Genomic DNA, 57,526 nt, shown 5'->3' with positions numbered 1-57,526 from the left:
ATCACCTGTCCGTTGGACAGCGTCACGGTCACTGGCGCATGCGCTTCATTCGAAAGCGTGGCGGTGTAGGTGATCTGGCCGCCTTCGGTGATGGCAGTGTCGGTGGTCGACAGCGTCACAGTGGTGGTGTCGATCGAATCCGAAATGACGGTGGTTGGCGGATTGGTGTTGTCCGGAACCAGCTTCTCGAAGTTGCCACCAGTGGCGGTGGTGATGGTGGTGCTAACGGTGGAACCGTTGTTGTAGACGTCATTGACCGGCGTTTGGAAAACCACAGTGCCGGTGGTTTTGCCGGCATCAATGGTGATGACCTGGCCGTTGGACAGGGTCACGGTGACCGGCGCGTGAGCTTCGTTGCTCAAGGTCGCGGTGTAGGTGATCTGACCGCCTTCGGTGATCGCAGTGTCGTTAGTCGACAAGGTCACGGTGGTGGTGTCGATCGAGTCCGAAATGATAGTGGTCGGCGGATTCGTATTGTCCGGAACCAACTTCTCAAAGTTACCACCAGTAGCGGCTGTGATCGTGGTGCTGACGGTGGAACCGTTGTTGTAGACGTCGTTGACCGGAGTCTGGAAAACCACGGTGCCGGTGGTTTTACCGGCATCAATGGTAATAACTTGGCCGTTGGACAGCGTCACGGTCACTGGCGTATGCGCTTCATTCGAAAGCGTGGCGGTGTAGGTGATCTGACCGCCTTCGGTAATGGCGGTGTCGGTGGTGCTCAACTTAACGGTCGTGGTGTCGATCGAGTCGGTGATGGTGGTAACCGCTGGATGGCTGTTATCCGGAACCAGCTTCTCGAAATTGCCGCCAGTAGCGGTGGTGATGGTCGTGCTGACGGTGGAGCCGTTGTTGTAAACGTCGTTTACCGGCGTTTGGAAAACAACGGTACCTGTGGTTTTTCCCGCGTCGATGGTGATGACCTGGCCGTTGGACAGGGTCACGGTCACCGGCGCATGCGCTTCATTCGAAAGCGTTGCCGTGTAGGTGATCTGGCCGCCTTCAGTGATCGCAGTGTCGTTAGTCGACAAGGTCACAGTGGTGGTGTCGATCGAGTCTGAAATGACGGTGGTTGGCGGATTGGTATTGTCCGGGACCAGCTTCTCGAAGTTGCCACCCGTTGCGGTGGTGATAGTGGTGCTGACGGTGGAACCGTTGTTGTAGACGTCGTTGACCGGAGTCTGGAAAACCACGGTGCCCGTGGTTTTGCCTGCGTCAATGGTAATAACTTGGCCGTTAGACAGCGTCACGGTTACCGGCGCGTGAGCCTCGTTGCTCAATGTCGCGGTGTAGGTGATCTGACCGCCTTCGGTGATGGCAGTGTCGGTGGTCGACAGCGTCACAGTGGTGGTGTCGATCGAATCCGAAATGACGGTGGTTGGCGGATTGGTGTTGTCCGGAACCAGCTTCTCGAAGTTGCCACCAGTGGCCGTCGTAATGGTGGTGCTGACGGTGGAACCGTTGTTGTAAACGTCGTTGACCGGTGTTTGGAAAACCACGGTGCCGGTGGTTTTACCGGCATCAATGGTAATGACCTGGCCGTTAGACAGCGTCACGGTGACCGGGGCGTGAGCTTCGTTGCTCAAGGTCGCGGTGTAGGTGATCTGACCGCCTTCGGTGATGGCAGTGTCGGTGGTCGACAGCGTCACAGTGGTGGTGTCGATCGAATCCGAAATGACGGTGGTTGGCGGATTGGTGTTGTCCGGAACCAGCTTCTCGAAGTTGCCACCAGTGGCCGTCGTAATGGTGGTGCTGACGGTGGAACCGTTGTTGTAAACGTCGTTGACCGGTGTTTGGAAAACCACGGTGCCGGTGGTTTTACCGGCATCAATGGTAATGACCTGGCCGTTAGACAGCGTCACGGTGACCGGGGCGTGAGCTTCGTTGCTCAAGGTCGCGGTGTAAGTGATCTGACCGCCTTCGGTGATTGCGGTATCGGTGGTCGACAGCGTCACAGTGGTGGTGTCGATCGAATCCGAAATGATAGTGGTCGGCGGATTCGTATTGTCCGGAACCAACTTCTCAAAGTTACCGCCAGTAGCCGCAGTAATCGTGGTGCTTACGGTGGAACCGTTGTTGTAGACGTCGTTGACCGGAGTCTGGAAAACCACGGTACCGGTGGTTTTACCCGCGTCGATAGTGATCACCTGTCCGTTGGACAGAGTCACGGTCACTGGCGCATGCGCTTCATTCGAAAGCGTGGCGGTGTAAGTGATCTGGCCGCCTTCATTGATCGCAGTGTCGGTGGTAGACAGCGTCACCGTCGTGGTGTCGATTGAATCGGAGATAACAGTGGTCGGTGGATTGGTATTGTCCGGGACCAGCTTCTCGAAGTTGCCACCGGTAGCGGTGGTGATCGTGGTGCTAACGGTGGAACCGTTGTTGTAGACGTCGTTGACTGGCGTTTGGAAAACCACGGTGCCCGTGGTTTTACCTGCGTCGATGGTGATGACCTGGCCGTTAGACAGAGTCACGGTCACCGGCGCATGCGCTTCATTCGAAAGCGTGGCGGTGTATGTGATCTGACCCCCTTCGGTGATCGCAGTGTCGTTGGTCGACAGCGTCACGGTGGTGGTGTCGATCGAATCCGAAATGACAGTGGTCGGCGGATTGGTATTGTCCGGAACCAGCTTTTCGAAGTTGCCGCCAGTGGCCGTCGTGATTGTGGTGCTGACGGTGGAACCGTTGTTGTAGACGTCGTTGACCGGAGTCTGGAAAACCACGGTGCCCGTGGTTTTGCCTGCGTCAATGGTAATAACTTGGCCGTTAGACAGAGTCACGGTCACTGGCGCATGAGCTTCGTTGCTCAAGGTCGCGGTGTAGGTGATCTGCCCACCTTCAGTGATCGCAGTGTCGTTGGTCGACAAGGTCACGGTAGTGGTGTCGATCGAATCCGAGATAACAGTGGTCGGCGGATTTGTATTGTCTGGGACAAGTTTCTCGAAGTTGCCGCCAGTGGCCGTCGTGATTGTGGTGCTAACGGTCGAACCGTTGTTGTAAACGTCATTGACCGGGGTCTGGAAAACTACGGTACCGGTGGTTTTACCGGCATCAATGGTGATCACCTGTCCGTTGGACAAGGTCACGGTCACCGGCGCATGCGCTTCATTAGAAAGCGTGGCGGTGTAAGTGATCTGACCGCCTTCAGTGATCGCAGTGTCGTTAGTCGACAAGGTCACGGTGGTGGTGTCGATCGAGTCCGAGATAACAGTGGTCGGCGGATTGGTATTGTCCGGGACCAACTTCTCGAAGTTGCCACCGGTAGCGGTGGTGATAGTGGTGTTGACGGTGGAACCGTTGTTGTAGACGTCGTTGACCGGAGTCTGGAAAACCACGGTGCCCGTGGTTTTGCCTGCGTCAATGGTAATAACTTGGCCGTTAGACAGAGTCACGGTTACCGGCGCATGCGCTTCATTCGAAAGCGTGGCGGTGTAAGTGATCTGACCGCCTTCAGTGATTGCGGTGTCGTTAGTCGACAAGGTCACGGTGGTGGTGTCGATCGAGTCGGTAATCGTGGTGGTTGGCGGATTGGTGTTATCCGGAACCAACTTCTCGAAATTACCGCCAGTAGCCGCCGTAATCGTGGTGCTAACGGTGGAACCGTTGTTGTAGACATCGTTGACGGGGGTTTGGAAAACCACAGTGCCGGTGGTTTTACCGGCATCAATGGTGATCACCTGGCCGTTGGACAGGGTCACGGTCACCGGCGCGTGAGCTTCATTCGAAAGCGTCGCGGTGTAAGTGATTTGACCGCCTTCAGTGATCGCTGTGTCGTTAGTCGACAAGGTCACGGTGGTGGTATCGATCGAATCCGAAATAACGGTGGTTGGCGGATTGGTATTGTCCGGGACCAGCTTCTCGAAGTTGCCACCCGTTGCGGTGGTGATCGTGGTGCTAACGGTCGAGCCGTTGTTGTAAACGTCGTTGACCGGAGTCTGGAAAACCACAGTGCCGGTGGTTTTACCGGCATCAATGGTGATCACCTGTCCGTTGGACAAGGTCACGGTCACCGGCGCATGCGCTTCATTAGAAAGCGTGGCGGTGTAAGTGATCTGACCGCCTTCAGTGATCGCAGTGTCGTTAGTCGACAAGGTCACGGTGGTGGTGTCGATCGAGTCCGAGATAACAGTGGTCGGCGGATTGGTATTGTCCGGGACCAACTTCTCGAAGTTGCCACCGGTAGCGGTGGTGATAGTGGTGTTGACGGTGGAACCGTTGTTGTAGACGTCGTTGACCGGAGTCTGGAAAACCACGGTGCCCGTGGTTTTGCCTGCGTCAATGGTAATAACTTGGCCGTTAGACAGAGTCACGGTCACCGGCGCATGCGCTTCATTCGAAAGCGTGGCGGTGTAAGTGATCTGACCGCCTTCAGTGATCGCTGTGTCGTTAGTCGACAGCGTTACCGTCGTGGTATCGATCGAGTCGGTGATCGTAGTCACCGCTGGCGTAGTGCTCGGCACCAGGTTCTCAAAATTACCGCCAGTCGCCGCCGTAATGGTGGTGCTAACGGTCGAGCCATTGTTGTAAACATCATTGGCTGGCGTATCGACGACAACTGTCCCCGTGGACTTCCCTGCTTCAATGGTAATCACCGAGCCATTGCTCAAAGTGACGGTCACCGGCGTCTGCGCTGGGTTGGTCAGGGTCGCGGTGTAAGTGATCTGACCGCCTTCGGTCACGGTATTACCGGCTGCCAGCGTGACAGTGGTGTTGTCGATCGAATCGGTAATGGTGGTAACCGCTGGCGTAGTCGCCGGCACCAGGTTCTCGAAGTTACCGCCGGTTGCCCCGGTAATCGTGGTGCTGACGGTCGAGCCATTGTTGTAAACATCATTGGCTGGCGTATCGACGACAACTGTCCCCGTGGACTTCCCGGCTTCAATGGTAATCACCGAGCCATTGCTCAAAGTGACAGTCACCGGTGTCTGCGCTGGGTTGGTCAGGGTGGCGGTGTAAGTAATCTGGCCGCCTTCGGTCACGCTTTCGCCCGCCGTCAGGGTGACGGTGGTGTTGTCGATCGAATCGGTAATGGTGGTAACCGCTGGCGTAGTTGCCGGCACCAGGTTCTCGAAGTTGCCGCCGGTAGCCCCGGTAATCGTGGTGCTGACGGTTGAGCCATTGTTGTAAACATCATTGGCTGGGGTTTCGACGACCACCGTCCCGGTGGACTTCCCGGCTTCAATGGTAATCACCGAGCCATTGCTCAAAGTGACAGTCACCGGTGTCTGTGCTGGATTAGTCAGGGTCGCGGTGTAGGTAATCTGACCGCCTTCGGTCACGGTATTCCCGGCTGTCAGCGTGACAGTGGTGGTATCGATCGAATCGGTAATGGTGGTAACCGCTGGCGTAGTCGCCGGCACCAGGTTCTCGAAGTTACCCCCGGTAGCCCCGGTAATCGTGGTGCTGATGGTCGAGCCGTTGTTGTAAACATCATTGGCTGGCGTATCGACCACGACCGTCCCGGTGGACTTCCCGGCTTCAATGGTAATCACCGAGCCATTGCTCAAAGTGACAGTCACCGGCGTCTGCGCGGGGTTGGTCAGGGTAGCGGTGTAAGTGATCTGACCGCCTTCGGTCACGGTATTACCGGCTGTCAGCGTGACAGTGGTGGTGTCGACGGTGTCGGTGATTTGGGTCACCGCCGGCGCGGGGTCGGTGGTCAGCACCAGGTTGTTGCCACCGGTGGTGCCGGTGACGGTGACACTGATTTGGCTTGCATCGATGTACGGCGTGTCGTTGGGTGCCAGGGGCACATTCACGGTGCCCGTCAATTGGCCGGCCGGGATGGTGATCACCGCGCCATTGGACAGGGTGATGCTCAGGTCGCTGGTGGGCGCCTGCGTCACCGTGGCGGTGTAGGTCAGCACGCCGCCCGCTTCGGTGATGGTCGGGGTCGCGCCCAGGGTCAGGGTGGAGGCTTGCAGCACCAGGCCGCCCGCGTCGTTCGCCTGTCCGCCAGTATTCTGGGTCAGGGCCGAGGTGGTCACACCCAGGCCGGCTGTTGGGAAGCCAATGGTCGGCGCGACGCTGGCCGCCGTTGCATCCAGTACCACGAAACTATGGCCGCCACCCGCTGCGCCCGTGCCGGCCGCAGTCGGCCCTGCTGCGGTAGCTTCCAGGTCGGTGGTCGGGTCGGCGCCGGCAGCGATGGCTTGCTGCAGCTCGGCAACCGACGGCGCGGCCTGGGCAGTGGCTTGGGCCAGGTCGAGGCTGGAGTCCGGCGTATCGGCGCTCCACTGGGTTTCACGGCCCAGGTCCAGTGTGCGGCCGTCGGCCAGCTCCAGGCTAACGGCGCCCGAGAGGCCGGTGTCTACCTGATCCCCTGCGAACAGTCGGTCGCCTTCGACAAGTACACGTCTGACTCCTTCTGGAGAAATGACGAAAACTTGGCCAACAATGCTTTTGACGATGGCAACAACACTGCTCATTGAAGATTTCTCCGGCGATCCGTTCGGGTAACTTCCATAGACCTGAGCACTAGTTAGCGTCAGTTTGGAGGTGTTAAGACTTTTGACAGGTGACTCGTCAATAATTTGGCTATATTTTTTCGAAATTAACTTTATGCCAAACTATTGACCTTATGGCCGCCATCCTAAACAATCGCCCCACTAATGTCACATTGATATTTATGCGGCGAACCGTCCTACATGTGTGAACCAGTTCCGATTTTGAACTTTCCGACGTACGGTCATTACGGTTGCCATTTTCCGACACAGCGACTCGATCTGCTGTGATTTGAGACAAGAAGTCCTGGGGAATTTTTGAAATGCGTTTGCACCTGTTTAAGGCACTGCCGTTCGTCCTCGCCGCGAGTTTCGTACACGCCCAAACATTGCCACAGGCCATGCAGCAAGCGCTCGACGTGCACCCTGAGATTCAGGCCGGCGTAAATAGTCGTATCGCCGCCGACTACCAATTACGCGCCGCCCAAGGTGGCTACCTGCCGAAGGTAGACTTGGCCGGTGGCTACGGTCGTGAAGGCGTGGACAACTCGTCCACTCGTGCCGCCAACGGTCGTGGCAGCAACCAATGGGATACGCTCAACCGCGGCGAATCGAGCCTGCGCCTGCAGCAAATGATTTTTGACGGTTTTGCCACTTCCAGCGAAGTAGGGCGTCAACAAGCCACCGTCAACTCCCGTGCTTATTCGTTGCTCGGCACCTCCGAGCGCACCGGCCTGACCGTTGCCCAGGTCTATCTGGACGTGCTGACCCGTCGTGAATTCGTACGCCTGGCTGAAGAGAACCTGCGCAACCACGAGCGCATCTACGACCAGATCAAACTGCGCACCCAGCGCGGCGTCGGTAACGGTGCTGACCAGGACCAGGCTGAAGCCCGTCTGGCTCAAGCCCGTAACAACCTGATCACCGAACAGACCAACCTGGCCGACTCCCAGACTAACTATCTGAGTGCCGTGGGCCAGATGCCTGACCAGTTGGAGCGCCCGGCACCGTTCATGGCCATGCTGCCAGCCGACCTGAACGAAGCACGTCGCCAGATGCTCGACAATAGCCCGATCCTGCGCTCGGCCGAATCCGATATCGTCGCGACCGAACAGCAGTACCAAGCCGCCAAGTCGGCGTTCTACCCGCGTTTTGATGCTGAACTCGGTACCAATGCCGACAACAACGTCAACGGTGACCCGTCCCACAACAATGGCTGGGAAGCCATGTTGCGCATGCGCTTCAACCTTTACTCCGGCGGCAGCAACAAAGCGGACCTGGAATCCAAATCGGCCCTGTCCAACCAGGCCCTGGATATCCGCAATAACGCCTTGCGCCAGTTGAACGAAGAGCTGGGCCTGGCCTGGAATGCCCTGAACAACGCCAACGCCCAAGTGCCGATCGCCCAGCAATACGTCGATCACAGCACCCGAGTACGGACTTCCTACCAGCAGCAATTCAGTTTGGGCCAACGTACCCTGCTCGATTTGCTCGACAGCGAGAACGAACTGTTCACCGCTTCCCGTCGTTTGGAAGAGATCAAAAACATTCAGTTATTTACTCAATACCGAATCAAGGCGACCATGGGCGAATTGCTCAAAAGCCAGGGAGTGGTCGCGCCAATGGCCTCCGTCGTGCAAAACGACGTGAAGCCTAAAGTCCAACTGCCAGGGATGAATTGAGCCACCCCTCCAAGCCCCATCTGTTAGTCGAGAGTACCCGCGTGGAATCAGAAGTCAGTCGAGTTCATCTCAGTCATGATCCACGCACGCTGCATGACGACCCGTTACTCGACGGGTTGCTTGCGCTTTGTGCACTGCATCAGAAACCTGCCAGTGCGGCGATGCTCACCACCGGCCTGCCGTTGCCTGCGCAACGCCTGAGCGCTGAACTGCTGCCCCGCGCCGCTGCACGCGCCGGACTTCAGGGGCGTTTGTTGCAACGCAAGCTGGAACAGATTCCGACCATCGCCCTGCCGGCCTTGCTGTTGCTCAAGGACGGTCGCAGCACGGTGTTGGTCGGTTGGCATGGCGAGGACGAAGCTCGCATTTTGCTCAGCGAAAGCGATGGCGGTGAAGTCGTCGTCAAGCGCGAAGTGCTGGCCGATGATTACACCGGCAAAGTGTTCTTCGCCCAACCCCAGCACAAGTTCGATGTCAACCACGGCACCCTGATCCCCCGTGCCCGCTCCTGGTTCCGCGACACCTTGAAGCGCTCGCGCTGGCTTTACACAGACGCCATCGCTGCCAGTTTCCTGATCAACATCATCGCCATGGCCGCACCGCTGTTCGTGATGAACGTCTATGACCGTGTAGTGCCGAACCAGGCCACGGCCACCTTGTGGGTGCTGGCTATCGGCATTGGTGGCGCCTATCTGTTCGATCTGATCCTCAAGAGTCTGCGCAGTTTGTGCCTGGACCTGGCCGGGAAAAAAACCGACCTGATTATCTCGGCGACGCTGTTCGAGCGCATTGTCGGGATGTCCATGAAATACCGCCCGGCGCGGGTGGGCAGCTTCGCCCAAAATATCCACGAGTTTCAGAGCCTGCGGGATTTCCTCGCGTCACTGACCCTCACCAGCCTGATCGACCTGCCGTTCACCCTGCTGATTTTCCTGGTGATCGCTATCCTCGGCGGGCACCTGGTGTGGATTCCCGTGCTGGCGTTCCCGCTGGCCCTGGGCATCGGTTATGCCCTGCAAAAGCCCCTGGTGGCAACCATGGAGCGAACCATGGCCCTGGCCGCCGAGCGCCAGTCGAGCCTGATCGAAACCCTCGCCGGGCTGGACGCGGTCAAGGTCAATAACGCCGAAAGTGAACGCCAATACCAGTGGGAGCAAACCATTGGCACCCTCAGCCGTCTGGAACTGCGGGTGAAGTTGCTGTCGGGCCTGTCGATGAACATGACGCTGCTGATTCAGCAATTGGCGGGCGTCGTGATGATTTGCTTCGGTGTTTACCAGATCATCGACGGCAACCTGAGCATGGGCGGCCTGATTGCCTGCTACATGCTCAGTGGCCGTGCCTTGAGCCCGCTGGCTTCGCTGTCTGGCCTGCTGACCCGTTACCAGCAAGCCAAAGTCACCATGAAATCGGTAGACCAGATGATGGAGTTGCCCCAAGAGCGCAACTTCGAAGAGCGTCCGATGAGCCGCCGCACGCTGCAAGGTGCGATCGAATGCCGGGGCCTGAACTTCACCTACCCGGACCAGCAAAACGCCGCGCTGAAAAACCTCAACCTGGTGATCAAGCCCGGGGAAAAAATCGGCATTATCGGGCGCAGTGGTTCGGGTAAAAGCTCACTCGCCAAATTGATTGTCGGCCTCTACCAGCCTGACTCCGGCGCCTTGCTGGTGGACGGCGTGGACGTTCGCCAGATCGACGTCAGCGAGTTGCGCCACAACATCGGCTACGTGCCCCAGGACATCCAACTGCTCGCCGGCACCCTGCGGGACAACCTGGTATCCGGTGCCCGCTATGTCGAAGACGAAATGGTCCTGCAAGCCGCGGAATTGGCCGGTGTCCACGAGTTCGCCCGCCTGCACCCCCAAGGTTACGAACTGCAAGTCGGCGAGCGCGGGCAGAACCTGTCCGGCGGCCAGCGGCAGAACGTCGCGCTGGCCCGTGCCTTATTGCTCAACCCGCCTATTCTGCTGCTCGACGAACCGACCAGCGCCATGGACAACACCGGTGAAGAACGCTTGAAACAACGCCTGCAAGCTGTGGTGCAAAACAAGACGGTCGTGCTGGTCACGCACCGCGCCTCGCTGCTGTCCCTGGTGGACCGCCTGTTGGTGGTCGATCGTGGTCAGATTCTCGCCGATGGCCCGAAAGCCGCCGTCATGGAAGCGTTGAAAAAGGGGCAAATCAGTGTCGCTTAAGTCCTTCAAAAACGCGATTGGCCGCTACTTCAAAGGCTCCGAATCCCTGCAAGACCAGCCGCTGCCCGAGGTCAACAAAGCACTGATCGAAGATGCGCCGCGGGTCATCCGCCTGACCATCTGGGCGATCATCGCGTTTTTCCTGTTCCTGGTGGGCTGGGCGTATTTCTCCAGTATCGACGAAGTGACGCGCGGCGACGGCAAGGCGATTCCGTCCTCCAAACTGCAGAAAATCCAAAACCTTGAAGGCGGTATCGTCGCAGAGCTGTACGTCAAGGAAGGCCAGATCGTCGAAGCCGGGGCGCCGTTGATTCGTCTGGATGACACGCGCTTTGTGTCCAACGCCGGCGAAACCGAAGCCTTGCGGTTGTCGATGTTGCTGCGGGTCGAACGCTTGAGCGCGCAGGTGGATGACCGTCCGCTGAATATTCCGGACGACGTGCTCAAGGCCGCGCCGAGCCAGGCCGCCAGTGAGCGCTCGCTCTACGAGAGCCGTCGTCAGCAGCTCAAGGACGAAGTCGGCGGGTTGCAGGAGCAACTGGTGCAGCGTCAACAGGAACTGCGCGAGTTCTCCTCCAAGCAAGGCCAATACCGCAACCAGCTGTCGTTGCAGCGCCAGGAAATCAACATGTCCGAGCCGTTGGTGGCCCAGGGCGCGGTCTCGCCGGTTGAAGTGCTGCGGCTCAAGCGTGCGGAAATGGAAACCCGTGGCCAACTCGATGCAACTACCCTGGCGATTCCCCGTGCCGAATCGGCGATCAAGGAAGTGCAGCGCAAGATCGACGAAACCCGCGGCAAATTCCGCAGTGAGGCCCTGACGCAACTCAACGAAGCCCGTACCGAACTGAACAAGGCTGCGTCTACCGGCAAGGCCCTGGAAGATCGGGTAAGCCGCACCCTGGTGACCTCGCCGGTGCGTGGCATCGTCAAGCAGCTGCTGGTGAATACCGTCGGCGGCGTGATCCAGCCAGGCAGCGACATGGTGGAAATCGTGCCGCTGAATGACACCTTGCTGGTGGAAGCCAAGATACGTCCGCAAGACATCGCCTTCCTGCACCCGGGGCAAGAAGCGGTGGTCAAGTTCACCGCCTATGACTACACCATCTACGGCGGCCTCAAGGCCAAGCTCGAGCGCATCGGTGCCGACACCATCACCGACGAAGACAAGAAAACCACCTACTACATGATCACCCTGCGCACTGACCGCAGCCACCTGGGCACCGATGAGAAGCCGCTGATCATCATCCCCGGCATGGTGGCTTCGGTCGACATCATCACCGGCCAGAAAAGCATCCTCAGCTACCTGCTCAAGCCGATCCTTCGGGCGCGGGCAGAGGCGTTGCACGAGCGCTGATCCCGACTGCACGCCCGGCCGTCCCTTGTGGGAGCCGGGCTTGCCCGCGATGAGGCCCTCCAAAACACCCAAGCGCCATGGCCTGTACAAAAGCCATATCGATATTCATTAACGGTATTTAAAATGCCGTTCTTATGACTATAAAGTCACTCTCCTGACTGTCCGGGAGTGAACTCATGTCTGCCACCTCTACTGTTCCAACAGCGAACGACACTGCACAAACCTTTGAGATCCGTCCATTTCCCGGCAGCGTCGGCGCCGAGATCATTGGCCTGGACCTGACCCGCCCGGTCAGCGACCAGGACTTCGCCCGCATCCATCGCGCGCACCTGGACCACCATGTCGTCGTCTTCCGCGACCAACGCATCACTCCCGAGCAACAGATCGCCTTCAGCCGCCGCTTCGGTGTGCTGCAAATCCACGTGCTCAAACAATTCCTGCTGGCCAACCACCCGGAAATCCTGATCGTCTCCAACATCATCGAAAATGGCCAATCCATCGGCCTGGGGGACGCCGGCAAGTTCTGGCACTCGGACCTCTCCTATAAGGAACTGCCGAGCCTCGGCTCGATGCTCCACGCCCAAGAGCTGCCGTCCGAAGGCGGCGACACCTTGTTCGCCGACATGCACAAAGCCTGGGACCACCTGCCCGAGCACCTGCGAAAGGCTGTCGAAGGTCGCAGCGCCGCACACTCCTACACGGCGCGTTACAGCGAAACCAAATTCGAAGGCAACTGGCGCCCGACCCTCACGCCTGAGCAGCTGGCTCAAGTGGCGGAAGTGGTGCACCCGATCGTACGTACCCATCCGGAAAATGGCCGCAAGGCGCTGTTCGTCAGTGAGGGCTTCACCACCCGCATCGTCGGCCTGCCGGAAGACGAAAGCCGCGACTTGCTGGCCCAGCTCTACGCCCACAGCGTGCTGCCGGAAAACATCTACCGCCATCAGTGGCAGCCCCACGATCTGGTGTTCTGGGACAACCGCTCGCTGATCCACCTGGCGGCCGGCTGCCCGAGCCACCTGCGGCGCAAGCTGTTCCGCACCACCATCCAGGGCGACGCGCCTTTCTGATCCGGAGCAAGACCATGTCCAAGAAAATCCCATTTGCGCGCCTGGCCGCCACGGTCGGCCTGGGCGTCAGCCTGCTGGCCGGTAGCCTTGTTGCACCTGCGGCCGCCCAGGCCGAAGGCGAGATTCGCATTGCCGAGCAGTTCGGCATCGTCTACCTGTTGCTCAACGTGGTGCGTGACCAGAACCTGATCGAAAAATACGGCAAGCAGGAAGGCATCGACATCAAGGTCGACTGGACCCAACTGTCCGGCGGCGCCGCCGTCAACGATGCGTTGCTCTCCGGCTCCATCGACATCGCCGGCGCTGGCGTCGGCCCGCTGCTGACCATCTGGGACCGCACCCACGGCAAGCAGAACGTGAAAGCCGTCGCTTCCCTGGGCAACTTCCCTTACTACCTGGTGAGCAACAATCCCAAGGTCAAGACCATTGCCGACTTCACCGAAAAAGACCGCATCGCCGTACCCGCAGTGGGCGTCTCCGTGCAGTCGCGCTTCCTGCAATACGCCGCGGCCAAGCAGTGGGGCGACAAGGAATTCAATCGCCTCGACAAGTACACCGTCGCCGTCCCGCACCCGGACGCCACGGCTGCGTTGATCGCCGGTGGTACCGAGCTGACCGGGCACTTCTCCAACCCGCCGTTCCAGGAGCAGGCCCTGACCAACCCGAACGTGCACGTGGTGCTCAATTCCTACGACATCCTCGGCCCCAACTCGCCGACGGTGCTGTTCGCCACCGAGAAATTCCGCAACGACAACCCGAAAACCTACAAGGCGTTCGTCGAGGCGCTGACCGAAGCGGCCCAATTCGCCCAGAACGATAAAGGCGCCGCCGCCGATACCTACATTCGCGTGACGAAGGCCAAGATCGACCGCGCCGAACTGCTGAAAATCATCGAAAACCCGCAATTCGAATTCAGCGTCACACCGAAAAATACCTACCCGCTGGCGGAATTCCTCTACCGCGTCGGCGCGATCAAAAACAAACCCGAATCGTGGAAGGATTACTTCTTCCAGGACACCAAGCCGCTGCAAGGGAGCTGACATGAACGCGCCCTTGCAAGGCCACACGGCCAGCAACCCGACGACCACCGAAGCACTGCTTTCGGTGGATAAAGTCAGCCTTGAATACCGCACACCAGAACGGGTCGTGCGGGCCACCCACCAGGTCAGTTTCGAGATCGACCCGGCGGACCGCTTTGTACTGCTGGGGCCTTCGGGCTGCGGCAAATCCACGCTGCTGAAATCCATCGCCGGCTTTATCAAGCCGTGTGAGGGCGAGATCCGTCTGCTTGGGCAAAAAGTCGAGCAGCCAGGGCCGGACCGCATCGTGGTGTTCCAGGAGTTCGACCAACTGCCGCCGTGGAAAACCGTCAAGCAGAACGTCATGTTCCCGCTGCTCGCCTCCAAGACCCTGAAGCGTCGCGAGGCTGAAGAGCGGGCCCTGTACTACCTGGAAAAAGTCGGCCTTACGGCCTTTGCCGATGCCTATCCACACACCCTGTCCGGCGGCATGAAGGCCCGCGTGGCAATCGCCCGGGCGTTGGCCATGCAGCCGAAAATCCTGCTGATGGACGAACCCTTCGCCGCCCTCGACGCCCTGACCCGACGCAAGATGCAGGAAGAGTTGCTGCTGCTCTGGGAAGAGGTGCGCTTCACGCTGTTGTTCGTCACCCACTCCATTGAAGAAGCGCTGGTGGTGGGCAACCGCATCCTGTTGCTGTCGCCGCACCCGGGGCGGGTGCGAGCGGAAATCCACAGCCATCAATACGACCTGCACAGCCTTGGCGGTGTGGCGTTCCAGGCTTCGGCGCGGCGCATTCATCGGCTGTTGTTTGATGAAGCGCCCGAGGCGGAAACCGAGCTGGGTTTCGCCGATATCCGCATCGCTTATTGAAGGGTTTCCACCATGCGCCAGGAATATGAAATCACTCTCGAACCGTTGCCCGGTGTTCGCGTAGAGCGCGAGTTGCCGCTGCGTCAGCGCTTGTGGCAACAAGGCTGGCTGCGTAAAAGCCTGATCCTGATCGTGCTCGCGATCCTCTGGGAAGCGGCCGCCCGTTATCAAAACAATGACCTGCTGCTGCCGAGCTTCCTGCAGACCCTGAGCGCGTTCTACGACGGCATGGCCAGTGGCGAGCTGTTGAGCAAGGTCAGCATCTCGCTGGTGGTGCTGATCAAGGGTTACCTGATCGGCATTGTGCTGGCGTTTGCCCTGACCACCCTGGCGGTGTCGACCCAGCTGGGCCGCGACCTGCTGAGCACCCTGACCTCGATGTTCAACCCGTTGCCGGCGATTGCCCTGCTGCCGCTGGCGCTGTTGTGGTTTGGCCTGGGGCAGAACAGCCTGATCTTCGTGCTGGTGCATTCAGTGCTGTGGGCGCTGGCGCTCAACACCTATTCCGGGTTTCTCGGTGTCTCGGAAACCCTGCGCATGGCCGGTCGCAATTACGGCCTCAAGGGCATGCGTTTTGTGCTGTTCATCCTGATCCCGGCGGCGCTGCCTTCGATCCTCGCCGGGCTGAAAATCGGCTGGGCGTTTGCCTGGCGCACGCTGATTGCGGCCGAGCTGGTATTCGGCGCCACCAGCGGCAAGGGCGGGCTGGGCTGGTACATCTTCCAGAACCGCAACGAGCTGTACACCGACAAGGTGTTTGCCGGCTTGGCAGTGGTGATCCTGATCGGTCTGCTGGTAGAGAACCTGGTGTTCGACACCCTGGAGCGGGTCACCGTGAAGCGTTGGGGCATGCAACGCTAATCACCTGCTGCTCCCTGTAGGAGCGAGCTTGCTCGCGAAAAATGTCCAGGCGACGCGTCCCTTCAGGATGCCCGCGTTACCGTTAACGTTCTTCGCGAGCAAGCTCGCTCCTACAGAGAAGCCTGCTACGATTGCGCCAAGTTCACTCCCAACCCATCACGAGTGCTTGGCATGCAATTACCGGACATGAACCTGCTGGTCGCCCTCGACGCCTTGCTCGACGAGGGCAGTGTGGTGGGTGCCGCACGGCGGATGAACCTGAGCCCGGCCGCCATGAGCCGCACCCTCACGCGAATCCGCGAGGCGGTGGGCGATCCGATCCTGGTGCGTGCCGGTCGCGGCCTGGTGCCGACGCCCAAGGCCCTGGAGCTACAAGGCCAGGTGCGTAACGTGGTGGAACAAGCGGCGCTGCTGTTCCGCTCGGCGGACGAAGTGGACTTGCGCACCCTGCGCCGGCGGTTCAGCGTGCGGGCCAATGACTTTTTTGTCGGGGTGTACGGCGGTCGACTGTTCGACACCATGGAGCGCATGGCACCGCTGTGCGAGCTGCGCTTCGTGCCCGAAGGCGATACCGATGACGAAGCCCTGCGTGAAGGCCGTCTCGATCTGCGGGTGGGCAACACCATGCCGATCACCCCGGAAGTGAAGGTGCAGAATCTGTTCACCACCACCTTCGTCGGGCTGGCGCGGGAAGGGCATCCGTTGTTCGATGGAGAAATCACCGCTGCACGGTTCGCCAGCTACTCCCACATCAGCATCTCCCGACGCGGCATCGCCCGTGGGCCGATCGACACGGCACTCAACGCCCAGGGCCTGGAACGTCGAGTCGCCATGATCGCCCCGGGGTTTCACGGCGCGATGTTCATGCTGCCGGACTCCGACCTGATCCTGCCGGTGCCCAAGGAAGCGCTCTACAGCGCCAATCGCCTGAAGCTGCCGTTGCGCGCCTTCACCCTGCCGATCTCCCTGCCGACCCTGGTGTTGACCCAGGCCTGGCACCCTCGTTTCGACAAGGACCCGGCCCATAAATGGCTGCGCGAGACCATGCGTGAATGCTGCGAGGCGACGTGGCAAGAAGCGCAACCCACGTGAGTCGCAAGTGAGCTCGGTCAATGTGGGAGCTGGCTTGCCTGCGATGCGGGCGACCCGGCTTTTCAGGAATAGCGAGGTGATGCCGTCGCGGGCAAGCCCGGCTCCCACAGAGATCGCCTACATTTTGATCATTGCGTCTGGTGCACTTATAAGCTTCCTATAAGTCACTTTTTGTCATGTCTAAGCCTGATTAAACTGCTCGGGTATTTCTTATTCCGAGTTGTAGTTCATGACGTCCCTCGCTGCTCCCGCACCCCTGGCCGCAGCCAAGCCGACCGCCATCACCCCGCCCGTTTTCGGCCCGCGCATCATCATCGGCCTGGTGGGCGTTTTGCTCGCGGTACTGGTGTCCGGCCTCAACGAGATGGTGACCAAAGTCGCCCTCGCCGATATTCGCGGTGCGATGTACATCGGCTTCGACGAAGGTACCTGGCTGGTGGCCGCGTACACCGCCACCTCCGTCTCGGCGATGGCCTTTGCACCCTGGTGTTCGGTGACGTTCTCCCTGCGTCGTTTCACCCTGTGCGCCATCGGCCTGTTCACCGTGCTCGGCGTGCTGTGCCCGTTCGCACCGAATTACGAAAGCCTGCTGATTTTGCGCACCGTGCAAGGCCTGGCCGGCGGCGCTTTGCCGCCGATGCTGATGACTGTGGCCCTGCGGTTCCTGCCGGCCAACGTCAAGCTGTACGGCCTGGCCGGCTACGCCCTGACCGCAACCTTCGGCCCTAGCCTCGGCACACCGCTGGCGGCCATGTGGACCGAATACGTCGGTTGGCAATGGGCGTTCTGGCAGATTGTCGGGCCGTGCCTGCTGGCGATGGCCGCCGTAGCCTACGGCTTGCCCCAGGACCCGTTGCGCCTGGAGCGCTTCAAGCAGTTCAACTGGCGCGGCCTGCTGCTGGGGTTTCCGGCGATCTGCATGCTGGTGATCGGCCTGCTACAGGGCAATCGCCTGGACTGGTTCGAGTCGCCGCTGATCACCTCGTTGCTGATTGGCGGCCTGGTGTTGCTCGTGTTGTTCATGATCAACGAGTGGTCGCACCCGATGCCGTTTTTCAAGTTGCAGATGCTCGGCATCCGCAACCTGGCGTTCGCGCTGATCGTGCTCGCCGGCGTGCTGATCGTGCTGCTGGCGGTGACCATCATTCCGTCCAGCTACCTGGCTCAGGTACAAGGCTACCGCCCGCTGCAAACTGCCCCGGTGATGCTGATCATGGCGCTGCCGCAGTTGATTGCGCTGCCGTTGGTGGCGGCGCTGTGCAACTTGCGTTGGGTCGATTGCCGCTGGGTATTGGGCATCGGCTTGAGCATGTTGATCCTGTCCTGCGTGGGCGGGGCGCAGCTGACGTCGGCGTGGATCCGCGATGATTTTTACGCGCTGCAGTTGCTGCAAATCTTCGGGCAACCGATGGCGGTGTTGCCGCTGTTGATGCTCTCCACCGGCAGCATCACGCCCCAGGACGGACCGTTCGCCTCGGCGTGGTTCAACACCGTCAAAGGCCTGGCCGCCGTGGTCGCCACCGGTGTGATCGATGCCTTGACTACCCACCGTCTGCATTTCCACTCGACCATGTTGGTGGACAGCCTGGGCAACTCGCCCCTGGCCGACAGCGATGCCGCCGGCCTTGCCCATCGCTTACACCAGCAGGCCGTGGTGCTCACTTCTTCGGATCTCTACTACGTCATGGCGGGTGTCGCGGCGGTGTTGATCCTGCTGATTTTCTGGATGCCGACGCGGATTTATCCGCCCCGTGCACCGACTTGATTGCTCACTGAGCCAAAGGGATCGTTATGAAACGCAAAGACAAAATCGCTGTAACCGTCATCACCGTGTTCGCCGTGGGTGTGCTGGTTTACCTGCTGGCGCCGGGCGTGTTCGGCAGCAAGCGCCAGACCACCAACGACGCCTTCGTCGCCGCCGACTACACCTTGGTGGCGCCACGCGTGGCCGGGTTTATCAAGGAAGTGCTGGTGGAAGACAACCAGCGGGTCAAGGCCGGCCAGTTGCTGGCGCTGATTGATGACCGTGACTTCCGCGCCGCAGCCCAGGCGGCTGATGCCGATACGTTGGTGGCCCAGGCGCAACTGAAAAACGCCACGGCGACCCTGGAGCGGCAAAGCTCGGTGATCGCCCAGGCCCAGGCCACGGTGGCGGCAGATCGCGCCGAAGTGGCGTTTGCCGAACACGAACTGAACCGCTACAACCACCTCGCGGGCGTAGGCGCCGGTACTGTGCAGAACGCTCAGCAAGCCAAGACCCGCATCGACCAGGCTACCGCGCGCCTGGCGAATGCCACGGCGGTACTGGCTGCCGAACGCAAGCAAGTGGAAATCCTCAGCGCCCAGCGGGATGCGGCGGAAGGCGGTTTGAAACGTGCCCAGGCCGCACTGGAAATGGCCAGCTTTCAGCTGTCGTACACCCGCATCGTCGCGCCGGTGGACGGCATGGTCGGCGAGCGTGCGGTGCGGGTTGGCGCCTATGTGACGCCGGGCAGCAAGATCCTCGCCGTGGTGCCGCTGGCCGAGGCCTACGTGGTGGCCAATTTCCAGGAGACCCAACTGTCCCACATGCACGCAGGCCAAGCGGTTGAAGTGCGGGTCGACAGCCTCGACGGTGATGTGCTCAAGGGGCACCTTGAAAGCCTGGCGCCGGCCACTGGCGTGACGTTCGCCTCGGTCAAGCCGGACAACGCCACCGGCAACTTCACCAAGGTGGTGCAGCGCATTCCGGTGAAAATCATCCTGGAGCCCGGCCAGGCGCTGACCGAACGCCTGCGGGTCGGCATGTCGGTGGAAGCCAGCGTCGACACCCACGCCGCCGCCCAGCCACGCGAGGTCGCCCAGCAATGAGACATCTCGCCTGGATCACCTTGAGTTTGCTCAGCCTGAGTGCCTGCACCGTCGGCCCGGACTTTCAGCGCCCGCAAAACCCGCTGGGCAAATGGACCGAGCCTCAGGGCCGACAAGCCGCCAGTCATGCGGTCAACGAGCCGTTGGAAGAGCGTTGGTGGGAAGTGTTCCATGACCAGCAACTCACCGCGCTGACGCGTCGTGCACTGACCGACAACCTTGACCTGAAACTCGCCAGCAGTCGCCTGCAACAAAGCCGCGCGGCGCGCCAGGTGATCACTTCCGAGCGCTACCCGACCGTCAACGCCACCGGGGATTATCTGCGCCAACGCAACAGCGCCGATGGCTTGAGCGATCCCTCCGGCAAGAATGGCCGCTCGGCCTTCAACCAATGGGACATGGGTTTCTCCGCCGCCTGGGAACTGGACTTCTGGGGCCGGGTAAAGCGCGAAACCGAAGCCGCCGACGCCACCCTGCAAGTCGCCGAAAACGACCGCCGTGCCGTGCTGTTGTCAGTGCTGGCGGAAACCGCCCAGGACTACATCCAACTGCGCGGCGTACAGAACACCCGGGCCGTCACCGAGCAAAACCTCGACGTCGCCCGCCACAGCCTCAAGCTGTCGCAACTGCGTTTGGCCGACGGGGTTGCCACTGACCTGGACGTCGCCGAAGCCGCCGCTCAAGTCGCCGCCATCGAGGCTCGCCTGCCGGACTTGCAGCAACGCCAGGATCAACTGATCAACGCCCTGAGCTTGTTGATGGGCGAACCGCCACAAGCTCTGTATGCCGAACTGTCCAAGGACGCCGCCGTGCCGCAAACCCAACGTCAGGTTGCTATTGGCCTGCCGTCGCAACTGGCCGAACGGCGCCCCGATATCCGCCAGGCCGAAGCGCGCTTGCATGCCGCCACCGCTTCCATTGGCGTGGCCAAGGGCGACTTCTACCCGCGCATCACCCTGTCCGGCAGCGTGGGCTCCCAGGCGCTGCAGTTGGCGGATCTCGGCTCGTGGAGCTCCCGTGCATTCGCCTTTGGCCCGCAACTGAGCTTGCCGATTTTCAACGGTGGCCGGCTGCAAGGCATGCTCGATTTGCGCGAAGCCCAGCAACAGGAAGCGGCTTTGGCCTACCAGCAAACTGTGCTGCGGGCCTGGCATGAAATCGACGACCAGCTGACTCGCTACAACGCCAGCCAACTGCGCCGCGACAGCCTCGCCGAAGCCGTCCGGCAGAACCAGATCGCCCTTGCCACGGCGCAGCATCAATACGTCGAAGGCGTGGTGGATTTCGTTAACGTGCTGACGGTGCAAAGCGCGTTGCTGGCGACGCAAGAGCAGTGGGTGGAAAGCTCCACCGGCGTGTCTCTGGCCATGGTCGGGTTGTACAAGGCGTTGGGCGGTGGCTGGGAATCGGTGTATCCGTTGCAGACCGCCGGGCGCTGAATGACAAAGAGCTTTGCCAGCCGTGCAACATGGTGTAATGATAATTGCTCTCAATAACGTATCTGAGCTTTTCATGGACACCGCGACTGACGGCCGGCAACAGCTTCATCTCCTGTGTCGCGACCATCACGGCTGGCTGCAAAGCTGGCTGCGCAAACGCCTGGGGGATCGCGAACACGCCGCCGATGTGGCGCAGGACACCTTCCTGCGCTTGCTGGTATCGGGGCGCTTTCCCGGTGACAAGGAAAGCCGCAGCTACCTGACACAGATCGCTCGCAACCTGGTGATTGATCAATGGCGGCGCCTGCGCATCGAGCGCGCCTACCTGGAAAGCATCGCCCACCTGCCGGAGCCCGAGTCGCCGTCCCTGGAAACTCGCGCATTGATCCTTGAAACCCTGATGCAGATCGACGCCATGCTCGATCGCATGCCCGACAATGTGCGCCGGGCGTTCCTGTTGTCGCAGTTCGAAGGGCTGAGTTACGCACAGATCGCCGAGCGCCTGGAGGTGACTGTCAGCTCGGTGCAGAAGTACATGACCCGGGCGATTCTCGCCTGCTATCAGGTCGCCTACGAAGAATGAGAGCCCGGCACGAAGCGCCGATTGCCCCGGCCATTGTCGAGCAGGCCAGCGAGTGGTTGATGCTGCAATGGGGCGGCGAGATGGACGGCGATCAGTGCCAGGCCTTCGCGCGCTGGCAGGAGGCCGGCCCGGAACATCGGCGCGCCTGGAAGCGCTTGCAGCAGTTACAGCAAACCCTCGGCGGTGTGCCTGTCGACAGTGCCCGCGCGGTGTTACGCGAGACACCGGACACCCAACGCCGCGCCGCCTTGAAACTGCTCGGGCTGTTGCTGGTGGCCGGTGGCAGCGGCTATCTGGTGCAAAGCAGCCAGCCCTGGCAGGCGGCGTTTGCCGACTACCGCACCGCCACCGGTGAGATTCGTCACCTGACCTTGAGCGATGGCACGCGCCTGGACCTCAACAGCAACAGCGCGGTTGACCTGCGGTTCAGTGCCAGTGAGCGGCGTATCCGCCTGATACGTGGCGAGATCCTGCTGACCAGCGGCCACGACCCGTCCCGGCCATTGATCGTCGAAACCCCGGCCGGAGATGTGCAGGCCTTGGGCACCCGGTTTGCCGTGCGTGAAGTGGACGATGGCAGCCGCGTCGACCTGTATGAAGGGCGTGTGCAGGTGCGTCCGGTGCGCGGCGCGGCGGTGCAGATGAATGCAGGGGACAGCCTGTGGTTCAGCGCCAGCCAGACTTCGACGCTGGCGCCGGTGGATGCCAATGCCAGCAGTTGGACCGAGAACCGCTTGATCGCCGAGCGCCAGCCGCTGGGACAGTTCGTTGCCGAGTTGAGCCGTTATCGCCCGGGCTTGCTGCGCTGCGATGCGGCAGTGACGGGCTTGCTGTTGACCGGCGTGTTTCCGCTGAATGACACCGACGCGATTCTCCACGCGCTTGAGCGTTCGTTGCCGGTGCAGGTACAGGCGGTGACGCGCTATTGGGTCACGATCAAGGCGCGGGTCTAAAAAAATTTTTTGCCTACGGCTTGTCGGTTTTCCTACCCCGTCCGGGATACCTCTTGAAAGCCAATCAAGAAGCGTTCTCACGGGGAGCCCTGCAATGTCGCACCACCCAATCCAACCTCTGGCCCGCGCCCTGCGCCGTGGCCTGTTTGTCAGTTTGCTGGCGACGGCGCCTGTGGTGCCGAGCGTGGTCCAGGCTCAGGAGAGCGCTGAAGCGCTGCGCCCATACAACATTCCCGCAGGCAACCTCGACCAGGCCTTGAACCAGTTCGCCAGCGCCTCGGGAATCCTGTTGTCGGTGGACGCCTCGCTGACCCAAGGCAAGCGCAGCGCCGGCTTGCAGGGCCGCTACGCCACCGGGCCAGGGTTGGAACGGTTGTTGGCCGGCAGCGGGTTGGTCGCGGTGCAATCCCAGGGCGGCTGGTCGTTGCAGGCGCTGCCGGCGAACGGCGCGCTGCAACTCGGTGCGACGCAGATCAGTGGCCAACAGGATCAGGAAACGGCCTGGGGCGCGGTCGACGGCATCGTTGCCAAGCGCAGCGCCACCGGCAGCAAGACCGATTCGGCGCTGGTGGAAATCCCCCAGACCATCAACGTCATTACCGCCGCCGAGATCAAAGCCCGCGGCGCCCAAAGCGTCACCCAGGCGCTGCTTTATACGCCGGGCATGACCGCCGGCGGCTTTTCCGACCGCGTCAAACTGTTCGATGAACCTACTTCCCGTGGCTTCTCGCCGACGCCGCTGTACCTCGACGGTTTGCACTTGCCTTACGGCGGCGGCAGCACCGGCGGGGCATTGCAGATCGAGCCGTACTCCCTGGAGCGCATCGAAGTGCTCAAAGGCCCGGCCTCGGTGCTGTACGGGCAGAACCAGCCGGGCGGCATCGTCAATATGGTCAGCAAGCGCCCCAGCGAAACCCCGGTGCATCAAGTGGTGCTGGAAGCCGGCACCTACGAACACAAAAGCGCCGCTATCGACCTCAGTGGTCCTCTGGATGAACAAGGCCAGTTTCTCTATCGCCTCACTGGCCTGGCCAAGGACGAGCAGGGCGAGATCAACTACGTCGAGAACAAACGCCAATTCATCGCCCCCAGCCTGACCTGGCAGCCCAACGACGACACGCGCCTGACCGTGTTCGCCCAGTACCAGAAAGACAAAGGCGTGCCCGAGGCCCAGGGTTTGCCTGCGTCCGGGACGATCTGGGACAACCCCAACGGCAAGATCAAGCGTGATGTGTTTATCGGCGAGCCTGGCGTCAACCAGTACAACCGCGAGCAGTACGTGTTGGGCTATGAGGTGTCCCATCGCCTGAACGACACCTGGACCCTCAAGCAAAATGCCCGCTACGCCGAGGTGGACGACCGTTACACCGCACCGCTGCACGGCTACAGATTTGTACCCAACCCGGCAACTGGCGTGCAAGACCAACGCTACCTGCAGCGCTTCGGCGTGGACTGGTCGCAGAACAACAAAGTGTTTGGCGTGGATAGCATCGCCCAGGCGGAATTCGACACCGGGGCACTGTCCCATACGCTGATCGTCGGCCTCGATTACTACCACTTCAACTCGCAATTCCACGGGCTGTACGACCGTAATCCACCGGTGATCGACCTGTTCAAGCCGGTCTACGGCCAGCGGATGAATTTCGGCCAGCCTTACCGCTGGGACCGCACCGTGACCCAGACCTGCCTGTATGTGCAGGACCAGATCAAACTGGATAAGTGGGCGCTGGTCCTTGGCGGGCGCTACGACTGGGCCAACGTGGTCAACAAGGAGCCGTTGGCCGACACCCGCACCAGCAGCAAAGACCAGGCGTTCACTGGCCGGGCCGGTTTGGTGTACCTGTTCGATAACGGCCTGGCGCCGTTTATCAGCTACTCCGAATCCTTCCTGCCGCTGTCGGGCACCGATATCAGCGGCAAACCGTTTGATCCCTCTACCGGCAACCAGTACGAAGTCGGCCTGAAATATCAGCCGCCGGGCCAGAAGAGTTTTGTGCAGGTCTCGGTCTACCAACTCGACCAGGAAAACGTGCTGACCACCAACCCGGTAGACACCACCTTCAGCACCCAGAGCGGTGCCATGCGCTCACGGGGTGTGGAGCTGGAAGCCAAGGCCTCCCTCAGCGATGCCTGGGACGTGGTCGCCTCGGCAGCGCGCAACGACATCAAATACACCAAGGACAACGACGGCCGCCAAGGCCGACACCCGGCAGGCATCTCACCGCTTACCGCTTCGGTGTGGGTCAATTACACCGTCCTCGGCGACACGCCCCTGGCGGGCCTTGGGGCAGGCGTGGGTACGCGCTATGTTCGCAGCAGCTTCGGTGATTACTACGCAGGAGCGTTCAGCATCCCGTCCTATACCGTCTACGACGCCAGCCTGAGCTACGACCTGGGTGCCTCGCCGTTCAAGCTCAAAGGCGTGAAGCTGGCGATGAATGTGCAGAACCTGACCAACAAAACCTACGTGTCGCAATGCACCAGCGACCTGGATTGTTACTACGGGGAAGGGCGTACGGTGGTGTCGAGTTTGACCTATGACTGGTAAAACACCGGGCATTCGCGGGCGTTAGTCTTTAAGCCATCAGTGCCCGCAGTCCACGGACTGCGGCACTCAAGGATTCTGCAAAAACACCACATACCCACGAAACCACTCATTTCCCTTCAAATATCCCGGCTCCTCCCACGCCCCACCCTGAATCAACCCAATCTTGAATGGCACTCCCAGCCGGTTCATGCGTGGCAGGTACGCCGCGTAATCCGGGATGCTGTGGCGGCCCTGGTAGGTCTGCACCACCACTTCATCAATCACGCCTTTGAGTTGGGCGATGGCGGCCGGGTCAGCGTTGCTGCTCCAGTCCATCAGCCCGGTGATGCTCAGGCGCAAATCCTTGGGCAGGCGCTGGCGCAAGTCGCGCAGGAAGTCGGCGTATTCGTTGAGGTATTGCGTGCGTGCGTCGAAGTCGATCTGGATGCCAACCACCGGGTTGCCCGCGTCTCGCCAACGTTGTACCTGGCCGAGCATCTGGCTGTAGACCGACTCGGGCCAGTGCAGGGTGTGGGCGCGGTACACCACCCAGATTTCACCTTGGGTGATGCGCGGCACACTCATGCCCTGGGCGATGAACTGCACGCCACGCTGGGGAGCGCGGCGGGTTGAGTTGATCTGGCCCTGGAGGATGTACAGGGTTTTGGCCTGCTTGAGCACCGGCTGCGGCGCGACGCCGCTCCACAGCCAGAACGCATCATGGTCGCGGGCGTCCACCGCACCGAAAGCCGGGCTTGCCAGCAGGAGCAGGGCCAGCCAGAAACGCTTCACGGCTTACCAGTAGTACTGCAGCGACTTGCCCCACTGGGTATCGGCAAACCCGGTCTTCAACTGGCGGAACCAACCTTTGCGCACGGCCTTGTCGACGTCTTCCCCACCGCAGCTGTTGTAGCCCGAAGGCCCATAGCAGTTGATGGCGCGAAACAGTGCGTAGGCCTTGTCGTTGTGAGGGGCCTTGGGATTGCCGATCACCCGTTTATAGCCTTCGAGCCGCGAGAAGGTTTCGCCCTTGAAGGGCGAGGCGGTACTGCCCAGGCTGCCGGCGGAGCGCGCTTGTTCCAGGGGCATGCCGTCCAGGCCGTTACGCAGGATGAATTCACCCAGGCAGTTCAGGCCTTGCGGGTTTTTCGGATCGGCCTGCAGGGTGCTGGCGATTTGCGCGATGCTCGGGCAGGTGTAGCCGGACTCGGCCTTGTCACCGTTCCATTGGAACAGTTTCAACGACTGGCCGCCGCTGTAGACGTAACCCAGGCTGGTGCCGAGCTTGTCATCGGGAACCTGGGCGGGCAGTTGCTTCAGGTCATCGGCAAAGGTCTCGAACTGGCCGCGCAGCAGGTCTTTATAGAGCAGCGTGAATTGCGCGGTCTGGCGCTCTACCGGGTCGTCGGCATGGGCAAACTGTTGGCGCAGCAGATCGGGACCGGCGACGTTGCGCAGCAGGATATAGCGCACCTGTTTGGCACTGATCGGCGAGTCGGCGGCGAACACCTTGGCCAGTTGGCCGCTGCGTTCGTAGTTCATCGCCAAGGCCAGCTCCAGCTGGTCACGTTGCAGCGGTTGCTTGGCCAGCGGCAGCAGTTGCAGCCACAGTGCTTCGGCGGTTTTCCAGTCTTCCTTGGCTTCCAATGCCAGGCCGCGCAGGGTCTGCTGGCTGAAGGCGAAGTAATCGAGGTTCGACGGCACGTCTTGCGGCAACAACTTCAAGGCGCGATCGGGTTGGTGCTCGACGTACACGGCAAACGCCGCCTGTACGTAGGCATATAGCGCCGGTTCCTGGGCGAATGTCGACTTCTGCCCATCGAGGGCTTCACGGGTGAGCTTCGGCGGGTCACCGGCGCGCATCCACATCAGGTCGTTGAGGGCCAGGATCAACGGATTGCCTACGGGTGCCGTGGTGCTGGTCAGCAATTTGGTGTCGGCTTCCTGCACCAGTTCATCCAGCGATACGTTGCGCTGGGCCTCGGTGGCCTGGGTCAGTTGCCAGGCGAAGTCGTCCGCCAGTTTGTCGGGGTTGGGCGCCAGCCAGTGCACCCGGCGCAGCAGGCCGCGGGCGGAGGCGGCATATTCGCCCTGTGGATAAGTTTTCAGGTAATCATCGAATCCAGTCTCGGCCTGTTGCAGCGCGGACTTATCCACATGCTCAAGGGACGGCGTACCGTATTCATCGAAGGCGTTTTGCTGGGCATCGTTCAGCGCGGTGCGGGCGGTCATGTACAGCGCTGTTTCCTTGAGCCAGGGCAGCGAGCTGCTCGTCAGCCCGGCAAAACCTTTTTGCGCATCGTTGAAGCGCCCGCTGTAAAAGTCCCCGGCGGCTTTCAGGTAGGCGAGCAATGCCTGGCCGTCTGCGGATTTAATTGAGTCGGCCTCGCCTGCCGCTACGCCGTCCGAGGAACAACTGCCGAGCATCTGCAGCCGCAGTTTGGCCAGTAGTTGGCGCTCGGCTTGCGGTACATCGGCTTTCACCACCTGGCTGATAAACGCGGCGGCGCTGTCATCGGCGTTGCTGCGGCAACGGCTGCCTTCGCCGGAAAGGAAGGCTTCACCGGCGGCCTTGTAGTCATCGCGCTTGATGCCGAGTGGGCTGAGCAGTTCATCCAGTTCGGCGGTACGCGAGTCGTCGGGTTTGTTGTCGGGCTCATCCGCCGCGGGCGTGAGCCGATACACCGGGAATGGCACCGGACCAAAGCCTTCGGAAAAGTCCTGCTCGCCCAGGGCATTCGGTGCCAGCGGCATGACGTTTTTGTCCGCCAGCAGCAGCCGCAGGTTGACCCGGCTGTCATTGCCCGGGCTCAAAAATGGCAGGTTGCTGCACACGTCCAGGCTGTTACGCGACACCCGCCAATCCGGGTAGCACGAGTCATCGCCGCTGGCGTGGGCCTGAAGGGGCAGGGAGGCGAGCAATGCCAGTGCCAGGGGTGACAGAAGACCGATGCGCATGAAGTGTCCTTGATCCTGAATCCATGGAAGGCAGCAATCATAGCCTGATCCGACCAAAGCGTCGGAGACACCCTGCGCAAAATTCAGATTTGTCCGATTGGCGGATGACGGCTCAAAACGAGCAAAACAGCGGGCGAATCAAGGCCTTTTCACCTAGAGTGGCGGGTGTTCGCGCAAGCGCAGGTTCAGTAGTGGGTGAGGAAGTAGAGGTGCGACGCTCTGTGGCGGAACAAGACAACAAGGCCGGGGCATTTCCCGTGGTCAATCCTGGTCTTTGGGAGAATGCCGGCTGGCTGGCTCGATTGTGGTGGGTGCCGCTGGTGGCGTTGGCCATGGCCGTGCGCTTCTATGGCCTGACCGCCTCCGCAATCTGGGGCGATGAAGGTTCAAGCCTGCTGCTCGCTGAGTATTCCCTGGAGGACCTGTGGTTTCACGCCGCCCATGACGTTCACCCGCCGCTGTATTTCTTCATGCTGCGCGGCTGGATCGAGGTGTTTGGCGACAGTATTTTCTCCCTGCGCAGCATGAGTGCGATCCCCGGTGTGGTTGCGGTCGGCCTGGGGGTCTGGCTGACGCGGCTGATCGCGACCCGCCGCGCGGCGGTACTGGCGGGGATTCTGCTGGCGTTGCTGCCCACGGCGGTGCGCTACAGCCAGGAAGTGCGAATGTATTCGCTGCTGGGCGTGTGGCTGCTGGCCGCCACCCTGGCATTGGTGTATTGGGTCCGCCAGCCTGAACGCAAGCGCTATCTGGTGGCCTATGCGCTGTTGATGACGGCGGCTTTCTACACCCACTACTTCACTGCCTTGTGCGTACTGGTGCATTGGTCATGGCTGCTGTTGCTGCGCCAGCCACGGACCGGCGGCCTGCGCCTTGTCACACGTCCGGGCTGGTGGTTGGCCAACGTTGCCATTGTCTTGCTGTACCTGCCCTGGCTCCCGAATTTGCTGGGCCTGGTGCAGCACACCGAAGAACTCAAGGTGGGCGGTGATATTGGCTGGGAGGATCCGGTCAACCTGTATTCCGTGCCATCGATGGTGTGGCAGTTCCTCATTCAGGACCCGGGCGACCATTTGTGGCGCCCCCTCTTCATTGCGTTTCCTTTACTACTGATAGCACTGGTAGGCGTGACCGCCTGGCGCGATCAAAGCCGCTATCGCTTCGGCTGGCTGCTGGCGCTGTTTTTCATCCTGCCGGTGCTGCTGGTCTATGGGGTGTCGTTTATTTCCCCGGTGTTTATCGAGCGTTATCTCACCGCCTACGCGATGAGTTTGCCGATCATCGTGGCGGTGGCTGTCGACCGTCTGTCGCCACGCCTGCCGCTCGCCGGGGCAGCACTGCTAGTGCTGTTTGTCGGGGTCGAGTGGGTGGGCGTGAAGACCAACGCCACCGTCGATGAACATGATCAATTCAACGTGGTGGTGGAGTTCGTCAATCGCAACTACCAGGAAGATGACCGCATCGTCATCAGCGACATGCTGTGGTACCTGCCCTACGTCTATTACGATGAGACCGACGCCCAGTTGCAGCTCTTCACACCGCCGACCGCCTCCGGCAAGTCCACACGGCCGAACGCCTATGGTTTTGGCACCTTGGTGGACCAGGACGGCGGGCGTATTTACCTTGATCGCTTGTCGGCGTTACCCGCCGAGACCCAGCGTGTATGGCTGATCAGCGGCACGGAGCCGCCGGATGAGTTTGCTCCGTTACCGACAGGGTGGCGCCAGCTCAGCCAGCAGGATGGCGGTGGCGCACGAGCCCGGCTGTTCGTGCTGTGTAACGCGCCAGCGGGCGTGCACCGCGAGGGTTGCGATTAATCTGCGCAACACCGGAGAGGTTCATGTTCGCCTGGGGGGCTAGACTCAGGTGAACCATTTCTCCAGGAACGCCTCATGGAATCCCCAGTCCACAACTTGCCATCGTTGTTCAAACAGCTCGGTTTGCCCGATGACCCGGTCAGCATTGAGCGGTTCATCGCGGTCCACTCCCCACTCAAGCCCGAACTGCACCTGGCGGAAGCGTTTTTCTGGACGCCAGGCCAGCGGGCGTTTTTGCGCGAAGAGATTTTGGAGGATGCGGATTGGGCAGAGGTGGTGGATGAGTTGAATTTGCGGTTGAGAGAGGGGCGAGGAGTCTAAGCCGTCAAGAGGCGGTTGCTTTCTCTGGTGGCCATTGGCGAGCGGTGTGCACAAGCGCCAAGACCCTTACTACGTCGGGCTCAAGTTGGTAAACAAGGCGGTAGCTTGGATGAGGAATGACTTCGCGTGTGCCCGTGATCCTGCCGAGTGGACCGATTTCTGGGTGTTTTGCCAGTCCCAGCACTGCACTGTTGAAGCGTCGATCCATATCGGCTGCGGCTTGTGGGTTTTTCTCAAATAAAAAGTCCCAGATATCCCTACGGTCCTGCGCCGCTTCCGGCGTCCAGGCAACCCTCATTCCTGATTATCTACGTGAGCACGTTTCGCAGAAAACTCAGCTTCCAAATCCTCATTGGAAATCTCTCTGCCTGCCTGTATCGAGGCGCGAGAGGCGTCTACTTTACGCTGCAAGAACGCATCGTACTCCCGTGATTCCTGCTGGGCCTGGACAAACTGACGCATCATATCTCGTACGATTTGCGATGCAGGACGGTGGGTAGCCTCGCACTCGGCCATGAATTGGTCGCGTAGTTCCGACTCAAGCTTCAAGGTGAAAACGGCTAGTTTTGACATAAGTGGATGCTCTAGATTGGTATGTACGAAGTATATACAACGTGCATACCTGACGACGCATGTGAGCTGAGTGAGGCGACTGACGGTTGCTGGCAGCAAACCACCTTTCCCCAAACCAGCTTTACTTAGCCCACGGGCCATCCACCCATCCGCAAATTTGTATCAAAACTTGACTGCTTTGTATCCATCGACCATATTGATAGTTAGCAAACTAACTGTATGCGAAGAGTCCAGTGTCCCAGACCCTCGAACAACTCCAGATGAACATCAGCAGCAGCATGGTGGTAGGTGCCAGGACCTGGCGCAAAATCTGCCAGACCACGCTCGTCAGCTATGGCATCTCTGAAGCCTGCGCCGTGCCGCTGCTGATGATCGGCCGCCTCGGTGACGGCGTGCACCAGGTCAAGGTGGCCCAGGCTGCCGGGATGGAAAGCCCGTCCCTGGTGCGCCTGTTGGACCAGCTGTGCAGTTCCGGCTATGTGTGCCGCACCGAAGACATCCACGACCGCCGTGCCAAGGCCTTGAGCCTCACCGAGCGTGGCCGCGAGCTGGTGCAGGCGGTGGAAGAGCAGTTGGTGCGCCTGCGCCGCGAGGTGCTGGCGACGATCGATCCCGATGACCTGGAAGCTGCGCTGCGTGTACTGCGGGCCTTCGAAGGCGCCAATCAACATCCCATGGTTGTGAGTTCTTGAACGGATTTTTTACCGGCATGCCGCCGGCCAAGGATTGGTTCTATGGCGTAAGGACATTCGCCGCTTCAATGATCGCGTTGTACATCGCCATGCTGATGCAAATGCCGCGTCCGTATTGGGCGATGGCCACGGTGTATATCGTTTCCAGCCCGTTTGTCGGCCCTACCAGCTCCAAGGCGCTGTACCGGGCGGTCGGTACCTTCATGGGGGCGGCCGCTGCGGTGTTTTTTGTGCCGATGTTTGTACAGACGCCTTACCTGCTGGTGGTGGTGATCGCGCTGTGGACCGGGATTCTGCTGTTCCTGTCCCTGCACCTGCGCACCGCCAACAGCTATGCGCTGATGCTGGCCGGCTACACCTTGCCGCTGATCGCCCTGCCGGTGGTGGATAACCCGCTGGCGGTGTGGGATGTGGCCGAAGCGCGTACTGAAGAAATCTTCCTCGGCATTGCCGTGGCAGCCGTAGTGGGCGCGATGTTCTGGCCGCGACGCCTGGCGCCGGTGTTCGATGACTCGGTGAGCAAGTGGTTTGCCGACGCCCAGGTCTACAGCCAGCGCTTTCTCAGCCGCAACGTGCAACCCGATGAAATCAGCACCCTGCGCGGTGGCATGGTTGCCACCTTCAACACCCTGGAATTGATGATCGGCCAACTGCCCCACGAGGGCTCGCGGCCGCAAACGGTGCGCAACACCAAGGAGCTGCGCGGGCGGATGATCCACCTGCTGCCGGTGATCGATGCTCTCGACGATGCCGTGTATGCCCTGGAACACCGCGCGCCGGAATTGCTCGACCGTTTCACACCGTTGCTGACCGCCGCCAACGAGTGGCTGGCCAGCACGCAAAAGGACGCGCCCCTCGAACGCTGGCGTGTTCTGCGTGACCAGATCGAAGCCCTGCAACCCGATGCCGACGCCCTGGATGACCGCCATCAGTTGCTGTTCTCCAACGCCCTGTATCGTCTGGGCGAGTGGGTGGATCTGTGGCAAGACTGCCGCAGCCTGCAAGCTGCCATCCAGTGCGAAAGCCAGGACAGCTGGCGCGCGGTCTACCGCCACTGGCGCCTGGGCCGGCTGACACCCTTCCTCGACCGTGGCCTGATGTTCTACTCGGCGTTTTCCACCGTCACCGCGATCATCGTCGCCTCGGTGCTGTGGATCCTGCTGGGCTGGACCGACGGTGGCAGTGCAGTGATCCTGGCGGCGGTGGCCTGCAGCTTCTTCGCCTCCATGGACGACCCGGCGCCGCAGATCTACCGGTTCTTTTTCTGGACGGCGATGTCGGTGCTGTTCGCCAGCCTCTACCTGTTTCTGGTGCTGCCCAACCTGCATGATTTCCCGATGCTGGTGCTGGCGTTTTCGGTGCCCTTTATCTGCATCGGCACGCTGACGGTACAGCCGCGCTTCTACCTCGGCATGCTGCTGACGCTGGTCAACACTTCGTCGTTCATCAGCATCCAGGGGGCCTATGATGCGGACTTCCTGGCCTTCGCCAACTCCAACCTGGCGGGCCCGGTGGGCCTGTTGTTCGCCTTCGTCTGGACCCTGATTGCCCGGCCGTTCGGCGCCGAGCTGGCGGCCAAGCGCCTGACCCGATTCAGCTGGCGCGACATCGTCACCCTCACCGAGCCTGCGACCCTGGCCGAGCACCGCAAGATGGGCGTGCAAATGCTCGACCGTCTGATGCAACACCTGCCGCGCCTGGCCATGACCGGCCAGGACACAGGCATCGCCCTGCGGGAAGTACGTGTGGCGCTGAACCTGCTGGACCTGCTGGCGTACTCGCCGCGCATCCTCGGGGTTCCGCGTGTGTTGTTGAACCAGGTGGTGGAAGGCGTCGGCGGTTACTTCAAGGCCTGCCTGAAAGCCGGTGAACGTCTGCCGGCCCCCAGCGGTCTGCTGATGACCCTCGACCGTACCCGCCGCGCCCTCAACGGCCAGGGCCTGCAAGGTGAGGACGAAACCCGCCTGCACTTGCTGCACGCCCTCAGTGGCTTGCGCCTGGCGTTGTTGCCCGGCGTGGAATTTCTCGGCGGCACAGAAATGGAAGCGCCGTTACCCGATGGAGCGCCTTTATGATCGGTGATCTGGATATCAGCGGGGTATTCCTGCCCACGCTGTTGGTGCTGATGGGCATTACGTATGTGCTGTACCTGGTGGTGCACGGGCTGTTGACCCGCGTCCACTTCTATCGCCTGGTCTGGCACCGGGCATTGTTCAATGTGGGTCTCTACGCTCTGTTGCTGGGCGCAGTGGATTCACTCAGTCGATACCTCATGACATGAAAAAACCTTTTTTGACCATCGGCCGTGTAGTCCTGACGTTATTGATAGTGACCTTCGCCTGCGTCGTCGTGTGGCGCATGGTGATGTACTACATGTTCGCCCCGTGGACCCGTGACGGTCACATCCGTGCCGACATCGTGCAGATCGCCCCGGACGTGTCCGGGCTGATCCAGCAAGTGGACGTGCGTGACAACCAGTTGGTGGTGCGCGGCCAGGTGCTGTTCTCTGTCGACCAGGACCGCTTCAAGCTGGCCCTGCGCCAAGCCCAGGCCGCCGTGGCTGACCGCCAGGAAACCCTGGCCCAGGCCGTGCGCGAGAACAAGCGTAACCGTGGCCTCGGCAACCTGGTGGCCAGCGAGCAACTGGAAGAAAGCCAGTCCCGCGTGGCCCGTGCCCAATCGGCCCTGGCGGAGTCGCAAGTGGCGGTGGATGCCGCGCAGCTCAACCTGGACCGCTCGGTGATCCGCAGCCCGGTGGACGGCTACATCAACGACCGTGCGCCGCGTAACCAGGAGTTCGTGACCGCCGGGCGCCCGGTGTTGTCGGTGGTGGACAGCAACTCCTTCCACATCGACGGCTATTTTGAAGAGACCAAGCTCGACGGCATCCACGTCGGCCAGAGTGTCGACATCCGCGTGATCGGCGACAACGCTCGCCTGCGCGGGCATGTGCAGAGCATCGTCGCCGGTATCGAAGACCGTGACCGCACCAGCGGCTCCAACCTGCTGCCCAACGTCAACCCGGCGTTCAGCTGGGTGCGCCTGGCCCAGCGGATTCCGGTGCGCATCGCCTTTGACGACGTGCCGGCGGACTTCCGCATGATTGCCGGGCGCACTGCCACGGTGTCGATCATCGGCGATAAACCCAAGTCGGAGAACCAGCCATGAAACGGCTTTTAGCAACCGCCGGGCTGGGGTTGTTGCTGTCGGCCTGCCAAGTGGTGGGCCCCGATTACAAGCTGCCGGACAAGGCGGCCGTGAACCGTGGTGACCTTCAGGGCCAGTTGGCCGGAGAGGGCAGCAATGTGGTGTCGGCGCCGGTGCCGGCGGACTGGTGGAAGCTCTATCAAGACCCGCGCCTGGATAAGCTGGTGGAGCAGGCCATGGCCTCCAACACCGACCTGCGGGTGGCTGCGGCCAACTTGCAGCGCTCGCGCTATCAAGTGCAGCAAGCCGAATCTGCCGGCGGCTGGAGTGCTGGCGCCAAAGCGGAAGCCCAGCGCCTGCAAGAATCCGGTGAGGCCTATTTGCTGACGGAAAAAGTCCCGGTGGCCAATATCGGCGCCGCGAGCATCAGCACGTCCTACCAATTCGATTTGTTCGGCACCTTGCAGCGCGGCATTGAAAGCTCCCAGGCCAGCGCCGACGCGGCCCAGGCGGCGGCCGATATCGCCCGTATCACCCTGGTGGCCGACGTGGTGCGCTCCTACACCCAAGTGTGCGCGGCCAATGAAGAGCTGGCGATCGCCAACGAGTCCCTCGACCTGCAAGCCCAGAGCACGCACCTGACCCAGCGCCTGCGGGATGCCGGGCGGGGTGATGAAACCCAGGTCACCCGTTCGCAAACCCAGTACAAATCCTTGCGCGCCGAAATGCCGCGCTATGAAGCACTGCGCCAGGCCGGGCTGTTCCGCCTGTCGATGCTGCTGGCCAAGCCACTGAATCAACTGCCGGCCGGCACCGCGCAATGTGCCGAACTGCCGCATATCGCCCAATTGCTGCCGGTAGGCGACGGCGCCACGCTGCTCAAGCGTCGCCCTGATGTGCGCCAGGCCGAACGCCAACTGGCGGCTGCCACCGCACGCATCGGCGTAGCCACCGGCGCGCTGTACCCGGACATCAGCATCGGGGCCACCGTCGGCACCGTGGGTATCCTGGATGACCTGGGCACGCCGGCCACCAACCGCTGGGGCTTTGGCCCGCTGATCAGTTGGACGCTGCCGACCAACGGCGCCCGCGCGCGCATCCATGAAGCCGAAGCCGCGACCCAGGGCGCCCTGGCGCATTTCGACGGCGTGGTGCTCAACGCCATCCGCGAAACCCAGACGGGCCTGGCGCAATACACCGCGCAACTGCAACGTCGCGATGCCCTGGCGGATGCCGGCGCCTCGGCCAAAGAGGCCGCGGAGCAGACGCACCGCTTCTTCCAGGCCGGTCGCGCGTCGTTCCTGGCCGACCTGCAAGCCACCCGCACCTACACCGATGTGCGGGCGCAACTGGCGGCGGCGAACACCCAGGTTGCCATGAGCCAGATCGATTTGTTCCTGGCCCTGGGCGGCGGCTGGGAAAGTGGACGAACGCAAGCCACACAAGCCAGCAAACCCTGAGCTGATTGCTATGCTTTGACTGGCGGGTTCTGTTGATGACCCGCTTGTCACTGCTCGCGTTTGCTCATGGGGATTCCAATAATGAAAAACCCTTATGCTCCCGCTTTCTGGTGCGTGTTCTTCGCACTGGTGTTGCTATCGGCGACTTACTTCTACGGCATCATGTTGGCCCATCAAATCGACAAGGCCATGGTGTTCCTCGACAGCGCCAGCGCGCTGATCGCGGTGCTGTCCATCGGCGTGGTGGCCTGGGCTTCTTACCAGGGCCAGCGAATCAAGCGAAGACTGCTCGAACAAGGCAAGACCCGCGTGGCGATCTGGGACACCAAGGTTGCCCTGCGTCGGGTCGAGACAGTGTTCGACCGCTACTTCTGGGGCAGCTACTGGCAACCTGGGCGCACCTTCCAGGAAGTCATGGGTGAACTGACCGGCACCCCGCTGGAAAAAAGCCTCGAAGCCCTGAAAAAACAGTGCGTGATGCTTGATCGGCAAGTCGCCGACGGACGGCATTGGCTGAATAACGCCCGGGAATTATCCGACGTGGCCACCGCGATGGCGCGGGAGCGTTACCAGCTGGATTTTTATGATCCCAAATCGGATACGCCGGGCAATGCGGTGATTCACCGTGAGTTTGAAGTGCTGGTGTATACGTGGACGGCGCGGCTGAAGAGCTTTGACCATCAACTCGATGAGATCGAAACCGAGTATTCCTGAATTCTGTGGTGTCTGTACTGACGCCTTCGCGAGCAAGCCCGCTCCCACATTTGATCGAGTTCCATCTTTGGAATGCAGTCGAATGTGGGAGCGGGCTTGCTCGCGAAGGCACTTTACCGTTCACCGCTGAAGCCTGCGCCTATTGAAAAATTGGGCTGCATACGCCAGCCAATGCTAATCTTCCCCGGATTTCGGCGGGCTTGAGCCGACACCCTTCGGGGTTCAGGGAAGACAGCCCACTTCACAGGATTTGATCAGGTCACTACATGAATAAGCCAGCAGTCGTTCTCTTGGGTATCGTCGTCGCCATTGGTGCAATCAGCGCAGGCGGTGCCTGGTACACCGGCAAGCAACTGGAGCCGGTGCTGCAAACCGCCATCCAGGACGCCAACAAGGAACTGCAGACCTCCATGGCCGGTGTCGACGGCACCGTGACCCTCGAACTGGTCTCCCTCGACCGCCAGCTGTTCAGCAGCACCGCCCACTATCGCCTCAAGGCCCAGGGCGCAGTGTTCGGCGAAAACCATCAGGACACCGAACTGCTGTTCGTCGACCATATCGAACACGGCCCGCTGCCGTTCTCGCGCCTGGTATCGCTGAAGTGGTTGCCGGTCATGGCCACCAGTCACTACGAGCTTGAGAAAAACGCCACCACCGAAAAATGGTTCGCCGCCAGCAAAGACGTGTCGCCGCTCAAAGGCGTGGCCAACATCGGCTACAACCGCTCGGTGAATGGCAATGTTGAACTGCTGCCCCTGGAACTCAAGGACGACAAGTCGGCGGTGAGCTTCTCCGGCGCCAACCTGGACTTCGATTCGACTGCCGAAGGCAAGAAGGTCAAGGCCAGCGGCTACATGGACAGCCTCAAAGTCTCGGTGGTCGATGCCAACAACGCCAAGCTGGATGCCGAGCTGAGTGGCCTGACCATCGCCAGCAACCTGGAAAAAACCACCTTTGGTTTCTACACCGGGCAAAACACGGTGGAGTTGACCAACACCAAGGTCACCTTCGGTCCGCAGCAAGCGGTGCTGACCCTCAAGAACTTTGAGCAGAAAGACAGCAGCGAAACCAAGGACAACAACCTGGCCGGCCGTGTCGACTACAAGATCGACGAGATCGGTTACCAGGGCAAGCCAGTGGGTTCGGCGGCCATGGCGGTCAGCATGAAGAACGTCGACATCCCGTCGATGCTGGTGCTGACCAAGCTCTATCAGGAAAAAGTGCAACCGGCCCAAGCCGCTGCGGCGGCTGGCCAGCCCGTACCTGAGTTGCAACTGACCGAAGCCGAGCAGACCCTGGCCCAGGCCAACGTCGACCAACTGCTGGCTGCCAAGCCGCAAGTGGCGGTAGAAAACCTGTCGCTGAAAACCACCAATGGCGAGAGCCGTTTCAACCTGGTGCTGGACCTGGCCAAGCCGTCGAGCATGGAACTGCCGCCGGTTGAGCTGGGCAAGCAAATTGTTGCGCTGCTGGATGCCAACCTGACCCTGTCCAAGCCGATGGTCCAGGACGTTGCCGCCCTGCAAGCGCAGATCGGTGGTGTGACCGACCCGAAAGCCATCGAGCAGCAATCCCAGATGGCCAGCGAGATGATCAGCGGCATGGCCGTGGGCACTCAACTGGCGACTCTGGTGGGCACCGATATCGTGTCCAAGCTGCACTACGCCAACAATGAAGTGACCTTCAACGGCCAGAAAATGACCGTCGAGCAATTCATTGGGTTTGTGCTGGGCAAGTTCGGCGCGGTCAGCGGCGCTCAATAAGAATCAGCTCAAAGTGATGTAGGCCAATTCTGAATAATTGTTCGGAATTGGCCTTTTTTGTACCCCTCTCAAGGATATTGCGCCCCAGGAAAGCTTGGCCGCGTCATCAGATGCTGGCCGCCTGGAGTGTCGTGCAGGTGAATTTATCGCTACAGCTTTCCCTGGTGAGGAAGCTGACGACATGTCGCGTAATGTTCATCCCTTTATCCGTCTGGCCCTGTGTAGCCAGTTGCTCTGGCCTGTCGTGGCGTCGGCGGATGCTGCCTATGATTCGCTGATCAACCAGGCCCGCAGCGGCAACTATGGCCCGGCCCTCAATCTGTTGCGCCAATTGCCCGCCGAGCGTCAGACGCCGGGGCAGGTCAGCGATCACCTGTTGATTGCCAGTTGGGCACGCCAGGACACCGAGGTGCTGACGGTCTACGAGACCCAGGGCCGCAGTCGCACCCTGACCACCCAAGCATTGGCCACCGTCGCCCGTACCTATCGCAACCAGCAGCGTTGGGAGCCGGCGATTGCCGTGTATCGCCAGGCGCTGCAACGCGAGCCGAATAACCCGGACCTTCAATTGGGCCTGGCCCTGACCCAGGCCGACGCCGGCCAAACCGTCGAGGCCGTACAGCGCACCCGAGCTCTGGTGGCCGCCAAGCCCGACGACGCCGACCGCCGCATGGCCTTGGGTTATGCCCTGACCCGTGCCGGTTCAACCTATGACGCGCTGTTCGAATTCGACCAGGCGTTCATCCGCGCCGGCAACAAACCCGAAGTCGCCCGCGAATACATCATCGCCTTGCAACGCGCGCGCCTGCCGGAACCGGCCCTGCGCCTGGCCGCCCGGCGCCCGGGCCTGTTGGACCCGGTCACCCAGCGCCGCCTCGAAGGCGATCTGGCCGCCGAGCGCGTGCGCCTGGCCGAGTTCGCCTCGCGCAGTGAAAAAGAGCGCTATGTCATCGCCGACCGCGCCCTCAAGGATTACGACCAACTGCTCACTACCTGGACACCGGATGCCACCGCCCATGATGACGTGGTGCGCTGGCGCATCGATCGCCTGGGTGCGCTGAAGGCTCGGGCGCGCACCGCCGAGGTGATCCGCGATTACGAAGTGCTGAAGGGCGAAGGTGTGCAGCTGCCGACCTACGCGCTGCGCTGGGTCGCTGCCGCTTACCTTGACCAGCGCCAGCCGGAAAAGGCCGCGCCGCTGTATCGCCAGGCCTTGGCGGCGAGCGATGCGGACGCCGGCGATCACGTCGAAGACAGCACCGCGTTGTTCTACGCCTTGCTTGAAAACGATCAAGTGGTGGAGGCTCGCGAAGTCGCCGACAACCTGGCGAGCACCCAGAAACCCCGGGTCGAACTCAAGGGCCTGCCCATCGGCAACCCCAACGACGCCTGGATGGACGCCCAACAATTGGCCGCCCAGGCCGGCACCTATGGCGCCGACCTGCCCGCCAGCGAAAAAGGCCTGGAAGCCCTGGTGCAGCAGGCGCCCGGCAATATCGGCCTACGCCTGGCCCAGGCCGATATGTACCGCGCCCGCGACTGGCCACGGTGCGCCGAAAACACCCTCAAGGAAACCGAAGCCCAGGCCCCGCGCGACATCGGCCTGGAAGTCTCTCAAGGCCATACCGCCCTGGATCTGCAGGAGTGGCGCCAGCTTGATGCGCTCACCGACGACGTGGTCGACCGCGCCCCGGACAACCGCCAGGTACAGCGCCTCAGCCGCCTGCGGGATGTGCATGACATGGCCGAATTGCGCGTCGAGGCCTACACCGGCAAAAGCAACGGTGGCGGCGATAACGGTGCGGGCGCGGTGTCCGGCAGCCGCGATTTCGGCATCGAAACCTTGCTCTACAGCCCGCCCATCGATGAAGACTGGCGCGTGTTCGGCGGTGTCGGCTACGCCACTGCCGATTTCCAGGAAGGCACCGGCCAACACCGCTGGCAGCGCCTCGGTGTCGAGCGGCGCACCCGCGACATGACCCTCGAAGCCGAGGTCTCCAATCACTCCTACGGCTTTGGCGACAAGCAGGGCGCGCGCATCGCGATTGCCCGGGACATCAATGACCAATGGCAGTACGGCGGTAGCCTCGACTACCTCTCCGCCAGCACTCCGTTGCGGGCGCTGAATGCCGATATTACTGCCAACGGCGGCAGCGGTTTTATCCGCTGGCGCGCCAACGAAAGCCGCGAATGGAAACTGGCCCTGAGCCCGTCCCATTTCAGCGACGGCAACAACCGTCTCGAAGCACTGCTCACCGGTCGCCAGGGCGTGTACAGCTCGCCGGGGGTGCAAGTCGATCTGGGCCTGGAAGTCGGCACCAGCCGCAACACAAAGGAAGACACGCCGTACTTCAACCCGCGCTCGGACTTCAGCGTGCTGCCCACGGCGACCGTCAACCACGTGCTCTACCACCGCTACGAAACCCAGTGGAGCCAGCAGTTCCAGGTGGGGGCGGGCACCTACAGCCAGCGCGATTACGGCACCGGCGGCGTTGCATTGGTGGGCTACGGCCAGCGGTTCCGCTGGAACGACGTGCTCGAAACCGGCGCCAACCTCAGCTGGATCAGCCGACCTTATGACGGTGAGCGCGAAAGCGATCTGCGCCTGATCGTCGACCTCACCTACCGCTTCTAGAAGAGTCCGATCATGCCTGTCTTGTCCCGTTGCCTGTTGGCCCTGGGGTTAATGCTGAGCAGCGCTTGCGCCCAGCAACCCGCGCCTTTCACTCCACCCGCCGAGCGGCTCAAGCCCGCCAACGAAGCGGCGTGGCCGAAGAACCACTTTCTCGGTATCGCCTACCACGACATCGAGGACCGCGACCCTGATCAGGCGGTGGTGGCCGTACGTACCGAGCGTTTGATCGAACAGCTGGCGTGGTTGCGGGAGAACGGCTACCAGCCGGTCACCGTCGACCAGATTCTCGCCGCCCGCAACGGCGGCCCGGAGCTGCCGGCGAAGGCGATCATGCTCAGCTTCGATGACGGTTACGCGAGCTTCTACACCCGTGTGATGCCGATCCTGCGCAGCTACAACTGGCACGCGTTGCTGGCGCCGGTGGGCTCATGGGTGGATACGCCGCTGAACCAACCGGTGGATTTCGCCGGCACGCCACGGCCGCGTTCGGACTTCCTGACCTGGCAACAGGTGCGTGAAATCGCCCAATCCGGCCTGGTGGAAATCGCCGCGCACACCGACGCCAACCACAAGGGCGTGCTGGCCAACCCACAGGGCAACCTGCAACCGGCCGCCACCACCCGACGCTTTGACCCGGCCACCCATCGCTACGAAACCGAAGCCCAGTTCCAGGCGCGGATGCGCACCGACGTGACGGCCATCTCCAACAAGATCCGCGCCGTCACCGGCAAGGCGCCGCGCGTGTGGGTGTGGCCTTACGGCGCTGCCGATGGCACCTCGCTGGCGGTGGTAGGCGAGCAGGGTTACCAGATGGCCCTGACCCTGGAAGACGGTCTCGACAGCCTCGGCAACCTGATGAGCAGCCCGCGCTTCCTGGTGGCCTCCGACCCGGACGGCGAACACTACGCCAACGCCATCGTCGCGACCCAGACTGAAGCCCCGCTGCGGGTGCTGCATGTGGACCTGGACAACGTCTACGACCCGGACCCGGAGCAGCAGGCGCGCAACCTCGACAAACTGGTCCAGCGCGTGGTCGACATGGGCGCCAGCACCGTGTTCCTGCAAGCCTTCGCCGACCCCAAGGGCGATGGCCTGGTGCGTTCGCTGTACTTCCCCAACCGCCATTTGCCGGTGCGCGCCGACCTGTTCAACCGTGTCACCTGGCAACTGCGCACCCGGGCTCACGTGAACGTATTTGCCTGGATGCCGGTGCTCAGCTTCGCCCTCGATGCGAAGCTGCCCCGTGTCACCCGTTGGGACCCGGAAACCGGCAAGGTCGCCATCGACCCGGACCAGTACCAGCGCCTGTCGCCGTTCGATCCGAAGGTGCGGCAGATCATCGGCGAAATCTACGAAGACCTGGCCCGCACCAGTGCCATCGACGGCGTGCTGTTCCACGACGACGCGGTGCTGTCGGACTTCGAAGACGCCAGCCCGCTGGCGCTCAAGGCCTACGCCGCCAATGGCCTGCCGGACACCATCGAAGCCCTGCGCGCCGACCCTGCGGTGATGCAGCGCTGGACGCGTTTCAAGAGCCGCTACCTGATCGACTTCACCCATGAACTGACCGCCAAGGTCCGCACGCTGCGCGGCCCGCAGGTGCAGACCGCACGCAACATCTTCGCCGAGCCGATGCTCAACCCGGGCAGCGAAGCCTGGTTCGCGCAGAACCTCGACGACTTCCTCACCAGCTACGACTGGACCGCGCCCATGGCCATGCCGCTGATGGAAGGCCAGGACCTCAAAGGCTCCAACGCCTGGCTGGAAAAGCTCGTGGCCACCGTCAAGGCCCGCCCCGGCGCGCTGCAACGCACAGTCTTCGAGTTGCAAGCCAAAGACTGGCGCACCTCGGCCGCTCCCGATCTGGACGGTGCGCAAATGGCCGAGTGGATGGGCGTGCTCAAGCGTCAGGGCGTGACCAGTTTTGGCTACTACCCCGACAACTTCCTGGAGAACTCGCCGGATCTGAAAACCGTGCGTCCGGCCCTTTCCAACCAGTGGAATCCTTGACTCATGTTCGACAGAATCCTCGCGCTTATCGTCTTGTCATTGGTATTGGGTGTGCCCCTTGGGCTGATCTTTTTGGTCACCGGGCAGTTCCTGATGGACTTCGTATTCTTCTATCCGCTGTTCATGTCCGGCTTGTGGATCGCTGGCGGCCTGTACTTCTGGCTGCACTGGGAGCGCCATTGGCCGTGGGCGGATGACACGCCGGCGCCGGTGCTGGCCGGTGAGCCACTGATCTCGATCCTGATCCCTTGCTACAACGAAGGCGACAACGCCGCCGAAACCATCGGCGCCGCGTTGGCCCAGCAGTACCGCAACATTGAAGTGATCGCGATCAACGACGGCTCCAGCGACAACACCGCCGCCGTGCTCGATGCGCTGGCGCTGAAAGAACCGCGTCTGCGGGTGCTGCACCTTGCGCAAAACCAGGGCAAGGCCGTGGCCTTGCGCATGGGTGCGGTAGCCGCGCGCAGCGAATACCTGGTGTGCATCGACGGCGATGCATTGCTCTCGCCGAACACGGCGGCGTACCTGGTGGCGCCGATGCTCGACAACCCGCGCCTCGGTGCCGTCACCGGCAACCCGCGGATTCGCACGCGCTCCACCTTGATCGGCCGGGTGCAGGTGGGCGAGTTCTCTTCGATCATCGGCTTGATCAAGCGCACCCAGCGGGTCTTCGGGCGGATCTTCACCGTCTCCGGCGTGGTGGTGGCGTTTCGGCGGGCGGCCCTGGACCGGGTCGACTACTGGAGCACCGACATGATCACCGAAGACATTGACGTGAGCTGGAAGCTGCAACTGGACCACTGGAGCATCTTCTACGAGCCCCGCGCGCTGTGCTGGATCCTGATGCCGGAAACCCTCGGCGGCCTGTGGAAGCAGCGCCTGCGCTGGGCCCAGGGCGGCGCCGAAGTGCTGTTCAAGAACATCCGGGGCATCTGGCAATGGCGCCATCGCTACCTGTGGCCGCTGCTGTTCGAGTACTGCCTGTCCACCGGCTGGGCCTTCACCTTTTTGCTTTCGGTGATCTTTTGGGCCGTGGGCAAAGTCGTGACGCTGCCCGCCGCCATCGCCGTTGACTCGCTGATGCCGCCGGCCTTCACCGGCTTGCTGTTGGCGGTGGTGTGCCTGGTGCAGTTCGCGGTGAGCATCATGATCGACCGGCGCTATGAAAAGGGCCTGTGGAAAACCCTGTTCTGGACCGTCTGGTACCCGCTGGTGTTCTGGTTGGTGAGCCTGTTCACCACCCTGGTCAGCTTCCCCAAAGTGTTGTTCCGCCAACACCAGAAACGCGCGCGCTGGGTCAGCCCGGATCGCGGTATCAAAGCCCCCACTACGGATGTGCAGCCATGAACCTGATCCGAACCCAACAGCGCCCGGTGATGTGGGCGATCGACGTATTCCTGACCCTGCTGGCCTGGGCCGGGCTGATCCTCCTGCTGGTGCGCGGCATGGTGCCGATGCTCGACAGCCACGGCGGCCCGCGGATCGAAGCGCCGATTTTTGCGGCGCTGGACACCTTGCAGATCTACCTGTGGATCGCCGTGTTCAACGCGGTGGTGCTGATCGGTTGGGCGCGTTACCAGCAGCAACGCGGCAAGCGGTTTGCCCAGCGCCGTTCGGCGGCCAAGGCCCTGAGCGACCAGCGTTTGAGCGACAGCTTCAGCCTGGGGGAAGGTGACCTGGAGCAACTGCGCCGCCCGGGTGTGCTGGTGATTCATAACGACCACGAAGGGGGCGTGCAGGAAGTGACAGCCCATGTGTCCCGGCATGTGGAGCGGCCAGGGTTGAAGTTGGTAGCGGGGCAGGAGCGGACCAAGGAGGTTGGTTAACCGGGATGCCGAAAAATGGGATGCAATTCACAAAATAACTGCGAACTTTTCCCATCTTTTGGCTACTAACCAGTCTGGATACCAGATTGATGGCCAAATAATGGCAATTGTAAGCGCCATAGTTGGAGTTGTATCAAAACTGTTACCGCTTGTCGGAATAAAAATTCCAATTGCAAGCACTTAAGCGTTGCTTGATTTATTTATTGTTAATAATCAGCAACTTATAGGCCTGCGAAATATAACTTCCAATAAAGCCAGAATGTTGGCCCACCGGAAGTTCGATGTTAGTTTGCCGGCCCCCGCTTTTTCGACGGATCGAACATGTCTTTATTATTGCCACGGACTCGGCTGCTGCTGGGCGTTTGCCTGCTGACTTGCTTCGCACTCAATAGTGCGACGGCTGCGCCCACGCCTGGCGATCAGGACCTGATCCGTGATCGGCAAAACCGTCTGCTGGAAGAACAGCGCCGGCGCCTTGAAGACCTCAAGGAACTGCCCGGCAAAGAAGCCAAGCCCGAAGCGCCTGCCACCCCGGCTGACACCCGTTGCTTCCCGATCAAAGACATCGAACTCAAGGGCGCCGACAGCCTGCCTGCACCGGACCGCGAGCGCCTGCTCAAGCCATATATCGGCCAGTGCCTGGGCGTGTCCCAGCTCAATCAAGTGCTCAAGGCGATCACCGACTACTACATCGACAAAGGCATGGTCACCAGCCGTGCTTACTTGCCGCAGCAGGACCTGTCCACCGGCCACCTCCAGGTGTTGGTGGTGGAAGGCAAACTCGAAGGCTTGAAGGGCGCCGACGGCAGCAACCTGTCCCAACGCGAGTTGGCCATGGCCTTTCCCGGCAAGGTTGGCGAGCAGCTCAACCTGCGGGAAATCGAGCAGTTGGTGGACCAGTTGAATCGCTTGCCGTCCAAGCAGGCACAAATGGAACTGACCCCCGGCAGCCAGGTGGGCGGCAGTGAAGTACAGGTCAAGAACGTCCCGCAAAAGCCCTGGCGCGCCAGCCTGTCGCGCAATAACGACGGGCAGAAAAGCACCGGCGAACAGCAGTGGGGCGCCGGCCTTGAGTGGGACAGCCCCCTGGGCCTGGCCGACCAGCTTGTGTTGCGCGGCGGCCACGATGCCGTCAGCGACCACCAGAAAACCTCGAAAAACACCATGCTGTATTACAACGTGCCGTGGGGCTGGTGGAACTTCAGCTACACCTACAGCGAGAGTGATTACCGCGCTCTGGGTTACGCCGACACCTTCAAGTTCAAGCAATCTGGCGACAACGAAAACCACCAGTTGCGCGCCGAGCGCGTGATCCATCGCGACGACGTCAGCAAGACCTCGGTCAACGTCGGCCTGGCCCATTTGCGCACCAACAACTACATCAACGACGCCCACCTCGAAACCAGCAGCAACCGCCTCAGCGAACTGCAACTGGGCATCAACCACGGCCGCCGCATCGGCAATGCCTTCGTCAACCTCGACCTGGGCATGCAGAACGGTATCGGCGCCTTCGATGCCCAAGCTGAAAACGAGCGCGATCAGTACGGCAATCGCCTGCCCAACGCGCGCTACCGTAAATACACCGCCACCGTCAGCTACTTGCAGCCGTTCACGCTGTGGGGCGAGTCGTTCAGTTTTTCCAGCCTGGCCACCGGCCAACGCAGTGAAGACATCCTGTTCAGCCCCCAGCGCATGAGCCTCGGCGGCTCGGCCTCGGTGCGCGGTTTCAAAGACCAGCAGCTCACCGGCGACAGCGGCGGCTACTGGCGCAACGACGTGCGCTGGGCGCGCCCGGTGACCTGGGACTGGATGCGCCCGGCCTTTGCCGAATACGGCGCCAGCGTCGGCTACGACCAGGGTGTGATCAGCAACGACCGCTACAACGGTGAAGTGCATGGCCGGGTCTCGAGCAACTCGTTGGAGTTGTTCGCCCGTGGCAAATACGTCAGCACCAGCGTGACCTTTGCCCATTCCCTGGAACGCCCGGCAGTGATGAGCGAGCGCGAAGCGCCGATCTACTTCCGCATGGATTTCTTCCTGTAATTCAACGCCCCGTTACATCGAGAATATGACAATGGATGTTCGCCACTTTGCCTTCCTGGCCCGCCAACCTTCTGCTGCGCTGAAACCGCGAGACTCGTTCTTCGGCCTGCCCAAGCGCGGCCTGGTGCTGATCCTGGCCAACGCGCTGTTCTGGCAGCCACTGCTGGCCCAGGCCGAAGGCATTGTGGTCAGCGCGCCGGGCACCACCGTCGGCCAGGCCGGCAATGGCGTACCGGTGGTGAACATCGCCACCCCCAATGGCAGTGGCTTGTCCCATAACCAATTCAAGGACTACAACGTCGGCCCCAACGGCGTGATCCTCAACAACGCCAACGGCCCCGTGACGAACACCCAGCTGGGTGGCTACATCGTCGGCAACCCCAACCTCAAGGGCGGCGCGGCCAGCGTCATCCTCAACGAAGTCAACGGCGGCAGCCCCAGCCAATTGCGCGGCTACACCGAAGTGGCGGGCCAGTCGGCCAAAGTCATCGTCGCCAACCCGTACGGTGTTACGTGCAGCGGTTGCGGCTTTATCAACACCCCCAACGTAACCCTCACCACCGGCAAACCGGTGCTCGACGCCAGCGGCCAGTTGCAGCGCTACCAGGTTGACGGTGGCGCCGTGACCATCGACGGCGAAGGCTTGAATGCCAGCAACGTCGACCGCTTCGAAATCATCACCCGTTCGGCCAAGATCAATGCGCAGATCAATGCACGGGAATTGACCGTCATTGCCGGGCGTAACGACGTCGATGCCAACAGCCTGAAAGCCACCGCGCGCGCCGATGACGGCAGCGCAAAGCCAGAGCTGGCCATCGATTCCTCGGCATTGGGTGGCATGTACGCCGGTGCGATCAAACTGGTGGGCACCGAGGCCGGCGTGGGCGTGAAGCTCGACGGTACCTTGGCCGCCAGTGGTGGGGATATCCAGTTGGATGCCAATGGGCGCCTGAGCATGGCGCAGACGGCGACCACCGGTAACCTCAAGGTCACCGCGCAGAACGTGAACCTGACCGACAAGGTCTACGCCGCCGGCAATGTGCAGGTGAGCAGTGCTGAAGAACTGGTCAACCAAAAGAGCCTGGCCGCTGGCCAACGCATCGAACTCAAAGCCACCACCGTCACCAACCCGGGCATCATCGAAGCAGGCGTGCAGGCCGATAACAGCCGCAATGCCACCGGCGATGTGGTGGTGAATACGCAAACCCTGAACACCAGCGGCAACGTCCTGGCCAGCCGCTCGCTGAGCGCCACGGCCACCCGGGAACTGAACAACCAGGGCGCAGTGATCCAGGGTAAAACCGTCACGCTGAACAGTGCCAGACTGACCAACCAGGGCGCCACCGCGCGGGTGTATGGCGAGCAAGCGCTGGCGATCAACGCGCCGGCCATCGTCAACCTCGGCGGGCTGATTCGCTTCGGTGCCGATCAGGCGGCAACGCTGAAAACCGATTCGCTGGATAACCGCCAGGGCCATATCCAGGTCGCGGGCGGCAGCTTGACGCTCAACAGCGGCACGCTGAATAACACCGGCGGGCAGATTGTCGCGGGCAACCTCGGTGTAACAGCGGACACAATCAACAACCAGAACGGTTTCCTGGTTGCCGACGCCGTGACGGTCAACGCCGCCCGCCTCGACAACAGTGCCAAGGGCTTGATCAGTGCCGAGAAAGGCGCGCTCAACCTCACCGTCACCAACACCTTCAACAACAGCCAGGGTCATGCCCAGGCTGGCACTGACTTGAACCTGCGCGCCGGTGACGTCGCCAACCAGGACGGCAAGCTGGTGGGTGGGCAACTCACCGCTACCGTCGGCAGCCTCAGCAACAACGACGCAGGTGTACTCAGCGCGGATGCCGGCAAGTTGACCTTGACCGTCGCCCAACAGCTGAACAACGCCAAAGGTCACTTGCAGGCCGCCCAGGGCGACATCGAACTGCACGCCGCGAGCCTGGATAACCAGGGCGGTGCCATCATCGGCAAGCAGTTACTGCTGGATGCGCGAAGCGGGCAGATCGACAACCGCGCCGGGCGTATCGTCGGTGACCAACTGGACGTGCGCGCCGGCAGCCTCGACAACCGCAGTGCCGGGTTGCTGGCCGGTGGTGTGCCGGGTGTGAGCGTGGTGCTGAACGACCAATTGCTCAACACCCAGGGCCGTATTCAAAGTGAGGGTGACCTGCTGCTGACCGGCAAGCGCCTGGGCAACAGCGCCGGGATCCTGCTGGGCAAGGCCCTCACTGTCACCGCGCAAGACCTCGACAACAGCAGCAAGGGCGCGCTGGTCAGCAATGACGGCGACATCACCCTCAACATCAGCAACCTGCTGACCAACACCAACGGCGTGATCGACGCCGCCGAACGCAGTGTGCTGGTCAAGGCCTTGACCACCCTCGACAACCAGGGCGGCACCTTGCGGGGCAAGCGCCTGGATATCGCGGCGCAAACCCTCGACAACGACCAGGGCCAACTCCTGGCCGGCAATCAGGGCGTGAGCTACCGCGGCCAGGACCTGAGCAATCGCCAGGGCATGATCCTCAGCGGTGGTGCGGCGGTCGACCTGACGCTGGGCACCTTGAACAACCAGGGCGGCACCGTGCAAGGCGACAGCTTGACGGTGACAGCCGACAGCGTCGACAACAGCCAAGACGGTACCAAGGCCGGCGCGTTGACCGCCTTGAAGAGCGACCTGCAACTGACGGTCGAGGCCTTGACCAACCGGGGCGGCAAACTGTTCGGCAAGGAGCACGTCACCGTCTCCGGCGCCACCCTGGACAACAGCGCCAACGGCCAGATCAGCGGCAATCAGCTCAGCCTGACCTCGCGTACCCAACTGACCAACCAAGGCGGCCTGATTGAGTCCAACCAGGGCCTGACCTTCAATGGCGGCAACCTCGACAACAGCGCGGGCGGCCAACTGCGGGCGATGGAAGGCGCCAGCAGCACGCTGACGGTCACCGACCAACTGAATAACCAGAACGGCATTCTTGAATTCGGCAGCCAGGCCTTCAGCCTCAGCGCCGGGCATCTGAATAACCAGGCCGGGCAACTGCAGCACGCTGGCACCGGCGTGTTCAGCCTCAATACCAGCAGCCTCAGCGGCAGCCAGGGCAGCATCAATGGCCTGGGCACCGCCGACTGGTCGTTCGGCCGGGTCGATGGCCTCGGCCGTGTGCAACTCAATGAAGCCTTGCACTACACCAGCACCCAGGGCCTGAGCCTCAAGGCCGGCGACCGCCTGGCCAGCGCCAAGGGGCTGACCCTGGATGTCGCCAGCCTGGATAACGCGGGCGAGTTGCTCAGCGACGGTGACCTGACTGTCAACCTGACCGGCGACATGACCAACAGTGGCCGCCTTTCGGCCCAGCAAAAACTGAGCGTGGTCGCCAACAACCTCAGCCAGAACGGCGGGCGTTTGGCCGGCGGCACCACCACCCGCATCACCCTGGGCGGTACGCTGGATAACCTCGGCTACCTCACCGCACGCCAGCAACTCGACATTGCCGCCGCACAGATCAACAACCGCGGCACCCTCGGTTCACAAGGCAACGTCAACCTCAACGCCAGCAATGGCATCAGCAATAGCGCGGACACGCTGCTGTTCAGCGGCGGTGATCTGACCCTGCGCGGGAACAGCTTCAGCAACCTGTACGGCGACGTCTACAGCAAGGGCAACCTGAGTTTCGCGGCGCTCGATGGCGGCATGGCGGCGGGCTTCAGCAACCTTTCCGGTACGGTTGAAAGCGAAGGCAATATCGGCATCAGTGCGCGGAATGTGGAAAACGCCAAGGCTGAATTCGAGTTGGGCCAGACCGTCACCACCGGCAGCCTCAATTGGCAGTGCGGCCAGCACTGCGGCGGGCACGACTCGTTCAAGCGCGGTCAAATCACCATCAACCAGACCTACCTTGAATCCGCGATCAAGGACTCGGCCTCTGCGCGCCTGGTGGCGGGCAAAGACCTGCTGATCCAGGGCGACAACGTCCAGAACCGCTATAGCCTGCTGGCGGCGAATGGCAACCTGAGCATCACCGCCAACGACCTGCTCAACCAGGGCGCCGCGACTCGCACCGGGCAGAACACCATCGTCATCGGCACCCCGCAGCGCATCGACACCGATGAGTGGGACCGGATGGAATACATCGACGTACCCGCCTTCAACGCAGCGGTGGCAGCGGGTAATTTCGATGAAGCACGCTTTGAGGTGCTCAAGGCCCGGTCGAGCGACTGGCGTTTCTCCGAACAAAGCAACGTCACCACCTGGACCGACAACGGCGGCCCGGGCTACACCGCGACGATACAGGCCGGTGGCGCGGTCAACCTCAACGTTGCGCGCACCCTGCAAAATGGCACGTTGCACACCAACACCCTGGAGCAACTGACCGGCACCCTCGGTGACGACCAGACCGGCATCCCCGTCGGCGGCATCAACATCAACCTGAGCAAGCACGTCAACGACGCCACCGCCCAGGCGCCAAGCAGCGTATTGCCGGTGACCAGCATCGCGCCCGACGGCCGCTACGTACCCGTGGACTACACCGGCGAGTCCTTCACCCCGGTCGACCCCACCACCGCGCCCGGCTTCCAGTTGCCCAAGGGCGACTACGGCCTGTTCATCAAAAACGCCGACCCCACCAGCCACTACCTGATCGAGACCAACCCGAACCTCACCACTGTGGCGGGCTTCTTCAGCTCCGACTACATGCTCGGCAAGCTCGGCTACAGCCCCGACAACGCCTGGCGTCGCCTGGGTGACGGGCAATACGAGTCACGGCTGATCCGCGATGCCGTGCTGGCGCAAACCGGGCAACGCTTCCTCGCCGGTGGCCTGACCAGCGACTACGACCAGTTCCGCTACCTGATGGACAACGCCCTGGCCAGCAAGGACGCCTTGCGCCTGAGCGTCGGCGTATCCCTCACTGACCAGCAAGTCGGCGCCCTGACCCACGACATCGTGTGGATGGAAAACCGCGTGGTCGACGGCCAGACCGTGCTCGTGCCGGTGCTCTACCTAGCCCAGGCCGACTCCCGCAACGTGCGCGGCAACAGCCTGATCCAGGGCCGCGACCTCAACCTGATGACCGGCGGCGACCTGATCAACGTCGGCACCCTGCGCGCCAGCAACAACCTCTCAGTGGCCAGCAGCGGCAACATCTACACCGGCGGCCTGATCGAGGCCGGCAACAACCTCAGCCTGCTGGCCCAGGACAGCATCCGCAATTCCATGGCTGGCGAGATACGCGGCACCCAGGTCAGCCTCACCACCCTGAAGGGCGACATCACCAACGACAACACCGCCATCCAGGTGCGCCAGGGCGCCGGCATGCGCACCCTCACCGACAGCAGCGCCGGCACCATCACCGCCCGCGAAAACCTGGCCATCGACGCTGGCCGCGACCTCACCAACCACGGCGCACTCACCGCCGGCGGCGATGCCGACCTGAAAGCCGGGCGCGACCTCAACCTGATCGCCGTCAGCGACACCAGCGAGATCCACGCCTTCAGCGACGGCGGGCACAAATCCACCATCACCACCGACGTGAAAAACCAAGCGGCCACGGTCACGGCCGGCGGCAACCTGAGCATGGTGGCGGGGCAAGACGTCAACATCATCGGCAGCAACGCCACCGCGGCTAAGGACCTGAACATTCAGGCCGGGCGCGATTTCAACGTGGCGTCTGTCAGTGATGTGCACAACGTCGAAGGCAAGGAAAAGGACGGCAAGAAACGCATCAAGACGGCGGACGAGCAGACTACGCAGTTGGCCAGTGTGCTGACGGCGGGCAGGGACTTTACGAGCCAGGCCGGGCGCGACACCACGCTGGTGGCGAGCAAGATCAGTGCGGGGAATGAGGCTTATCTGTATAGCGGGGATAAGTTGAATTTGCTGGCGGCTGAGAACAGTACGCATACGTTGTATGACATGAAGGAGAACGGTGGCTGGGGCGCGAAGAAGACCAAACGTGATGAAGTCACCCGCGTTACCAACGTCGGCACCGAGATCAAGACCGGCGGCAACCTCACATTAGCCAGTGGCGGCGACCAGCTGTATCAGCGGGCCAAGCTCAGCAGTGGCAACGATCTGACGATTGCCAGTGGCGGCGCGATTACTTTTGAGGCGGTCAAGGACCTGCATCAAGAGAGTCATGAGAAGAGTAAGAGCGACCTGGCGTGGACCAGCGCCAAGGGTAAAGGCAATACCGATGAGACGCTGCGCCAGAGTGAGTTGATGGCGCAGGGACAGTTGGCGATTAAGGCCGTTGATGGTTTGAAGATTGATATCAAGCAGATCGATCAGAACACGGTTAGCCAGACGATTGATGTGATGGTGAAGGCTGATCCCCAGTTGGCTTGGTTGAAAGAAGCCGAGAAGCGTGGGGATGTGGATTGGCGGCATGTGAAGGAGCTGCATGATTCCTTCAAGTACAGCCATTCCAGCCTAGGCCAGGGGGCAATGCTGGCGATCATCATTGTCGTCACTGTATTGACGGCAGGAGCGGCCAGTGCGCTTGCTGCGTCAGCTGGCAGTGCAGTGGGTGCCGGGTCGACCATGGCTGCGGCGACAGCCGGAACTGTTTCGGCATCGGGAGCCGTAGTAGGCGCAACGTCAGCCGGCCTCGGCAACATCATTGCGACTGCCTCTTTGACCTCCTTGGCGAGCACTGGCGCGGTCAGCACGATCAATAACAAGGGCAACCTCGGGGCGGCGTTCAAGGAAACCTTTAGCAGCGATAGCATGAACCAGGCGCTGATCGCTGGCGCCTCGGCAGGCTTCGTAAATTACGCCAGTGGCAATTGGTTCGGCGCACAAAGCGACCCTGTTACCAACAAAGTGAGCGGTCCCAGCGTAGTGCCTCACTGGAACGACCCGGCCGCTATTGGGCGTTTCGGAACGATCCAATTGGCGGGCGGAGCAGTGCGCGGAACGCTTTCTGAAGCGCTTGGGCAAGGCAGCTTCAAGGACGCCATGAAAGGCAGCCTTTTCGATGTACTGCAGGCGACCGCGTTCACAGGCGTTGGTGATTTTGGCAATGCCTTCAAACTTCAAGACAGTGGCCTGAGTAAAACAGCACTGCACGCCGTTGTGGGCGGGTTGCTTTCGGAAGCAATGGGCGGCGACTTCAAAACGGGGGCGATTGCTGCGGGTGCTAATGAGGCGCTTATTGTGGCGCTGGATAAGTCGCCTTTGCTGAGCAGCAGTGATCCAGCAGAGCATGATCGACTGGTCAATGCGGCGTCTAAGCTGGTGGGTTTACTCGCTGCGGCCAGTGTTAATGGCGATGTCGCCATGGGCTCTGAAATCGCTGGGAATGCACAGTCTTACAACCGGAAGCTTCACGCTCTTGAGCGAAAACGTCTTGATGAAGAGGCTAAAAAACTTAGCGGGTCTGTAGGGGGAAGTCAGTCCGGACTCGCCTGGGGGGATTTACTCACCTATGTGGCGGCAGGCGAAGTTGATAAGCAATCGTCTGGGCAGCTGAGTGATGCGTTGGACAAATATAATCCAAACAGTCCGATCGGTCAGCGACTGCTAGAGGACCTGAGTACCGCTCAAAAAGTGATTTCTCAAATACAGAACGAAAAGGTTTTACTCACGTGGACAGATGGTTCATCCATTGTGGCCAATGGAGAGAAAGTCTATGCATTTGGCGCGACGCCAAAGCAATACGCAGATCCGCTTCTGTTTAACTCTTCCAGCGAAACGACCTATAAAAATGCTGAAGGCGGGGCGAGTATCGTTCCTGATAAATGGGTCGAGCAATATGGTGAAGTAGTTGCTACCAAGAAATTGCGAGAAATTAGCGCCGCCAGCAGTGATGCGGATCTTTCGTCGGAGCAGTGGGCGACGTTGCGAGACCACCTCCATTCTGGAGATAAGGCTAACGGAAATATAGATTTAGAAATTCTGTCAGCGTTATTGTTCAAAGGTCGACCGGTAGAAGCCAGCTTCCCAGTTGCAGTGAAAGAGCTGGGAGTGCGAGAGATACTGGAGAGCGCCGAAAAGATAACATTGAAGGAACGTCTACTTGAGTTCAAAGCTAGCCGTGAAGCAGCTGAAGCCAGTTTGCCAGAGTCTGGAGCGTATCGTGATGCAAAAGAAGCGGAGGCATTAGTTAAAGCAGAAAAGGCTGCTTTGGAACGCATTGGAAGCAATCCTAAAGGAGCTGACTTAACCGATAAAGCTCCAAACACGATACTTGATCAACAGGCCGCAAAAGATAAAGAAAAGTTTTTTGAACTCGCTACCGCAGATGACTTGGCGGTAACTAGAGCAAAGTATAATTTGCCAGATGGGAACACGATAGGTGTCGCTAGAACAGACATTCCTGGGTTTGAGTCAGACGTCATCGAAGGCCTTTCACCAGTACTGCGTCGTAATTCTGGGCTGCCAAGCCTAGATGAACTATACGGAGAGGCAAGAGTGATCAAGTCGCCTTATAACAACCCGCTATTTACTCGGCATGCGGAAGAGGATCTGTTTAACAATGTGGCTAACAAAATTGACAAGCAAGGCTTGACAGCTGCCCAGTTAGATGGTCGGGTTGTGGATGTGAAGATTTCTAATGCAAGTGGTATCTGTAATAAGTGTAGTGCAGGTTTGACGGGTAATAGTGACCTGAATGGGGTGGTTAAACAATTCAGTCAGCGCTATCCTACTCTTCTGCTAAGAGTTACCGCTGAGGGAGGGGCAGCAATGCCAAATCGTCTAACAGTCCTAGTTAAAGATGGGAGAATAGTTAATGGACAATGAAGAAGCGCTTAAAGTCATTGACAGTATGATGTGGGTAAAGAAAGCCTCAATTTTCCTTCTGTTGCTTGATTATGCTCTACGTAACCTTGACTCGGCGAGTGATACGCAAAAAAAATGTCAGGAGGCAGTTGATAAGTGTTGGCGATGGTTGTCTGATCGAGGGCTCAGTGCTGATGAATTAGCATATTATCTAGACTCCGATGATATGCAGAGCGGACCGCTGGCAGAAGGAAATTTTGCATCTGAAAGCGTAGAACAAAATAGTTTAATTTTAATATTGTTGGTGATCGGTTTTTTTGCCAATAAGGCCTATAAGATTGTAGGGCTACAAGAGCAAATGTCTGAGCCGGTATGTGAGGCGGACGAGAGCTCTGCTGTATATATTGTTGATTATATTGAACGGATAGGCTTGTCTGATAAGTTGAGTGTTTATCTATCTGCACACGTTTTGGAAAATAGGGGGCAATCCACGTTTTAATGCTGGCAGAGTTGCTCTTTAACGTAAAGGGGAAGGATTTATTTAGGACGTAAAAGTGACGGATTTGTTTAAATATTAGATTTAAAAACTCCAGCTAGGTCGATTAAATAAATCCGTCCCCTTTGCCCAGAGTGAGTATAAAAAATGGAAAACTTGGAACTCTCCGAGTTAAAATTTCCGAGTATGAGAGAGGAGCTGGTTTCCTATCTGGCAGGTTTGTCGGACTCAGATTACCAGTACCGTGCCTGGGTAGAACGTTCATCGCCGAATTTAGCTTATGATGAACTTGATTACACAATACATTTTTTATATGACGATACAGGGCTCGCTGAAAATGCATACACTTGGATAGGGCTAGTTTTGAAAAATGATCAGGAAGCTAGAGCCATCGAGGACGTGGTTCAAGCTATTGACGCGCTTTTTGATAAGTATGGTCCTGATCTTTCTGATAAAGAGTATTTGGAAAAAGAAGAGTGGGCACGCATAGTGTGCGTTTCTAAAGATGCTTTAAAAGTTTTGCTTCCTGGTAAATGAGGTTGTTTAACCTAGTTAAAGGGGCGGCACCCAGGCCGCCCGGCTTTTACTCAGGATGGATCGGTATTGAGTCTGCGACTGATGACATCCAGCAAATCACACCCATCTCGCAGCGGAATCGCCAGCAATTGGGCGAAGTCTTGAAGCACCACAGCATCGCTGCTGAGCTGTTCACGGAAGGCCAGGTTTTCCAGCAGTTGGGTGACGGCGCGAATCCGGTACACGGCGGCGTCGTGGAGGACATCGAGGGGCGCATGGGTGTCGATAAGCAGGGCGGGGACGGTGCAGTCGTGGCCCGTGAGGGGCATGTATCGATTCATTGTCAGTACTCTGTTGGTGGATTAAGCCACCACTCACTCGTCGCCAAACGAATGGGTGGCAGCTGTACGCAGGTTGGCGAACCGGCAACAGAGTAAACCGGCAGACCCGGAGGTCTCCCGCGCACAGCCGCCATATCATGCACAGCTTTGCGGGTGCAAAAACACCTGCATAGAAGCGGGATGCTTTTGCGCTCTGTTGTCAGGTCGCCAAACCTGAATCGCCATATGGGCGACGGCCCGGACTATAAGCCCGCACCCAAACCCACGCAAGGCAGCAAAGTACTGGCCCAATCACAAGGCCTCATGTCTTCACCCCCATTGCCGACACACTGGCGTTGATTAAACGCATCCACCCACCACCAACATTAAAGGACTGATGTGAAAAACCTTCTCCTGGTTCTCCTCTCCACCCTCATCCTGGGCGGCTGCGTCAGCCAGCCCCTCACGCCCGAGCATCGTGCGCAGGTCAAGACGGTCAAAGTGCTGCCCGTAAAGTGGGAAAAGAACATGGTCTACATGGGCCGTGAACAAGCCT

At 60.8% G+C, this 57,526-nt stretch carries 38 protein-coding genes (1 of these 38 running past the window's edge); 32 read left to right on the top strand and 6 right to left on the bottom strand.

Annotated features, from left to right (window positions below; genetic code table 11):
* Positions 1–6,428 (bottom strand): retention module-containing protein (locus JFU58_RS32055; protein ID WP_201143103.1); only part of this gene is annotated, 6,428 nt, incomplete at its 3' end.
* Positions 6,429–6,766: 338 nt separating this feature from the next.
* Between JFU58_RS32055 and JFU58_RS32050 the strand changes: the two genes are divergently transcribed.
* The 14 genes from JFU58_RS32050 (at position 6,767) to JFU58_RS31985 (ending at position 24,966) form a co-directional block, all read left to right on the top strand.
* Positions 6,767–8,125 carry a TolC family outer membrane protein gene (locus tag JFU58_RS32050; RefSeq protein WP_063033672.1) on the top strand — a complete coding sequence of 453 codons (1,359 nt, stop codon included), beginning with the start codon at positions 6,767–6,769 and terminating at the stop codon, positions 8,123–8,125.
* Positions 8,126–8,166: 41 nt separating this feature from the next.
* Complete coding sequence (locus tag JFU58_RS32045) at positions 8,167–10,323, top strand: type I secretion system permease/ATPase (RefSeq protein WP_093203162.1); 2,157 nt, start codon at positions 8,167–8,169, stop codon at positions 10,321–10,323.
* Positions 10,313–11,677, top strand: coding sequence for an HlyD family type I secretion periplasmic adaptor subunit (locus JFU58_RS32040; protein ID WP_063033671.1), 1,365 nt, complete (start codon positions 10,313–10,315; stop codon positions 11,675–11,677). Before JFU58_RS32045 ends, JFU58_RS32040 begins: the two co-directional genes overlap by 11 nt.
* Positions 11,678–11,853: 176 nt before the next feature.
* Positions 11,854–12,747: a TauD/TfdA dioxygenase family protein gene (locus JFU58_RS32035; RefSeq protein WP_063033670.1), complete on the top strand. Its 894-nt coding sequence runs from the start codon at positions 11,854–11,856 to the stop codon at positions 12,745–12,747.
* 14 nt (positions 12,748–12,761) lie between these two features.
* Positions 12,762–13,787: an ABC transporter substrate-binding protein gene (locus tag JFU58_RS32030; protein ID WP_093203152.1), complete on the top strand. Its 1,026-nt coding sequence runs from the start codon at positions 12,762–12,764 to the stop codon at positions 13,785–13,787.
* Position 13,788: 1 nt separating this feature from the next.
* Positions 13,789–14,640 carry an ABC transporter ATP-binding protein gene (locus JFU58_RS32025; protein ID WP_093203148.1) on the top strand — a complete coding sequence of 284 codons (852 nt, stop codon included), beginning with the start codon at positions 13,789–13,791 and terminating at the stop codon, positions 14,638–14,640.
* A 12-nt stretch (positions 14,641–14,652) separates the two neighbouring features.
* Positions 14,653–15,501 (top strand): ABC transporter permease, encoded by an 849-nt coding sequence (locus tag JFU58_RS32020; RefSeq protein WP_017478025.1) that lies wholly within the window; start codon positions 14,653–14,655, stop codon positions 15,499–15,501.
* Between the two features lie 171 nt (positions 15,502–15,672).
* Positions 15,673–16,593: a LysR family transcriptional regulator gene (locus tag JFU58_RS32015; RefSeq protein ID WP_063033667.1), complete on the top strand. Its 921-nt coding sequence runs from the start codon at positions 15,673–15,675 to the stop codon at positions 16,591–16,593.
* Between the two features lie 229 nt (positions 16,594–16,822).
* Positions 16,823–18,358, top strand: coding sequence for an MFS transporter (locus JFU58_RS32010; protein ID WP_177025661.1), 1,536 nt, complete (start codon positions 16,823–16,825; stop codon positions 18,356–18,358).
* 26 nt (positions 18,359–18,384) lie between these two features.
* A complete protein-coding gene (locus JFU58_RS32005; RefSeq protein ID WP_063033665.1) occupies positions 18,385–19,443 on the top strand; it encodes an HlyD family secretion protein in 1,059 nt (352 codons plus the stop codon).
* The gene (locus JFU58_RS32000; protein ID WP_177069493.1) at positions 19,440–20,882 is read left to right on the top strand and encodes an efflux transporter outer membrane subunit; all 1,443 of its coding nucleotides are present in this window, start codon (positions 19,440–19,442) and stop codon (positions 20,880–20,882) included. Before JFU58_RS32005 ends, JFU58_RS32000 begins: the two co-directional genes overlap by 4 nt.
* Before the next feature lie 73 nt (positions 20,883–20,955).
* Positions 20,956–21,465, top strand: coding sequence for a sigma-70 family RNA polymerase sigma factor (locus tag JFU58_RS31995; protein WP_201143102.1), 510 nt, complete (start codon positions 20,956–20,958; stop codon positions 21,463–21,465).
* A complete protein-coding gene (locus JFU58_RS31990) occupies positions 21,462–22,418 on the top strand; it encodes a FecR domain-containing protein (protein ID WP_201143101.1) in 957 nt (318 codons plus the stop codon). The genes JFU58_RS31995 and JFU58_RS31990 overlap by 4 nt, the downstream gene beginning before the upstream one ends.
* A gap of 94 nt (positions 22,419–22,512) precedes the next feature.
* Complete coding sequence (locus JFU58_RS31985) at positions 22,513–24,966, top strand: TonB-dependent siderophore receptor (RefSeq protein WP_201143100.1); 2,454 nt, start codon at positions 22,513–22,515, stop codon at positions 24,964–24,966.
* Positions 24,967–25,032: 66 nt separating this feature from the next.
* Here the strand turns inward: JFU58_RS31985 and JFU58_RS31980 are convergent, their stop codons facing one another.
* Both JFU58_RS31980 and JFU58_RS31975 read right to left on the bottom strand, forming a co-directional pair.
* Positions 25,033–25,737, bottom strand: a complete 705-nt coding sequence (locus tag JFU58_RS31980; RefSeq protein WP_177069498.1) for a DUF3142 domain-containing protein — start codon at positions 25,735–25,737, stop codon at positions 25,033–25,035.
* 3 nt (positions 25,738–25,740) lie between these two features.
* Positions 25,741–27,903 carry an outer membrane assembly lipoprotein YfiO gene (locus JFU58_RS31975; RefSeq protein ID WP_201143099.1) on the bottom strand — a complete coding sequence of 721 codons (2,163 nt, stop codon included), beginning with the start codon at positions 27,901–27,903 and terminating at the stop codon, positions 25,741–25,743.
* A 209-nt stretch (positions 27,904–28,112) separates the two neighbouring features.
* On the opposite strand from JFU58_RS31975, the gene JFU58_RS31970 reads away from it, so the two are divergent.
* On the top strand, positions 28,113–29,720 hold the full coding sequence (locus JFU58_RS31970) for a glycosyltransferase family 39 protein (protein ID WP_374106754.1): 1,608 nt from the start codon (positions 28,113–28,115) through the stop codon (positions 29,718–29,720).
* A gap of 75 nt (positions 29,721–29,795) precedes the next feature.
* Positions 29,796–30,041 carry a DUF2789 domain-containing protein gene (locus tag JFU58_RS31965; protein ID WP_063033660.1) on the top strand — a complete coding sequence of 82 codons (246 nt, stop codon included), beginning with the start codon at positions 29,796–29,798 and terminating at the stop codon, positions 30,039–30,041.
* A gap of 4 nt (positions 30,042–30,045) precedes the next feature.
* Here JFU58_RS31965 and JFU58_RS31960 read toward each other — a convergent pair whose 3' ends face one another.
* Positions 30,046–30,339: a type II toxin-antitoxin system RelE/ParE family toxin gene (locus tag JFU58_RS31960; protein WP_201143098.1), complete on the bottom strand. Its 294-nt coding sequence runs from the start codon at positions 30,337–30,339 to the stop codon at positions 30,046–30,048.
* Positions 30,336–30,614 carry a hypothetical protein gene (locus JFU58_RS31955; RefSeq protein WP_003218199.1) on the bottom strand — a complete coding sequence of 93 codons (279 nt, stop codon included), beginning with the start codon at positions 30,612–30,614 and terminating at the stop codon, positions 30,336–30,338. The genes JFU58_RS31960 and JFU58_RS31955 overlap by 4 nt, the downstream gene beginning before the upstream one ends.
* A 260-nt stretch (positions 30,615–30,874) precedes the next feature.
* On the opposite strand from JFU58_RS31955, the gene JFU58_RS31950 reads away from it, so the two are divergent.
* From JFU58_RS31950 to JFU58_RS31880, 15 genes are all read left to right on the top strand, one after another.
* The gene (locus JFU58_RS31950; protein ID WP_010168758.1) at positions 30,875–31,306 is read left to right on the top strand and encodes a MarR family winged helix-turn-helix transcriptional regulator; all 432 of its coding nucleotides are present in this window, start codon (positions 30,875–30,877) and stop codon (positions 31,304–31,306) included.
* Positions 31,303–33,381, top strand: a complete 2,079-nt coding sequence (locus tag JFU58_RS31945; protein ID WP_063033657.1) for an FUSC family protein — start codon at positions 31,303–31,305, stop codon at positions 33,379–33,381. Before JFU58_RS31950 ends, JFU58_RS31945 begins: the two co-directional genes overlap by 4 nt.
* A complete protein-coding gene (locus tag JFU58_RS31940) occupies positions 33,378–33,587 on the top strand; it encodes a DUF1656 domain-containing protein (RefSeq protein WP_003218193.1) in 210 nt (69 codons plus the stop codon). Before JFU58_RS31945 ends, JFU58_RS31940 begins: the two co-directional genes overlap by 4 nt.
* Positions 33,584–34,474 (top strand): efflux RND transporter periplasmic adaptor subunit, encoded by an 891-nt coding sequence (locus JFU58_RS31935; RefSeq protein ID WP_201143097.1) that lies wholly within the window; start codon positions 33,584–33,586, stop codon positions 34,472–34,474. Before JFU58_RS31940 ends, JFU58_RS31935 begins: the two co-directional genes overlap by 4 nt.
* Entirely contained in the window at positions 34,471–35,913 is a 1,443-nt protein-coding gene (locus tag JFU58_RS31930) for an efflux transporter outer membrane subunit (protein WP_093203103.1), read from the top strand. Before JFU58_RS31935 ends, JFU58_RS31930 begins: the two co-directional genes overlap by 4 nt.
* 81 nt (positions 35,914–35,994) lie before the next feature.
* Complete coding sequence (locus JFU58_RS31925; RefSeq protein ID WP_003218188.1) at positions 35,995–36,627, top strand: hypothetical protein; 633 nt, start codon at positions 35,995–35,997, stop codon at positions 36,625–36,627.
* 266 nt (positions 36,628–36,893) lie between these two features.
* Positions 36,894–38,390 (top strand): YdgA family protein, encoded by a 1,497-nt coding sequence (locus JFU58_RS31920; RefSeq protein WP_063033655.1) that lies wholly within the window; start codon positions 36,894–36,896, stop codon positions 38,388–38,390.
* A gap of 181 nt (positions 38,391–38,571) precedes the next feature.
* Entirely contained in the window at positions 38,572–41,025 is a 2,454-nt protein-coding gene (pgaA, locus tag JFU58_RS31915; RefSeq protein WP_201143096.1) for a poly-beta-1,6 N-acetyl-D-glucosamine export porin PgaA, read from the top strand.
* A 12-nt stretch (positions 41,026–41,037) separates the two neighbouring features.
* Complete coding sequence (gene pgaB, locus JFU58_RS31910) at positions 41,038–43,035, top strand: poly-beta-1,6-N-acetyl-D-glucosamine N-deacetylase PgaB (RefSeq protein WP_063033653.1); 1,998 nt, start codon at positions 41,038–41,040, stop codon at positions 43,033–43,035.
* A 3-nt stretch (positions 43,036–43,038) separates the two neighbouring features.
* The gene (pgaC, locus tag JFU58_RS31905; RefSeq protein ID WP_003218180.1) at positions 43,039–44,385 is read left to right on the top strand and encodes a poly-beta-1,6-N-acetyl-D-glucosamine synthase; all 1,347 of its coding nucleotides are present in this window, start codon (positions 43,039–43,041) and stop codon (positions 44,383–44,385) included.
* Entirely contained in the window at positions 44,382–44,864 is a 483-nt protein-coding gene (gene pgaD / locus JFU58_RS31900; RefSeq protein WP_063033652.1) for a poly-beta-1,6-N-acetyl-D-glucosamine biosynthesis protein PgaD, read from the top strand. The genes pgaC and pgaD overlap by 4 nt, the downstream gene beginning before the upstream one ends.
* A gap of 321 nt (positions 44,865–45,185) precedes the next feature.
* A complete protein-coding gene (locus JFU58_RS31895) occupies positions 45,186–46,907 on the top strand; it encodes a ShlB/FhaC/HecB family hemolysin secretion/activation protein (protein WP_242488355.1) in 1,722 nt (573 codons plus the stop codon).
* 31 nt (positions 46,908–46,938) lie between these two features.
* Positions 46,939–55,659: a two-partner secretion domain-containing protein gene (locus JFU58_RS31890; protein ID WP_242488354.1), complete on the top strand. Its 8,721-nt coding sequence runs from the start codon at positions 46,939–46,941 to the stop codon at positions 55,657–55,659.
* A complete protein-coding gene (locus JFU58_RS31885; protein WP_003218174.1) occupies positions 55,649–56,137 on the top strand; it encodes an Imm6 family immunity protein in 489 nt (162 codons plus the stop codon). The genes JFU58_RS31890 and JFU58_RS31885 overlap by 11 nt, the downstream gene beginning before the upstream one ends.
* A gap of 144 nt (positions 56,138–56,281) precedes the next feature.
* Complete coding sequence (locus JFU58_RS31880) at positions 56,282–56,671, top strand: SCO4402 family protein (protein WP_177045654.1); 390 nt, start codon at positions 56,282–56,284, stop codon at positions 56,669–56,671.
* A gap of 50 nt (positions 56,672–56,721) precedes the next feature.
* Here the strand turns inward: JFU58_RS31880 and JFU58_RS31875 are convergent, their stop codons facing one another.
* Positions 56,722–56,979, bottom strand: a complete 258-nt coding sequence (locus tag JFU58_RS31875; RefSeq protein WP_017478047.1) for a hypothetical protein — start codon at positions 56,977–56,979, stop codon at positions 56,722–56,724.
* Positions 56,980–57,369: 390 nt separating this feature from the next.
* Between JFU58_RS31875 and JFU58_RS31870 the strand changes: the two genes are divergently transcribed.
* A protein-coding gene (locus JFU58_RS31870; RefSeq protein ID WP_003218168.1) for a hypothetical protein crosses the window boundary here: on the top strand, positions 57,370–57,526 show its 5' portion. The gene runs 536 nt beyond the window's last position; the window shows 157 of its 693 coding nt (coding positions 1–157); it begins with the start codon at positions 57,370–57,372; its stop codon lies beyond the right edge, outside the window.

Source organism: Pseudomonas sp. TH34, from assembly GCF_016650865.1.
Classification (GTDB): Bacteria; Pseudomonadota; Gammaproteobacteria; order Pseudomonadales; family Pseudomonadaceae; genus Aquipseudomonas; species Aquipseudomonas yamanorum.
This window is presented reverse-complemented; position numbering and strand designations above follow the sequence as displayed.

What these genes read in the sequence shown, in the direction of transcription:
- JFU58_RS31955 (WP_003218199.1), bottom strand. Translation starts at nt 30,614, where the DNA reads ATGTCAAAACTAGCCGTTTTCACCTTGAAGCTTGAGTCGGAACTACGC.
- pgaC (WP_003218180.1), top strand. Translation starts at nt 43,039, where the DNA reads ATGTTCGACAGAATCCTCGCGCTTATCGTCTTGTCATTGGTATTGGGT.
- JFU58_RS32025 (WP_093203148.1), top strand. Translation starts at nt 13,789, where the DNA reads ATGAACGCGCCCTTGCAAGGCCACACGGCCAGCAACCCGACGACCACC.
- JFU58_RS31975 (WP_201143099.1), bottom strand. Translation starts at nt 27,903, where the DNA reads ATGCGCATCGGTCTTCTGTCACCCCTGGCACTGGCATTGCTCGCCTCC.
- JFU58_RS32020 (WP_017478025.1), top strand. Translation starts at nt 14,653, where the DNA reads ATGCGCCAGGAATATGAAATCACTCTCGAACCGTTGCCCGGTGTTCGC.
- JFU58_RS31930 (WP_093203103.1), top strand. Translation starts at nt 34,471, where the DNA reads ATGAAACGGCTTTTAGCAACCGCCGGGCTGGGGTTGTTGCTGTCGGCC.
- JFU58_RS32005 (WP_063033665.1), top strand. Translation starts at nt 18,385, where the DNA reads ATGAAACGCAAAGACAAAATCGCTGTAACCGTCATCACCGTGTTCGCC.
- JFU58_RS31895 (WP_242488355.1), top strand. Translation starts at nt 45,186, where the DNA reads ATGTCTTTATTATTGCCACGGACTCGGCTGCTGCTGGGCGTTTGCCTG.
- JFU58_RS32050 (WP_063033672.1), top strand. Translation starts at nt 6,767, where the DNA reads ATGCGTTTGCACCTGTTTAAGGCACTGCCGTTCGTCCTCGCCGCGAGT.
- JFU58_RS32035 (WP_063033670.1), top strand. Translation starts at nt 11,854, where the DNA reads ATGTCTGCCACCTCTACTGTTCCAACAGCGAACGACACTGCACAAACC.
- JFU58_RS32030 (WP_093203152.1), top strand. Translation starts at nt 12,762, where the DNA reads ATGTCCAAGAAAATCCCATTTGCGCGCCTGGCCGCCACGGTCGGCCTG.
- pgaA (WP_201143096.1), top strand. Translation starts at nt 38,572, where the DNA reads ATGTCGCGTAATGTTCATCCCTTTATCCGTCTGGCCCTGTGTAGCCAG.
- JFU58_RS31890 (WP_242488354.1), top strand. Translation starts at nt 46,939, where the DNA reads ATGGATGTTCGCCACTTTGCCTTCCTGGCCCGCCAACCTTCTGCTGCG.
- JFU58_RS31885 (WP_003218174.1), top strand. Translation starts at nt 55,649, where the DNA reads ATGGACAATGAAGAAGCGCTTAAAGTCATTGACAGTATGATGTGGGTA.
- JFU58_RS31990 (WP_201143101.1), top strand. Translation starts at nt 21,462, where the DNA reads ATGAGAGCCCGGCACGAAGCGCCGATTGCCCCGGCCATTGTCGAGCAG.
- JFU58_RS31985 (WP_201143100.1), top strand. Translation starts at nt 22,513, where the DNA reads ATGTCGCACCACCCAATCCAACCTCTGGCCCGCGCCCTGCGCCGTGGC.
- JFU58_RS31880 (WP_177045654.1), top strand. Translation starts at nt 56,282, where the DNA reads ATGGAAAACTTGGAACTCTCCGAGTTAAAATTTCCGAGTATGAGAGAG.
- JFU58_RS32000 (WP_177069493.1), top strand. Translation starts at nt 19,440, where the DNA reads ATGAGACATCTCGCCTGGATCACCTTGAGTTTGCTCAGCCTGAGTGCC.
- JFU58_RS31920 (WP_063033655.1), top strand. Translation starts at nt 36,894, where the DNA reads ATGAATAAGCCAGCAGTCGTTCTCTTGGGTATCGTCGTCGCCATTGGT.
- JFU58_RS32010 (WP_177025661.1), top strand. Translation starts at nt 16,823, where the DNA reads ATGACGTCCCTCGCTGCTCCCGCACCCCTGGCCGCAGCCAAGCCGACC.
- JFU58_RS31965 (WP_063033660.1), top strand. Translation starts at nt 29,796, where the DNA reads ATGGAATCCCCAGTCCACAACTTGCCATCGTTGTTCAAACAGCTCGGT.
- JFU58_RS31875 (WP_017478047.1), bottom strand. Translation starts at nt 56,979, where the DNA reads ATGCCCCTCACGGGCCACGACTGCACCGTCCCCGCCCTGCTTATCGAC.
- pgaB (WP_063033653.1), top strand. Translation starts at nt 41,038, where the DNA reads ATGCCTGTCTTGTCCCGTTGCCTGTTGGCCCTGGGGTTAATGCTGAGC.
- JFU58_RS32015 (WP_063033667.1), top strand. Translation starts at nt 15,673, where the DNA reads ATGCAATTACCGGACATGAACCTGCTGGTCGCCCTCGACGCCTTGCTC.
- JFU58_RS31950 (WP_010168758.1), top strand. Translation starts at nt 30,875, where the DNA reads ATGAACATCAGCAGCAGCATGGTGGTAGGTGCCAGGACCTGGCGCAAA.
- pgaD (WP_063033652.1), top strand. Translation starts at nt 44,382, where the DNA reads ATGAACCTGATCCGAACCCAACAGCGCCCGGTGATGTGGGCGATCGAC.
- JFU58_RS31925 (WP_003218188.1), top strand. Translation starts at nt 35,995, where the DNA reads ATGAAAAACCCTTATGCTCCCGCTTTCTGGTGCGTGTTCTTCGCACTG.
- JFU58_RS31940 (WP_003218193.1), top strand. Translation starts at nt 33,378, where the DNA reads ATGATCGGTGATCTGGATATCAGCGGGGTATTCCTGCCCACGCTGTTG.
- JFU58_RS31995 (WP_201143102.1), top strand. Translation starts at nt 20,956, where the DNA reads ATGGACACCGCGACTGACGGCCGGCAACAGCTTCATCTCCTGTGTCGC.
- JFU58_RS31935 (WP_201143097.1), top strand. Translation starts at nt 33,584, where the DNA reads ATGAAAAAACCTTTTTTGACCATCGGCCGTGTAGTCCTGACGTTATTG.
- JFU58_RS31960 (WP_201143098.1), bottom strand. Translation starts at nt 30,339, where the DNA reads ATGAGGGTTGCCTGGACGCCGGAAGCGGCGCAGGACCGTAGGGATATC.